Below are 57,671 nucleotides of genomic sequence, written 5' to 3' on the forward strand. Positions count from 1 at the left end.
TATATGATAGGTTGTGTTCGTTTTCTAGTGTTCATGATCTGAATCTTTGTTAGTAGACGAATATCCTTTTTATTCTCTCAGAAAATTAATGCGTTTCAAAAAAGATAACAACTTAATACAATTGCCTTGGAAGAAAAGTATACAGATGGAAAATAATTCTTGCACTCGTGCCTTAATGATTATGAATTGACCCAGCCAAAACATAATGCAGTGCCCCTTCTCAACTAGACAGGATTTAAAAAGTTCAACTATAAAAAACTCCCCCCAATTGTTAGATTGGGAGGAGTTTTTTATAGTTACATTTTCACTGATTGTTCTTCTTGATAGATAATTTCACCATCAAGAATTGTTGTTTCTACTTTTAAATCTTTAATTTGGTTTGGGTTGACACTTAAAATGCTGTCATTTAATATAACTAAATCCGCCAACTTTCCGACCTCTATGCTTCCTTTTATCTCTTCTTCAAAACTCGCATAAGCACCATTCCATGTGTATAGTTTAATAGCTTCCATTACGCTTATAGATTGATTAGCACCAACCTCTATTCCAGACTTGGTTTTTCTATTGACAGCAACATGAATTCCTAATAAAGGATTATAGTCAGTAACTGGTGCATCCGATCCACCTGCTGCAATGATGCCACGATCAATAAAATCACGAGCAGCGTACATGTGATTCACACGATCACCATAGTGCTCTACATATATCTCTCCGAATTCATATGGAAATGGAGGATTTGGAATAGGAATCATCTCGAGTTTTTTCATTCTCTCTTGTAAATCTGGTGAAGAAATTCCCGCGTGCTCGATTCGATGACGGTGATTTTTTCTTGGTGATTCCTCTAGCGCCCTTTCTACACAATTTAAATACATTTCAATAGCTTTATCGCCTTGTGCATGTACAGTGATTTGATAACCTTTTTTATGTGCTTCACCTAAAACTCGGTAAATTTCTTCCTCACTATAATAAAGAATGCCATAATTGGTAGGGTCACTCGAGTAAGACTTACGGGTTGCAATTGTAGGCCCGGTGCTACTTCCATCTGTAAATAATTTAGCTGGTCCGACTTTGAATCTCTCATCTCCGGTACCAGTTACCACACCAGCTTCGACCATTTTATTAACAAATTCATGGGAGTTATTTATTTGACATATCATTGCATATATTCGGACACGAATATCCTTGCTCTTCACAGCTTGTTGTAGTAAACGATAACTCTCAGGTCCATCTCCACCTGCGTCATGTATACTTGTTATGCCCGCTGCAACGAAATGATCTGATGCAATTTTCACAGCCTTCATCATTTCACTTTCTGTATAACTTGCAACCTCGCTCATCCTCATATTTGCTGCTTCAATTAACTTTCCTGTAAGCCTACCTGCCTGATTCTTTTCAATAACCCCCCCACTCGTGTTCGGTGTGTTCTCGTTAATTTGCGCAATTTCTAATGCTTTGCTGTTCACCACACTTATGTGGTGGCAAGTACGGGTTACAATAATAGGGTGTTCAACTGAAATTTCATCCAGCTCAGTAATTGTTGGATAACGCTTTTCCTTCACAGCGGTTTCATTAAAGCCCCAAGCACGTATCCATTCACCTTTTGGCGTTTCTAATGCCTTCTTTTTCAGATCATCTAACAAAGCCGCGATAGAATCAATATGTTCAGCTTTACAACTGACAGCCAACTGATTTAGTCCATGAGAAATGATGTGAAGATGGGAATCAATGAATCCAGGAAGAAGCGTTTTTCCTTGCAGGTCAATTACATCCGTTTTTTCTCCTATAAAACTCTTAACCTCCTGATTTGAGCCAACAACTACGATGCGATTATCTTTTATTGCTACAGCTTCGACTACTGTATTCTTTCGGTCTACTGTAATAACTTCTCCATTTATCAATACAACATCAGCTTTCATAAACTCAACCCTTTCGGAATTACTCTTTTCGAGTAATTCATTCAGTATTTAAAGTTATATCTTTCAATAAGCTCTTCCGCTTTTTAACAAGATTTATCAATAATTAATTAAAGTTGAGTTAAACATTCTTTCATTGTTTTAACGATAAAAGTAAAGTCTTCCTCTGTGATGCTTAATGGAGGCGCAAGCTGCAAAATATTATTGTAACCTGCAACCGTGTCACCATTTTTACCAATAATTAGACCTTTTTCTTTACAAGCATTGATGACTTTGTTCATCTTTTCAATAGAAGCTGGTTCTTTTGTTTGCTTATCTTCCACTAGTTCAATGCCTAAAAGAAGGCCTTTTCCGCGAACATCTCCTACATTTGGATGTTCTTTTACATCCTCAAGTCCATATAACAGTCGTTCACCCAATTCTTTGGAACGTTCAATGAGTTTCTCATTCTCCATAATTTCTAAATTCTTCAAAGCTAAAGCGCAAGCAGCAGGATTTCCTCCGAACGTATTTACATGGCGGAAGCGATCATAATCTTCACTGCCTACGAATGCCTCATAAACCTCTCGTCTAACCGCTGTTGCTGACAAAGGAAGATACGCACTTGTAATACCTTTTGCCATTGTAATGATATCTGGTTTGACGCCATAATTCATAAATCCAAACGGCTTCCCTGTCCGTCCAAATCCACATATAACTTCATCACAAATGAGCAACGCACCGTGCTTCTCGCAAATTTCTTTTACTTTTTCCATATATCCATCAGGAGGCATTAAAATTCCGCCCCCGGTAATAATTGGCTCCATAATCACACCGGCTACTGTTTGGCTTAACTCCCATGTCATGACACGATCGATTTCATTAGCACTTGCCAGTGTATGAACATCATCTGGATTTCGATACGTATCAGGCGGTGCTACATGCAAGAATCCTTGCCCGAGTGGTTCATATTTATACTTTCGCTGCGCTTGACCTGTTGCTGCAAGAGCCCCCATTGTGTTACCGTGGTAAGCACGGTAGCGTGAAATAAACTTATAGCGTCCATGATCACCTTTTTGTTGATGATATTGACGAGCAATTTTAAACGCTGTTTCATTCGCTTCCGATCCACTGTTAGAAAAGAAAATGACGTATTCGTCACCAAGCCATTCATTCAATTTTTCTGCTAATTTAATAGCAGGAACATGACTTTGTGTCAGAGGGAAATATGGCATTTCTTCAAGCTGTTCAAAAGCCGCTCTTGCAAGCTCTTTTCGGCCATACCCAACATTCACGCACCAAAGACCGGACATGCCGTCTAAATAACGGTTTCCATCAATATCCGTCACCCATGCCCCTTCTGCTTTTGTGATAATTAAATTCGTTGGACTAGGGGCTGCTCCTCTCATTGCATGCCAAAGGTACTTTTCATCTGTTTTTTTCAAACTTTGCGTTTGCTCTGTCGCTTGCACAATCACCAACTCCATTCTATCTTTTTATGATTTCATATCATTCTTTCAATAACGAGCCGTAAGCATTTTCTTGCGAGTATAGAATTCTACGCCGTCTTTTCCATTTGCATGGAGATCACCATAGAAGGATTTCTTATAACCTGAGAATGGGAAGAATGCCATTGGAGCTGGAACTCCAAGATTAACCCCAAGCATACCTGCATCAATTTCTTCACGGAATTCACGAATAGCTTTAGCGCTATCGGTGTACAGGCATGCACCATTTGCGAATGGTGATGCATTAGCAACATGAATCGCTTCCATCAAGTCTTTTACGCGTACAATAGAAAGAACCGGTGCGAAGATTTCATCTTGCCAAATTTTCATTTCCTGTGTCACATTGTCAAAAATCGTTGGGCCAACAAAATAACCTTGGCTGTTTGCTGCATCGTCTTCACGTCCGTCACGAATAACGGGACCAAGGAAAACACCTTCTTCCAGGCCATTACCAATCGTAATTGCATTAGCCTCTTGAAGCAGTCTATTAACGAGCTCATCTGCAACGTCTTCTTCCACGACAACAACAGCCGCAGCCATGCATCGTTCACCAGCTGAACCGAAAGCAGCACTTGTAATTTCTTTCACTGTAGAACTAATGTCCGCATCTTTTAATACGATTGAATGATTTTTTGCCCCTGCAAGAGCTTGTACACGTTTGCCGTTAGCTGCTGCTGTTTTATATATATACTCAGCCACAGGTTGAGAACCAACGAAAGATACAGCCTTCACATCCTCATTGTCAAGAATGCCGTTAACGACGTCATGTGCACCATGCACAATATTTAGTACTCCATCTGGAAGACCTGCTTCTTTAAACAGTTCAGCTATGCGATTAGCCAATAGCGGTGTTCTTTCAGATGGTTTTAATACAAACGTATTTCCGCATGCAATCGCGAGTGGAAACATCCAGCATGGCACCATCATCGGAAAGTTAAATGGCGTTATTCCTGCGATTACTCCGATCGGGTAACGATACATCCCTGATTCAACACCAGTAGCAATATCGGGAAGTTGCTCTCCCATCATTAAAGTGGGAGCACCTGCGGCAAATTCAACACATTCAATCCCCCGTTGTACTTCACCGTATGCTTCTTGATAACTTTTTCCGTTTTCCAAGGTTACGAGTTTAGCTAACTCTTCCCGGTTTTCAATCAATAGCTGTTGATAGCGAAATAGAATCCTAGCACGCCGAGGTACTGCGACCTTTCTCCATGTTTTGAATGCTTCTTTAGCAGTTGCTACAGCTCTATCTACATCTTCTTTAGTCGAAAGCGGTACACGGGCAATAATCTCTCCTGTTGCTGGATTTGGTACATCTTCAACCTGTTTACTTGTAGATTCTATCCATTGTCCGCCAATATAATTTTTCAACGTTTGTACATTTTTCATTACTACCATGGTGAAGCCTCCTATTTTAAAATAACCGTCCTATGTATTTATTACACTCACAAAAGAAAGCGCATTCATTTGACGGTATGTAAACTTATTTGCATACATTTCTTCAACATTACTAATCTTAATCTTATCCATTGAATACACAGGAGCAGTCATCTGCTTAGCATTTGTCCACTCCCCAGTTCACATTATTTTAGATTAATCTCATGGTTCATCTTATAATTCTTTTTCAGAAATACTGGGCAATCCCATTCACAAACAAGGTCCTTAGCCAAGGAAACGATCCAGTCCTTTGTAATATGATACTTTTCCCCATCAACAGTAATAAACACTTCACCATCTGTCACATAGAAAACTTCCTGCTCTTCTACATGCCACGTTCCTTTATTCGGTTCGCCTACCCATGGTTCCCATGCGTTGGCACCTAGTTGCTCTGCTTCTTCTGCTGTAAGTTTTTTCGCAAAAAACATGACAATCCTCTCTCTTTCGTATTGATAATTTTGAAGGAATAAGTCTATAAATCTACTGCCTTAACATTTGTATTTTTCAAACGTTTAAACTCTTTTTTCATAAAGTATATGGCAATGAGAACACCTGGAATTTCTGCAGCAGGAGCAGCGTACCATACACCTTCTACACCCCAGAATTTCGGGAAAATAAATAGAAACGGTAACATGAACAACAATATTTTGCTTACACTAATAAACGTTGCGGACCAGTTTCTCTCTTGTGATTCGAAATAACCAGAGATAAGCAAGCTGACTGCACTAAGCGTAAACAAACAATTGAATATAACTGTCGTCCAAATGCCCAGTTTCTGTAATTCAGGATTACCACCAGAAAAAAATGACACAATTGGATCTGCAAAAATGATTAGTATGGCTGTCACGATCACAAAGAAGGAAACTGTAAAAATGAGTCCCATCTTAATTGCTTGTTTCACACGATCAAGGTTGCCTGCACCGTAATTATAACTAATAATCGGTTGAAGTCCTGTCATCCCACCAAGCGCTGCTAAGGCGAGGAGATTTGTAATGTAACCGTTTTGAATCGTGAAAGCTGCAACGTGCAAACCACCACCGTAGCTTTGCAGTAAGTTGTTGGTGAAAATAATTGCAATAAACATCATGAACTGACTCGAGAAAGATGCAAAGCCCGTCCAAACTACTTCACCAATCTTCTTGAGATTAATCATCATATCTTTCATTTTTGGCTTAAGTTTTGTTTTACCAAACCAGAAATAAAAGATTAGGAGAACAGGAATCGATTGCGAAATCGTATTAGCCCATGAAGAACCCATCATCCCCATGTCATACTTCACTACCATAATCCATTCTGCAGTCCCAGCAACAACCGCTGCGACTAACCAACTGTTCATTGATAATATAGGCTTTTCATCGATATTAGCTAAAATACTTAATACAACGGCCAATATCGTTAATGGCAACGAAATCCATAGCAGTCGGCTATATTGCACTGCGTATGGAAGCGCTTCATCACTTGCTCCGAATAAAATCATAATATCATTTTCAAAGAGCAATCCAAGTATAGCTAACAAAGTGGAAAGGAACAGCGTAAACCATAAAGTTTGCCCCATAATACTTCTAGCTTCCTCTAACTTCCCTTTTCCAAGCCGAAGTGAAATGACCGCTCCTGCTCCCACACCTAAAAGAACACCAATCATACGGGTAATAACCATGACCGTAAATCCAATTCCGATCCCTTCGACTTCCAGCTCCTGAAAACCACTGACGAAATAGCCATCAACAACCGATACAACTCCTAAAATTACGTTAGCCATAATTCCCGCCAAAGCAAACCGTAAATATAGTAACGGAATACTTTTGGTTCCTAGCACTGAATCATCCACCGGCTTATTCATTACTTCTGGTTGCTCTATTTTTGATGACGGACCGTTGTCCACTATTTTCATGAGCATATCCCCTTATAAATAATTTATATAGCACGTTTTGCTCAATTAATTCGCATACCAACCTACAGGATTGGCATGCTGGTGGATATTGATTTGCTTCGTTTCCATAAAGTGCTCCAGCCCAACAGTACCTAACGCCCTGCCGATTCCACTTTGCTTATATCCGCCCCAAGGGCCTTCCACATAAGCGAGATGATAACTATTAATCCAAGTAATTCCCGCACGCAATTTACTAATAACACGTTTAGCTCGGTCCATATCTTCAGTAAATACAGCACCGGCTAATCCATAAATGGAATCATTCGCTTTTTGGATGGCATCTTCCTCATCTTTAAATTTCTGTACAACAAGGACTGGACCAAAAATCTCTTCCTTAACAATACACATATTCGCATTTACATCAGCAAAGATTGTTGGTGCAATGAAAAATCCTCGATCAAGCCCATTTTCTGTTAAGCGCTTACCACCACAAACTAACTTTGCCCCTTCTTCGATTCCACTCTTTATATAATGTAAAACTTCATTCATATGAGACTCGTTTGTGAGGGCTCCCATTTCGATGTTCTCGCTTTCTCCGTTGCCAACTACAATTTTGCTCGCACGCTCGGCCAATCTTTCAACAAACTTATCGTAAATGGTCTCTTGTACAAGCAAACGGGATGCAGCTGAACAAACTTGCCCAGCATTGTGGAAAATACCAAACATCGCATTATCGACTGCGGTTTCAAAATCCACATCGTCGAACACAATAAGTGGAGATTTACCACCTAGTTCAAGTGTGATTTTTTTCATATTGCCCGCAGCTGCGCGCATAATACTTTGACCTGTTTTTGTTCCACCGGTAAAGGCAACTTTGTCAACATCATGGCTCTCTGCAAGCTCATTCCCAACCTTTGAACCAGGTCCCAATACCAAGTTTGCCACTCCGTCCGGAAGTCCAACCTCTTCGATAATTTCAAATAATTTGAATACGCTTACAGGAGTGACGTCAGCAGGCTTAATTACAATTGTATTCCCCGCGGCAAGTGCAGGAGCAATTTGCCAAACAGCTAACATAAGCGGAAAGTTCCAAGGTACAATAAGTCCACAAACACCAATCGGTTCATGAATAATAATTGTTTCCGAAGAATCAGCACGAGTGTAAGATTCCTTTTTCATACCTTTGATCAAGTCGGCATAATAGCGGAAGCATTGAATCGATACCGGAATATCTACATGGGTTGTTGCACGGATAACCTTACCGTTATTTGCAGTTTCCAAACGGGCAATTTCAGCTGTCTTCTCTTCAAGACGGTCTGCAATCTTATATAGATAGTCAGCTCTTTCATCAGCCGATAAATCCGACCAGATTCCGCTGTCAAACGCTTTACGAGCCGCCTTAATTGCTATCTTCGCATCATCTGCTGATCCATGAGCAGACGTTGCGATAACCTCTCCCGTTGCAGGATTGATAATGTTTCGTCTAGCACCCGATAATGCTTCTACCCATTTCCCGTCAATGAACATGTTAATTTCCATAAAGACCTCTCCTTTACGCGATAATATCTACCAGTTTGAAACCAATATGTGCTATATTGACCAACATCGCTTTCTGATTATAGAATGGGAATGATTTGAGGCGTTCCTTTTCAAATCGGTATCCACCTGCACTCCCCGTAACAATCCATTGTGCCAATAACTTACCAAACAATGTCGAGAGAGACGCGCCATGGCCCGTATAACCCGTTGCGAAATATGCGCCTTCTTTGGATCTACCGATAACCGGGAACGTATCAATTGTAACCCCGATAAATCCACCCCACCTGTAATCAATCTTGCTTCCTTCTAGTTTTGGCATCATTTTAACCATGGCATCGTAAACATTTTGATAAACAGCATCACCTAAGTTTGGACGAATATCGCCACCGCCAAATATGATCCGATTATCTGGTGTGCGCCTGAAATAGTAAAGGAAACTGCTTGTATCAAAAACCATGCGATCTTTAGGAATGACGGCATTCACCAGTGATTCTGGAAGCTGTTCAGTAGCAATAATACGTGCCGAAATTGGCAGTACGCCTTTATTCAGTTCAGTCATGATTTTTCCAGAGTAACCATCTGTAGCCACAATAATGTCTTTCGCAGTAACAGCACCTTTTTCTGTTACAACTTTCACACTATTTCGGCCGTACTCAATAGATAGTGCTTTCGAATGCTCAAAGATTTTTGCACCGATCGATTTAGCTGCTTCTCCCAAACCAATTGCATAGTTCAGTGGTTGGAACGAGTAACTCGAGTTGTCGACTAAGCAGCCATGATAATGCGGGGAATCAATCTCTTGATGCAACTGACTTCGATTAAGCACGCTTGATTCGTATCCAAAATTTTTGTTTAAGTATTCACTTTCATGTTTCAATCCTTCAAAATGCTTGGCTTTGTAAGCCGCCACAATGTGACCTGTCTTTCTAAAGTTACAGTTGATTTGATGCTCGTCGATAATGTTTTTAACTAATTCAACACTAAGCAGCGAAAGATCGTTAAGCTGTCTCGCCTCTTCGGCACCATACTTCTTGGCAAGCTCCTGCATCGTTGACTTATAGCCCGGCAATACCATCCCGCCGTTGCGACCGCTTGCGCCATATCCGATTGTTTCCTGCTCAAGGACAATGACACTCTTCCCTAACTTTTGCAAATGATATGCAGAAGAAAGACCTGTGAAACCTGCGCCGATAATGACAACATCCGCCTCTTCATTTCCTTCAAGAGGTTTTCCTTTGTCATAGCTGTTTGCAGTCGCTGTCCATAGTGAGAGAGTATCCATATGATCCATCTTATCCATAGCTAATCCTTCTCCTTTCGTGACATGTATGTTACAATACAGTCAAAAATATTCAAAATATTCACATTTATTGAATTAATAATATGACTTGGAGTTTCCTCCACGTCAATAGCCATTTGAGAGTTTTTTGAAGTCATTTTGCGAAAAAAATGGAGTAACTCCACTTTTTTCATTGGGGGGACATCTATGAAAATTGGTACATTTGCGAAGCTTTTTCATGTTACGACTGATACCGTTCGTTATTACATTGAACTAGGATTATTAATACCAGACAAAAAAACACCCAGTATCAAATGAACCAATTGTGTTTCGACGACATGACTTTTATTAGTGAGCTGAAAAAATTTCATTTTTCATTGATAGAAATCCAACGAATTTTATCATATCGGCGTGTCACAAATTTCTCAGACCATGAGGATATCGACTACTACAATAACTTGCTCATTGATAAAAAGGACGAGCTAACCAAGAAAAAAGAAGACATATCAAAAGCTATCCAATTGATTGAAAAAGCAGCTCAAACTAGCTCGCCTTCATCCAAAGAAGAGAATATTACAGGAATCCCGCTTGATTTTGTAAATTTGCTCTATTGTCCGAAGTGCCGTATTCCACTTGAAATGGAAGATGTAACGATTAAAAAAGTTTACATTCACACGGGGCGTTTAACTTGTAGCTGTGGATACGAGGCTGCTATCGAGGAAGGTATTATCATTACCGCGAATTTGTACGAGACGTCTCCTTATCCATCTTATTTTTACGATAAAGAAACGATTAAAGAGATCAATCCCAAAATGATTAACTTATTTGAAAAAATTAATTTTCAGTTTCAAAAAATTCTACAAAATATAGATTTGCAAAACAAATTAATTGTGGAAACAAACGTTGACGCTTTCGTGTCACTACCCAAATATATCGATGTTCTTGAAACAAGCGCGTCCTATGTATTCAGTGGCTATTCACTTGCGATGCTCAAGAAGGTTAGAAACAGAATTGAGCGTATGAATCCGAAGCCACGCGTCCTTTATATTTTGAATTCCGATTTAAATCTGCCATTAAAACCGCTTAGCATCGATGTTTTTGTGGATAGTTTTTCAGTAACTGATTTTTCACTGCTCAATCCGCAGTTCCCAATTCACGTTCTAAAAAATTATTTACATAACAGTTCAACAATTGTCGGCGGATACTCATATTATGATAGTTCGGCCAAATCCTTGAAAAACATTTCAGCCTTATATCCAAATTCTCACGAACATATTTTACATCCAAAATACTTAGAAGAAAATTTATCAGGCCACGAATTTCAAATCACGCAAAGTGAAAATATCGGTTACTGTACAGATCCAGGACCTTATTTCGATTATCATGTAAGAGACGAAAAATTCCACATGCTCATGTATTTGGCTAGTACGAAACAATAGCACAAAAAAGCGCCATCACAAGTGACGGCGCTTTTTATATGTAAGAGATACTAGAAGATATCCTTCTAGCCTACTCCCATTTATAAGTCCAAAATTGTTCAAGTTGCAGCCATTTTAATGTTGCTGCATCTTTGTTTTTTATTTTTGCATGTGTTTCTTCAAGCATTGCTTCTGTTTGTGAACGATGCGCGCCTAGTGCAGCTAATTTATGTTCAAATACTTCACTAATATTATTTACAACATCCGGCTCACCGAGTACTGCTTCGCGATTTCTCGTAATCGCAACTGCATGAATGACTGGACGCTCTTCTTTTGGCATACGTGATACAGCGCGAACTACAGCACGGCCAAATGCATCATGATCTGGATGTACGCCGTGTTCTGGATAAAATGTAATAATTCGAGATGGATTTACTTCTTGAATTATCGCTTCGATTTTATCTGCAACAAAATCAATATCTTCAAATTCTAACGTTTTATCATGGAAACCGAGCATTCTTAAATCTTGAATCCCCATCGCTTCACATGCATCTTTTAATTCTTTTTCACGGATATTTGGAATCGTTTCACGGTTAGCGAATACATTTTTCCCCATGTTACGTCCCATTTGTCCAAGAGTACCGCATGCATATGTTACAGGTACTCCTTGATCTGTTAATAAGCGAATTGTTCCTCCCGCAGCAAATGCTTCATCATCTGGATGCGGAAATACAACAAGTACATGTCTCTCCATAAGTTTCCCTCCTTCTTACTTAAATGGCGTTAAGCTTAACTCAAGCGCTACCGCTAAGCGGCCTTGGTTATCATGCCCTGCTAGTAATAAACGCTCTTTATCGTCTACTTCCCAGTGCGTAATACCTTCTGCATATACCCAGCCATGATCCATTTTCAAACCAACTCGGTATGGATTTGTTCCAGTTATTTTCCCGCGCTCAAAGCGAATAATTGCATTTCGAATGAATGCTCCAACTGTCATCAACTTTTCATTAAAGTGTGACGCATACGCTCCATTCGTCGTTTCTAAATGAATATATACATCTTTATTTACAAAACGTTCAATTTCATTTTGAATAAGAGAACTATCTTTTACTATTTCCATCGGAATTCACCTCTTTAAACCATTTTACGCAAAAATAATGTAAATTGCTATCTCTATATTAGAGGACAACGCTCACTTTTCCTAATAATTTGCACTGTGTTTTTTATATTTTTTATATGATATGTAAAAATCACATTTTTTCCTTCACTTTGTTAAATAGTTTTCTTTCTTTTTTGAATTTGCTACAATATACTTTGTCCCGTGTTAATTTAGCGAGATACATTTCGACAATTGAATACATACTTTAAAGAAGGTGACATGCTTGGAACATTCAGCACATGAAGTAGCAAATTGGCAATATTATTTTGCAATTGCCGTATTTTTAGTCACGTACGGTTTTATTATTTCTGAGAAATTGAATCGTGCTGTAATCGCATTATTCGGTGCTGCTATTATGATTATTTTTGGAATTGTAGATTTACATACTGCTTTCACATCACATATTCAATGGGAAACGATCACCCTTTTAATTGGGATGATGATTCTCGTACATATTACGAGTCAATCGGGCGTATTTGAATTTGTAGCCATTAAAGCAGCAAAAGCAGCTGGCGGAAAACCAATCCGCATTTTATTATTACTATCCCTATTAACCGCTGTCGGTTCTGCATTTTTGGACAACGTAACAACCGTATTATTAATCGTACCTGTTACACTATCCATTACACGTATTTTAAAAGTAAATCCTGTTCCTTATTTAATTTCAGAAGTACTATTTTCAAATATAGGCGGAACAGCAACACTAATCGGTGATCCGCCTAACATTATGATTGGATCGGCTAATAAGCATTTAGACTTTAATGCCTTTTTACTTAACTTAGCTCCAATTGTACTTATCATCGCTATCGTTACATTAGGCATTATTTACTTCATGTATCGTAACAAACTAAAAACAACAACTGAGCAAATTAAAATACTGATGGCATTAAATGAAAAAGATTATATTAAAGATCAAAGCCTCCTTTTAAAATCGATTACAATTTTAGGACTAACTATTTTAGGCTTTGTACTTCATTCTATTATTCATGTAGACGCTGCCGTTATTGCGATGACAGGTGCTACACTTCTTATGTTAATTGGCGTGAAAGAACACGATATTGAAGATGTATTTGCCCACGTTGAATGGGTAACCATTTTCTTCTTCGCTGGACTATTCGTTCTCGTTGGCGGGTTAATTGATATCGGACTTATTTCTTCACTCGCAAAAGAAGTAATCGACGTAACAAATGGCGACATCGGTTTCGCTGCTATACTTATCTTATGGGTATCTGGCATCGCATCTGCGACAATTGACAACATCCCATTTGTCGCAACGATGATTCCACTTATTCAAGATTTAGCTACAGGACTCGGACTATCTGTCGATTCTCCGCAAATTGAAGTACTATGGTGGGCGTTATCTCTTGGAGCTTGCTTAGGAGGAAACGGAACGTTAATCGGAGCGTCAGCAAACGTAGTCGTTGCTGGTATTGCAAAACGTGAAGGACATGGATTCTCTTATATGGACTTCTTAAAAATCGGTTTCCCCTTAACGATCATTGCATTATTATTATCACACGCTTATATATATTTACGTTACTTAATGTAAAAGTTGTAGTGCATGAAATTATATCGGCGATTTTTAAAATATATCGATCGTTTCTCCGAATATATCAGCGATTTTCTAAATATATCGGCGATTCGATAACGAATATCGACTTACCGACAAATAACGACAGTAAAAAAGGTATGCAGCACTACGCCGCATACCTTTTTTCATCACCAAAATATACCTATAATTGCTAATCCACCTAAAATCATACCACCAATTTGTCCGATGATTGTTGGTGATAATTGAACACCTTTTCTCACTTCAACAACTGGTCTTTCGTGCCTTAGTTGTTGCACTTCACTTTGAAGTTGGTGTACACTTCCGTGTAGCTCTTTTATAAGCTCCTTTAATTCAGCGACCTCTTCGTTTACTGGCTTACTTTTTTCTAAGTTCATCTCGCATAACTCCTTATAAATTCAATCAGCGCACTGTAAAATTTCGCCAATTACCGCTATATCTCCTGCATACTACATATATAATATGGAATGTATTTTTAATCTTGCAGCTCTATCCATTCATCCCGCAATATCCCCATAATCATTCGATCAAAACACTTTCCATCTCGCTGAACTACTTCTCTCATACACCCTTCCATCTGAAAACCCATCTTTTTATACAACGCAATGGCAGCTTTATTATAAGAAATAACATCGAGGCCAACGCGGTGTAAATTCATTTCATAGAACGCATACTTTAAAATAAGATGCAACGCTTCTCTCCCATATCCTTTTCCTCTATCATTTGCATCGCCTATACCAATTGCTAATAAACCTGTTCTGTTATTCCACTCTATGCCGTGAATTGCAACAAAACCAATTAAGCGATCCTCTTGAACTGTTCTTAACATGAAAGAAACACTATTGGATCTCCGTCCCTTTAATAACCCATCATTTGATATTTCATGTAATGATTGCGGGAATGCTAAGTCTGTATCTACATTTCTTAAATATTCACTATCCTCTTGCCACATAACCATTACTTCAGCATCTGCTTCTCTAATAGCTGATAATTTAATAGTTTTATTTTGAAAAAGATTCATCTTCATTTCAAACTCCCCCTTTATTTAAATAGCGGGGACAATTATTCTAGCCTATTTATCCCGCATTAACGGGCAGTAAGACTCCCACCTCAAAATTCAGCTGGAGCGAAGATGTTAGGTGGGAGATCAACTGCCCGTAAACGCCCGATTGGTGAGGGCTGATAATCAGTGGGGGATGAACAAAACCCCACTGATTAAAGTTTCACTTTATCCCCTTGTTCCATAAACTGTTATATAAACGGGATACTTACAATAAGCGCTGACATTGGCACATCTCCTCTTCATTAAATTAACTTCATTGTATAATTTTTTATTTATTCTAACAATAAAAAGACCCTCCAAATTTAGAGAGCCTTTCCTAATAGCAAAACTGTATTATTTCGTAAACATTTTCTCCGCTTCATCCATTGCCATTTTGTTACCTAAAGCAGAATAGTCAAGCCATGGTTGGTCATTAATAATGTATACATGCTTGCCTTTAACAGCTTTTAAATCTTTCCAAATTGGTGTTTCTTGTAGTTGTTTAAATGCAGCTTTTGCTTTATCATCTCTATTTACGACAACAAAAATCGCATCTGCATCAAAGTCAGGTAATACTTCTTGTGAAATGACTTCGAAAGGACGGTTTCCATCAATTTTTTCCACACCATTTGCAGGTTGTAATCCTAAGTCTTGGAATAAAATTGGTCCCATCGGTCTTTTCGTACTAAATACACGTAATTCTTTTGCAGTAACGCGAATTGCCATTACTTTTTCATTATTACCTAACTCTTTATCTATTAAACTTTTCACTCGTTTTGTCTGCTCTTCGTAATCTTGAATATACTTTTCCGCTTCTTTCTCACGGTTTACAAGTTTACCTACTTCTTTTAAATGATCTCTCCACGTACCTTCATCTAAATTGAAAGAATGTGTTGTTGTAATTTTTTCGTATTTCACTAAATCTTTGCCAGCATATTTTTCATCAACATAAATTTCAGTTGGCTTTAATTGAAGTAACGCTTCCATGTTTGGATCTGTTGCAACGCCAAGTTTCTTCGTATCTTTCAACTGCTCTTTTGCGTGTGGTAAGAAATCTTTTAAATCTCCACCAATAACAGAACCTACTGGTGTAATTCCTAATGCAAGTAAATCATTTGTTAAGTGAATAGACATTGAAGCAATTTTGGGATCATTACTTTTTTCCGTTTTTTTAGTTGCCTCTTCATTAGGTTTCGATTGACCACATGCTGCTAATACTAAAATACACATAATGCTAAATAAAATGGAAAGTTTCTTTTTCATATGTTCTCCTCGTTGAAGTATTTATTTTGTTTTTGTAAGTAAATAAAGAAAATACGGCGCTCCTAAAGCCGCTACTACTACACCAGCTGGAATAGAGTTTGGCTCGAATACAGAACGACCTATCGTATCTGCGAGTACTAAAATAATCATTCCAATAATGCCAGCTAGCGGAAGGAAATGTTGATATGTAGTACCTACTAACTTTCTTGCGATATGCGGAGAAACTAGACCGATAAAACCAATCCCTCCTGCCATCGATACACTTGCACAAGATAATCCGACCGCCGTAGCTAAAAGTAGTAATCGTTCTTTTTGAACAGAAACACCAAGTCCTGCTGCTACACTATCACCTAGGGACAGTGCATTTAACGTTTTAGATTTCAGCCATGCGTACGGAGTTAGTATCAAAATCCAAGGTAATAATGCTAGGACATGAATCCAATCTCTTCCCCACACGTTACCAACTAACCATCTAGAAGCGAATGTATACGTCTCATCATTTAACTTGAGCGAGAAAAATAATGAAAGTGCACTAAAACCAGCTGAAACTGCAATACCAACCAGAATAAGTCTAATGGGAAGTAAACCTTTTGACCGATCACTCGCAAGCAAAACAATAAGAAATGCAGCTAACACTCCTCCGCCAAATGTAAATAACGGTATTAAAATCGATGCACTCTCATTAATAGAATGAAAGAGCGTAACGAATACAATAAGCCCGAAAGATGCACCCGAATGTAATCCGAGAATACCGGGATCTGCGAGTGCATTACGAGATAGCCCTTGCAAAATCGCACCGGAAACTCCAAGGCCGATACCTGCTAACATTGTGATAATAATTCTTGGCATACGATAATCGAATAGCACTGTTGCACTCTCAAAATCACCATAACCAAAAAGCGTTTGAATCACTTTGAGTGGTGCAATGCTCAGCGTCCCCGTATTTAAGCTAATCAAAATTACAGCGATACTCATACAACCGAATATTGTAGTTACAGTAATAGCTCTCTTTTTATCCGTGTTAAAAAGATCCTTCACTTATAACTCACTCCCAACTTTACGTGCTATATAGAGGAAGAACGGAACTCCAACAAGAGCTACCATAATCCCTATCGCAAGTTCTTTAGGAGGATTTACTGTTCTTGCTCCTAAATCAGCTAACACCAATAACATAGCTCCTAATAATGCTGACATAGGAATAATAAGCCGATAATTAACACCAACTAATTTTCTAGCAATATGTGGGATGACTAGTCCTACAAATCCAATAGAACCAACAGCTGAAACAGAGACACCCGCAAGAATAACTACTATAATCATCCCGAGTATTCTCGTTCGGTTCGTTTTCACACCTAAATTCGTAGCAACATCATCCCCCATTGATATGAGTGAAATAGATCGCCCTAGCACTGTCGCAAAAACAATCGTTATGAGAATAATAGGCACTAAAAGTTTCAAGTGTTCCCACTTAACCCCCGCAACACCACCGGCAAACCAAAACGCTAAATCTTGGCTTAAATCATAATAAATTGCAATACCTGAACTTAATGAGTGTAAAAGCGCTGCCATAACTGCTCCAGCAATCGTTAACCTCATCGGTGTTAACCCTCCTGATGTTGCCGATCCGATAATAAAAATGAGTACGGTACTTAAAACTGCTCCAATAAAGGAAACAATCATTAAGTAGGAATACGGCATATGCGGGAAAAAAGCAAAACTAAGTGCTACTACAAACATCGCACCCGCATTTATTCCGAGCACACCTGCATCAGCTAAAGGATTTTGTGTTACCCCTTGCATCACAGCCCCAGCGACTGCAAAAGCAGCACCTACAACTACCGCGCCAATCACCCTTGGAAGTCTTAGCTCATAAATAATTTGATGCTGCGTTAATTTCGGATTGTAATCAAAAACCGCTGCCCACACCGTTTGCAAATGAATATCCTTTGCACCGAATGCAACAGCTAAAAATATAGACCCCATTAAGCATAAAATTGTTAAGCTCATGAAAGAAATGAACTTAATATGTATCCAGCGATTATTGCCAGCATGTACAGTAGACTTATGTAACATGTTTCATTTCATCCTTTATATTCAGTTGTTTTTTATAATTATTTTTTATTTATAATCATTATTGATAATGATTATCATTTTCATTTAGCTATTATATCCCCACCTTTTTTAAATAGAAAACTATTTTTTTACTTTGTTACAATATTAAAACACTTATTACAATTCCCTTCTAAAACTTACAAATACATGCAAAATAGCACGATGTTATATTTTCAAATTTATAGTATACTGAGTTATTATTTCGATTTTTCAAATAAAAATCCTGAAGGTGAAAACATGTTTTATATAAAACAACTACTCTATTTCACTTATGAACAAGCATTATCTTGTTTGTTCCCAGTCATTATTTTTTTAACACTAGCCCTTTCCAAAATCATTTCTATCCCAGGGTTATATCGCTATGATTTCATACTCATCGTATGTCTTCTTATGCAATATATAATGTATAAAACGGGACTTGAAACGAAAGACGAATTAAAAGTAATTACTGTTTTTCACCTTATCGGACTTCTACTAGAAATATATAAAGTGCATTTTGGATCATGGAGTTATCCTGAAGAGGCGTATTCAAAAGTTTTAGGTGTTCCGCTATACAGTGGTTTTATGTATGCGAGTGTCGCAAGTTACATATGCCAGGCGTGGAGAAGATTGCATTTGCAAATGTATTATTGGCCAAAGGCTATTTTTGCTGTGCCGTTAGGAGCGATGATTTACTTCAATTTTTTCACACACCATTTTCTATACGATTTTAGATGGGTATTAACTTTACTTTTATTCATTGTATTCTTTCGAACTTTTGTGGAGTTTTCCTTACAAGGAGTTACATATAAAATGCCGCTCGTTCTCTCATTTTTCCTTATTGGATTCTTTATTTGGATTGCAGAAAACATCGCAACATTTTTCGGAGCATGGCAATATCCAAATCAACGGGAAACATGGAACCTCGTTCACTTTAGCAAAATTAGCTCATGGTTTTTACTCGTTGTCATTAGCATTATGATTGTTACACAACTCAAACATTTGAAGGGGTCGAAAGGATAATGCTGATTACGTTAGAAATATTAGAATTAATTAATTTTCTCTACTTGCTCAATAAAAAAACGAAATCCATCTGGAATTTCGTTTTTTTAAGCAATTAAATTCAAAACTATAGAGATTTCACAAGACGTTCCATCGCCTTCATTTGACCAATATGATCCGCTTCATGATAAAGCATCATACCGTAAAGCTCCCCTACTGTTTCCAATCCTAAGAACGGCTCTGGAAGTTTATTTTCAAATGCTTCTGCTGGAATTTCATTAATGCGCTTCGCTTGCTCTTGTAACTGAGACTTTAACACTTCTAATGATGGCCCTTCTGTTTCCCATTTAGATGGTCTTGATCCATATCCAAACATACCTGGATATTCACTTGGTAAATGTTTAAATTCTCTTCCAAACATGAAAGTCTCTGCTGCAGATAACACGTGACCGATATGCCAGCGGATTGTGTTATTAAAGCCATCCGGCTGCTTATCCGCAGTTTTGTCATCTAAAGTTTCCATAAATTTAAGTAATGCTCCACGCGTTATTTCAAATTGTTTTAAACCAACTATTCTATTCATTTTATCGTCCCCTTTTTTATGTACAATTTATTATGAGCTAAGAATGTTCAACTTATTAAAGTTTCACCTTGTTTAATCTATCAGAAACAATTAAAAAATACATCTAATATGCTTAACGCACTTTGGCAATATGTTTTTTAAAAAAGGTACAACCTTCGGAAATATAGAATTACTTAGTGCGCAAATATTTCAGTAAACAAAAGAGGAGTGTAATTGCATGGTAGATGTTTTAAAACAACAATATAATCTTATTAGTTCTACAAGGGAAAATCTATTTACATTTTTGGAAGAAATTCCACAAGAAAAATTGCACAGTACGGTTCCTAACTTCGGAAGTGGCAGCATTATAAAAACCCATATTCATGTAGCAGATTGCTATCGATACTGGATCGGATCATTCGCATTTAACCAAAAACGAGCAGATTTTTCATTTGCTAGCGATTATGAAATTGAACATGCAGATGTCGAAAAAGTTCGTGCTAGATTTAAGTTAGTAGATGAAGTTGTCCAACGTTTTCTAGATGAATACAATGACCGGTGGCTCGAAAATATAGCAAATGAAGTGAAATGGCAAAAAGAACCTTGGAGCACAACTCCGCTATGGCTTTTAACCCATACGGAGACTCATGAGTTTCATCATAAAGGACAAATTGTATCTATGGCTCGCCACCTTGGATATACTCCTCCTGATACAGACCTTAGTTGATTCGTTTTTTCAATTATTATGGCCATACTTAAAAGTGATTATAAAAATATACTATAAAGAACCGATACTTGTTTCATCCAAGTATCGGTTCCCTATATACAAAAGTGCTATTCTTCTTACATATAAAACAAATATTTCTCCACTTAATCCCTTGCAAAAGACTCCCTCGTTACATCAATGAATTGTTGCAGTGGCGATGTCATCCATTTATCTTTATGCCAAGCAATTTGCGTATAAATCGGGGAAATTGTTTCTTTTAAAACTAACTCCTTTACTGTACCTTCTCGTATATCTTTTTCTACTACTATCGCTGGCAAAACTGCTACACCTAAATCTGCAATAACACATTGTTTAATTGCCTCTACGCTAACAAACTCAATCTTATTTGCCGGATATACTTCTTCCGCACGAAATAACTCTTCAAATAAAGTCCGATACGAGCAACCGAGTTCTGTTAATAAAAGTGTTTCATTCTCTAAATCTTTTATAGAAACGGAAGATTGTTCAAGTAAACGATGCGTAGGAGCAACTACTACTTTTAATTCTTCTTTCATAAGTGGCTCTACATGTAAAACGTCTTCTGTTTTACATTCGTCTAAAATAAATACAAGGTCTACTTTCCCCTCCATCAATTGTTCCTTCGCATCTTTATTGGAATGCGCTGGTTTAAATATAAGTTTTATTTGGGGAAATTGCGCTTTAAACCTTTTTAATATGGAAGGGAGCCTGTATGTACATTGACTTTCTTGCGCACCAATTATTAACGTACCTGCTATTTCCTCATCATCTTTCACAGCCATTTTCGCTTCGTTACTGAGCGCAATCATCTTATCGGCATATAGTTGAAACTTTCTTCCTGCTTCAGTTAAGAAAAGGCGTTTTCCCAATCTCTCAAATAACGGCGTACCAAGCTCAGTTTCTAACGTTTTAATTTGCGCTGTTACGCTCGATTGGGCAAAGTTTAATTTCTTCGCAGTTTGGGTAAAGTTCAAAGTCTCTGCCGCTACTTTAAATGTAATTAATTGTTTTATCTCCATTTGCTATTCCCCCTTTTCAATCGATATTTTCGATTGATTCCATCGAAATAATCTTCTTTGTCTATTGATATTTGTATTGTATGATAAAGAACATCTACAAACAATATAAATGGAGGTATTCCATATGAAAGCACTTTGTTTCGAACAGTTTGGAAATGCTGATGTACTACAATATAAAGAAATAGCTGATCCCATCATAAATCCAAACGAAATTCTTGTTCGCATGCAAGCAATCGGTTTAAATTTCGCTGATATTTATAGACGCCGCGGCGATTATCATCTCGCTGGTAACCCGCCTTATATATTAGGTTATGAAGGGGCTGGTATTGTTGAAAAAGTAGGAGCTGAAGTTACTACTATCAATCCCGGAGACCGCATTTCATTTGCTGACGTTCCATTCTCAAATGCAGAATTAGTTGCCGTTCCATCTGAAAAAGCAATTCCACTTCCAGATTCTATTTCTTTTGAGATAGCCTCTTCAGTATTATTGCAAGGTCTAACAGCACATTATTTAACGAAAGATAGCTATCAAATAAAACAGGGTGATATAGCTTTAGTACATGCCGCAGCTGGTGGTGTTGGTCAGCTTCTCATCCAAATGATTAAACTACAGGGCGGAACAGTAATCGGTCTTACATCATCAAAAGAAAAAGCACAGGTAGCTACGTTAGCTGGTGCCGATCACGTATTTTTATATACCGAAGCATGGCATACGAATGTACTTGAAATAACTAATGACGCTGGCGTAAATGTTGTGTATGAATCAGTAGGTTCTACATTAGAAGAAAGCTTTAAAGCGACTAAAATTGGTGGTACTGTCGTATTTTACGGAATGGCCGGTGGTAATCCTGCGCCAGTTGATCCACGTATGCTTATGGATACTTCGAAAACTTTAACTGGCGGAGACCTTTGGAATGTACTTATATCTTACGAAGAGCGAAAAGAACGTTCCTCTCAACTATTCGAATGGATTGCGAATGGAAAATTAAACATCGCGAGTCCTACTACATTCTCTTTACAAGATGGTGCTCTTGCACATGAATTATTAGAGAGCCGTAAAAGTACTGGGAAGATTTTATTAATCCCATGATTCATCTAACTAAAACAGGAAGCTAGATTTTGCTAGCTTCCTGTTCTTATTTCTATTTGAGATATTATTATATTTCCACACTTTCTTTTCCTTTTTCAACATAACTCATATCTCCAACCGATTCGACTGTATACTTCCCATCTTGATATGCAATTTTCGTTACACTTGCATTTTTCACTCCGAGTTTTGTTTTACTGCGATCCAGCATTTCTATTAATGCAGTAATCAGAAGTCCATGAGCTACAACTAAAACGTTGCCTCCACCATTTTCAGCAGCTTCTTCACTAATCCTATTAATTTCTTTTTTTATACGAGTAGAAAATACTGCCCAATCTTCTGCCTGTTTTGTAGGGTCTGCTGCTCTAATCAGATTAATAACTTCTTCAATAGAATACTTCATGAGTTCGTCTGGTGATGTAACACCTGCAGCTTTTCCGATAGCATCCCACATAATTTCAACTTTTTCGCCTTCAAAAGTGCCAAAGTTCAATTCACGTAAATCTTTTCTTGTCTCAAGTTTTAACTTTGATTGCTCATTATATTTTAATACTAAATTAGCAGTTTCAATCGCTCGACCGCTATCACTACTATATACACTAGTAAAATGAGTATCTTTTAATCCCATTCCTAGATTCGCGGCAACTTCAACACCTTTTTCTACTAACGGAGAATCCGCCCAACCTTGCACGCGATGATTCGCATTTAATATTGTTTTACCGTGTCTTGTAACATATAACGTAACTAATTTCCCATTACTATCTGTTTCTCGCGTCTTCATCATATTCTCTCCCTTTACATTTCTATATCAATCTTATCATCTCAATTATCCATCGCGCAAAATATACGTAAGTAGATCTGCTTACTAAAAAACGCTATCTTTCTGTACATCCCTACAAAAAGATAGCATTTTTTATGATTACATTTCTTAATCGGTACTTTTATTCAGAAAAAGCTTCCGAATACTGAACAACCCCTTCAACACCTTGAAGAGCATTCTCTCTAAGTTCCATCACCATAAACACTTCATCTGGCACTTCAAATGGTGCTTTTATATTCCAATCACTTGCTTTCTTAAAACCAAATTTCGGATAGTACTCTGGATGCCCTAATACTACAACTGATCCATATCCAAGTTCTTTCGCTTTTTCTAGCGCCGCTACGATAAGTTTGCCACCAATTCCTTTTTTCTGATGGCCTGGAGCAACTGATACTGGTGCCAGTGCTAATGAATCTACAGTAGTCCCGTCTTGTTCTATTGTAATTTTGGATAACATAATGTGCCCGACTATTTCCTCATCTACCGCAACGATTGATAACGCTGGAACAAATGCGTCACATTCTCTAATACGTTTTACAAGTTCATGTTCTTTTTTATCACTAAATTCTTCATTTAAAAACGCTTCTTTTACAACTTCTTCAGTCTTACTATAATCATTTTGTTGTTCTTGTCTAATCTTTATCACTTTATATTACCCTCTATTCTTTCTAATTTCTTTTTCAATTTTACGAAGCGCTTTTTTCGATCCGCGCTCAATATCGTGTTGCATTTTTCTTTCTTTATAATCGACAAATAGTGTATTTAAATCATATCCTTCTGGGTATAATTCTTTCGCCGCTACCTCTAAAGTAATACGTTTTACATTCACTTCAACGAATTCACCGTTATAATATACAACGACATTATAGAAATTATCTTTTTCCTTATAGATGATACCAAAATCATCATGATCCAATAAATTCACACGGTCACCGATTTTATATTCATAGTCATTTTCTCTTTTTTCTTGCACGAATTTCGGTTTTCTAATTTTGCTTTCATTCACTTTTTCTATAGCGTATTCTTTATTTCCCATATACTCTTTCGCTCTTTGCAGTACATGTTCTTTTACATTCATTTTATTTGCAATCCAAAGTGCATTACTTTCACCAGATTTACCGATCACTAATTTATAAAGAGGCTCCAATGTCTCACTATTAAATTGCATTGCTGCGTTCATAAAATCACCATGCATTTCTGAAAATCGTTTAATTTCTCCGTAATGCGTACTCGCAATTGTAATACATCCCGTTAGATAAAATTCTTCTAAAATAGATATCGCAAGCGCCGCACCTTCATTTGGTTCTGTGCCGCTTCCTATTTCGTCAAATAGTAGTAACGTATTATTATTTGACATCCTCATAATTTCAGACAGATTTTTCATATGAGATGAAAATGTACTTAGTGCATTTTCAATACTTTGATTATCACCTATATCTACAAACACATTTTCGAAAATAGCAATTTCTGTTTCTTTATCTCCAGCAATGTGCAAACCTGACATTGTCGCTAATGTTAACAATCCTATTGTTTTTAACACAATCGTTTTCCCGCCCGCATTCGGCCCGGTAATAATTAAACTACGGTAGTTTTGACCGATTTCAAAGTTTAATGGTACTACTTTTCCACTTAAAAGCGGATGCTTACAATTCACTAAATGAATGTGACCATGATCGTTTAACTTCGGTTCTATTCCATCGATACTTTTACTAAACTTCGCTTTCGCAAATACCATGTCATATTGACTAATCAGTTCCATATTAATTTTTATATGATAAATATTTTCTAATATCATTCCTGATAAAGTCGCTAAAATTTGATACTCTTCCATCGCTTCTTCTGCTTTCCAACTTGCTAGTTCCGCATTTAATTTTGTAACCGTATGTGGTTCTATAAATACAGTAGAACCTTTTGCAGATGCTTCCACAATACTTCCTGCAACTTGATTTTTATAGGTAGATTTGATTGGAATCGTATAGCGATCATCTTTTTTACTAATAAAGAATTCCTGAATATATTTCTTATTTGCACTATTATTTAAAAACTTCGTTAAACGTTCTTTTATTTTTCCATCTACAGAATCAATGTTATTTCGAATTCGTTTTAACTCTTTACTAGCCGCTGCATCAATGCTATTTCCTTTAATTGAAAAGTTAATTTCCTCTTCAATACTTTTAAATTCAGTCATTGAATTTGCATAAGAAGCTAATACTGGCGCAAAAAATTCTTTATCTAGCATAAACTTTTTAATCTTTCGACACCCACGTAAAAAGTCTGAAACGCTCACTAACTCTGCTGGATCTAAAATCATCCCTTTTTCTAATTTTTGAATTGTACTAGCGATATTGGATATTCCGAAAAAAGGCACATGCCCTTCTGCATCTACTATAGCTCGTGCTTCTGTCGTTTCATTTAAGCGATTTCTCACTACTTTTATACTCGTACTCGGCTCTAATTTATTTAATAATTCCTTACCTAAACCACTTACACAATAAGATTTCACTATTTCCATTAATTCGTTATATTGTAACTTTTCAAAAGTCATCGTATTCATTTTGTTTCTCCTCACTATGATTGATTTCTATCATCAATGAAGATACCTACTCATTAGATTCCAATGAATTCTATATTATTCAATTACCATTTTTATACATTAAAAACATATACAAAAAAGCTGCGGGGATACCGCAGCTTTTACATTTACAAGGCAAGTGTAATAACGTATAAGGAAATAAGCCATCTAAAAAGTATATGGCAATCCCTATTATTACAAGCTTTATAAAGTATTGTAGGTATCTTCATAGGTTTCGAAATAAATCCATGACAAAATTAGGGGTATGATGTACATAAAAATCCCCTGGTCTTATCCGATTTATTTCATTAAATTTTTCCTATTTAGTACCTACCGCACTCACAAAAAGCACCTCTCATTAATTTATATTTTATGTTCATTGAAATCTAATTTATTGAAATCATCATACTATATGTTTTGTAAGAAGTAAAGGTGTCATACTTTAATAACTATGCAGAATGTAAAAAAAGAAGAGGAAAACTTATATTTTAGTCTGCCCCTTCTTTTTCATCACCAATTTACTGTTGAACATATATGGAAACTGAGCCTCCATTTACATGGAACTGCCCCCATCCGTCCTTATTAATTGTTACAGTATTTGTTTGATTACCCGTAATATCGTACCATACTTCCCCAGCGTTATTCTTTCCAACATCCATCCACTTTGATCCTCCTGGTCCATCAGAGATTAATGTCGCTAAACCAGAATTAGCATGTACACCATCGCCTTCTCTTGTCCAGCCAATCACATCTGGATGGTCTAAATAATCACGCTGCGTACCATATGCAAAGTTTTTTCGTGCCGTCAAAATCGGATCAATTTTATCTTTTAACGCTGGAATTTCATAACTACTCTTTCCGCTTGTCCCATAGTAATCACCATAAAAAACTGAAGGATAGCCCTCTGCACGTGTTAAAATAAATGCATATGCCAGCGGTTTAAACCACGGACTTACTACAGATTCCAATGACTGCCCAGGCTGTGAATCATGATTCTCAACGAGAGTAACTGCGAGTGCAGGGTGATTTTTCATTACTGTTCCATTTAAAATATTTCTCATATCATAATTCCCATTTCCTGTTGAAGCATAATGAAAATTATAATGAAGCGGTGCATCGAACACAGATTGATTATAATTGACTTTCGCCAAATAATTATTTAAGGCCTTAATGTCATTTTGCCAATATTCAGCCACTGTAAACATTTCTTTCCCCGTTTGCTGTCTGACATGATTTACCCAATCGCGTAAATATTCATGATCAATATGTTTAACAGCATCTAAACGAAAGCCATCTAAATTTAATTCATTCGCATACCACGTTCCCCAATTTTTCATCTCCTTCACAACATCAGGATGATCAAAATCAAGATCTGCATACATCAAATAATCATAATTCCCATTCTCGCTAGACACTTCCCAGTCCCACGCTTTACCTATACCCCTAAATTTATAAATTCGATTTAATTTCCTTCCTTCATCCCAATCCGTTCCGTCAAAATGATACCATTTCCATTTGAAATTAGAATAAGAATCTCCGCGTCCTGGAAAGTTAAACCCCGTCCATGCATTAATTTCATAATCACCTGACACTTCAATATTTCGATTGTTTCGGTCTACCTCTACAGCTGTTACGGTTTCAGTATAATCAGCCCCACCTTTATGATTCATAACTACATCACCATACACATCTATGCTTTGCTTATGTAAAGCTTCAATTGCAGATTTCAACTGTGCTTTTGTCCCATATTTCGTCCGCACCGTTCCTTTTTGATTGAATTCCCCCAAATCATATAAATCATACGCTCCATATCCTACATCATTTTGTGAAGTCCCTTTATATGCAGGTGGTATCCATACAGATGTAATTCCTTTATGGGCTAAATTTTCAGCATCAGAACGCAAACGATTCCAATGATTCCCATCATTCGGAGCGTACCACTCAAAATACTGCATTAATGTTCCATTGTTTATCGTTGCTGCTTCCGCCTTATTCCCCTCATATATATTAGGAAAAAGTAAAATAAACAATAAACAGACTACCATAATCCTTTTCAACATATTTACACCATCCCCTTCAAGAAAACGTTTGCATAATTTATTAAAATTATTATAATATTCGTTCTACAGTTAGTAAAGTAGTAATCTTTTAATCTCTCACATTATTTTTCATGTAACTTCACATATTCCACAAGTATCTCAACATAGTTTAAAATTCACATCTTACTCAATTTTGTTTACAATTTACCTATAAAAGCATAACGGAGGGATTTCAATGACAGACTTTCAAAGACAATTTTTCGCACGATTAAATATAAAGAATAAAGAAATAGTTTCTTTTAAAGATTTACCTAACATTATGTATGCAATGTCACAATCTGTCCCTTTTGAAAACTTAAATATTCTCGAAAACAACTTTAAAGAAATATCAAAAGAAAATCTAAAAGAAAAAATTTTAATAAACAACCGTGGCGGCCTTTGTTATGAATTGAATCCGACTATGTATTACTTCCTTAAAGACTCTAAATTCGATGTTCATCTCGTTTCAGGAACAGTTTATAACAATGCAAACTCTATATGGGCTGTGGATTCTGGACATATCGCAACAGTTTTAAAATATCATAATGAACTTTACTTAATTGAAGTAGGTTTCGGATCATATTTACCCCTTTCCCCTGTTCCTTTCTCAGGTGAGATCGTTCATTCTGTAACAGGCGACTATCGTATTCGTAAAGAAACGACTGAAAAAGGTAATTATATTTTAGAAATGCGTAAAAGCAATGAGTTTCTAGATCAATCTTCTACTAATGATTGGACAGTAGGTTATGCATTTCACTTGGAAGAAGTAAATGTGGAAAAAGCAAATGCAGCACAAAAAATTATCGTTGAACATGAGGATTCCCCTTTTAATAAAGTACCTCTTATTGTAAAACTGACTGAAAATGGGCATGCCTCTTTAACGAAAGATAGCCTTACAATAGCGAAAAACGGTAAAAAAACGAAAGAAACAGTTACAGAAGAGCAATATAAAAATCTTTTACATTCAACGTTTGGCATTACATTAAACTTTTAAAGCCTCGCCATTTCCGGCAAGGCTTTTTATTTTCCAGCAGGGATTTTTTGCAATTTGTTGTATTTCATAGTTATATAGGAACATAACTACATATTTAGAAAGGAAATGATTATGACAGAACTTAAAGATCGACTACAAGTAGCTGATAAAGAAAAATGGAATTTAACGGACATTTACCATACAATTGAAGATTGGGAAAGCGACTTTCATAAAATTGAAGTATTAACGAATGAACTACACAAGTTTAACGGAAATATTCACGATGGCAATAGTTTATTAGCTTATTTAACAAAGAGTGAAGAAATATCTAGCATAATATCTTTAATGTTCGCTTATGCAAGACTACAATCTGATCTTGATACACGCGATACTGACGCTCAATCCCTTGTCGATAAAGTATCACAATTACACGTGAAAGTAAGTGCGGCTAAATCTTTCTTTTCCCCATTCTTGCTTAGTGTAGATGAAAACACATTACATTCTTACATAGAAGAAACAGAAGGCTTACACTATTATAAAGAAGACTTATTCGAATTATACCGCTATAAAAAACACGTTTTGAATAAAGACCAAGAAGAGATTTTATCACAAATGGGTGAAGCACTCTCCTCCCCGCAGCATACATTTGGCATGTTAAATAATGCAGATATAATTTTTGGTGAAGTGACTACTGATGATGGAGAAAAAGTAAACTTAACACGTGGAATGTATTCAAAGTTAATAGAAGATGAGAATCGTGAGAAACGTAAAGAAGCTTATAAAGCTTATTACAAGCCATATATTCAGTTGAAAAACTCTATCGCTTCTACTTTGTCCGCAGCTATTAAAAATAATGTTACTGTTTCAAAGCTACGAAAATATCCATCAGCTTTAGAAAAATCATTATTTGGCGACATGGTTCCGAAAGAAGTATATGAAAATTTAATCGATACGACGAAAAAAAACATTCAATCATTACATACGTATAATGAACTTAGAAAAGAAAAATTAAATGTAGATGAACTAAGACAATACGACTTGAGTGTTGATTTAGTAAAAGGTGTAAAACAAGACATTCCATACGACGAAGCGTTTGATATAATGATCACGTCACTAGCTCCTTTAGGTGAAGAATATATCGAAACATTAAAAAGCTTTAAAGATAAACGATATATAGACGTGAGAGAAACACCAGGAAAACGTTCTGGCGCTTATAATTTTGGTGTATACGGTGTTCATCCTTTCATTCTTTTAAATCATCACGATGATTTAAATAGCCTTTTCACCCTTACTCATGAATGTGGTCACGGAATGCATACGCATTACTCACACGGATACCAGCCAAGAATTTCTGCACATTATTCCATTTTTGTCGCAGAAGTCGCTTCTACCGTAAATGAAGTGTTATTAATTCACTATTTATTAAAAGAAGCGAAAGAAACGAACGTACGTAATCATTTAATTAACTACTTTATCGATAGCTTTAAAGGTACCTTCTTTACACAAATCATGTTTGCAGAATTTGAAAAAAACACACATGAAATGGCCGAGCAAGGTAAACCATTAAATGCCCAAGTCTTTAGCGAAATTTATGAAAAGCTATTTAGAGAATATAACGGTGATTCACTTATGTTTGATGAAGAAGTAAAATATGGATGGTCTAGAATCCCTCATTTCTATCGTCCATTTTACGTGTACAAATACGCAACGGGATTCGCCTCTGCCATTCAAATCGCCGATAAATTATTAAGCGGTGATCCAAATGCACAGAAAAACTATATTGAATTCCTTAAAGGTGGAAGTTCTGACTATCCATTAAACCTACTGAAAAAAGCTGGTGTTGATTTAACTACACCAGAGCCAATTGAAAGTGCATTGAATCGATTCACCCAACTTGTTGAAGAGTTTTCAGCATTATAGAAAGCAGCATGCAGAGTTATGCTCTGCATGCTTTTTTCATTTGAATCACTTTATTCTAAATGCTGCTGCGTCACACAATGAATCATACCACCATACGCATACAATTCGTTTACATAAACACCAACAACTCTTCTACCTGGAAATTGCCCTTCAATAATTTGAAGCCCTAACTTATCATGTTCATCACCGTATATAGGAACCAATATAACTTCATTGCCAATATAAAAATTCAAATACGAACCTTTACAGTCTGCCTCTTTTACCACTTTTCTTGTTACCGGTACTGGAATGAGTTGAAATGGATTTCCATCTATATTTCTCGCTTTTCGCAATTCTTGATAATGCTTTTCGTGCGCCTCTAAAAGGTACGACTCTCCTTCCCCAAAAGGATCATATTCATAAAGAATCGTATTTTCATTTACAAAACGCGCTGCCCCATCAATATGGTAATCCGTATCTTCATCATAATTATCCTCACCGCGAATACCAGTTATCCATATGAAATTCGTTACTCCCAAGTACTTCGTTAACTCCATTTCAATCTCTTCCTGACTTAGTGTGGGATTTCGATTTTCATTTATAATAGAAGTTTTTGCCGCCATTAAGGTTCCATTTCCGTTTATCTCTATTCCTCCACCTTCTAGACAGACACTTGATTCAACTTTTGGAATGCTATACATTTCACTTATTTTCTCTGGAATAACAGCGTCTTTTTCATGCGGGTATTTATTCCCCCAACCATTGAAAATCCAATGTGTTAATGAAAAATCCTCTTCCTTATTTTTCACAAAAATAGGCCCATTATCTCTGATCCAAATATCATCAGTTTCTTGAATTAAGAAATCAATTTTAACCATATTCACTTTCGCTTCAATTAACTTCGATTGGACATGTGCTTTTTCTTCTTCATCGTATACAACAATATGCACATTTTCTCCATAATGAAGCTCCTTTGCCATCGTTACCCAAATATCATCTAACTTAGCTCTGTAACCTTCACCTCTATGGGTTCTGTCATGAGGCCATTGAAGCCATGTCCCCTCATGTTTTTCCCATTCTGCAGGCATATAAAACAAACTATTTTCCATATTTCTCATACATGTTCACCCCTTCTTCGAATGTAAGTTCAGTCTAAACTTTGACATCGTGTTAAGGTCAACAGAAATATATTCATTTACTTGTGGCAACCAAATAAGATTACTCGCTATTTCTCCTTGTGATACACTACTTCTCCTTGTAAAACCGTCACTAAAACTTTCGCATTCGGAATCTTATCGGCACTCATTTTAGTAATATCTTCATTTAGTAATACCATATCAGCTGATTTCCCTACTTCAATCGAGCCAGTAATGTTATCAAGACCTAATGCTTTGGCTGGCTTAATTGTATAAGCATCAATAGCTGCATGTACATCGGATAAGCCTTTCTCATCAATACTTAATGCATTCGAAATCGTCACAAGTGGATTCAGTTCATTTACATCCCAATCACTACTAAGCGATACATTTGCTCCTGTTTTCCAAATTCGCCCTAACGGCATAATTCGTTTCATCTGTTGATCTGAAAAATACGTACTTGCCCAGCTTTGTTTAGGATCTTCCGCAAAATCATGACCTACTTGAAAATCAGCGCTAATACCTAATTTAGCAAAACGATTTATATCACTATCTTCTACCATTTCCACGTGCGTGAGCGTATACGGCTGGTTTGCCCCTTCTTTTTTTCGCAGCTTCAATTGCATTTAAACTCTCTCTTACCCCGCCGTCTCCAATCGCGTGAATCAATGCACCATAACCAATTTTATTAAGTTCAGTCAACCACCATTTCATTTTTTCTTCTGGAATATAGTTCAAACCATATGGAGTTCCTTTAAACCACTCAAACTTATATTTTTCTAATATTTTAGCTGTACTATTAATACTAATTCCATCACTATACATTTTCACTTGATTTATAAGCATTCGGGATGACAAATCATCACGTTTAATTTTTTTGAAATACTCCATTTGTTCTGCTTCATTTAAATTCGGATATACCCATGGACGAAGTACTACTCGTGACGTTAGCTTTTTTTCATCATAAACTTTATTCCAAACATCTAACCAGCCTCGCTTCCAATAGAGACGTCCATCACCGACTGTAGTAATACCATTCTTCGCAACCTCATCTAATCCGTCCAACAAACCTTCATAGTTTTTTTCAAAGAGGTTCGGCTGGGAATTCCATGCTTTTTCCATCACGATATCTCCAGCTGTATCATAAAGAATCCCAAACGGTTCTCCTGTCTCTGGATCTCGAATGATTCTTCCGCCTTGCGGATCTTTCGTATCTTTATTTATCCCAGCTAACTCCAATGCTTTCGAGTTAACCCATACAGAATGAGAGGTTCTTTCCATAATTAATACTGGATTATTAGGAAATAACTCATTTAGAACTTGTAATGGAGTTTGTTGTTCTGTTTTTTCGTCCATATCTTTTAACAGCTCTTCTAAACTAAATCCAGTTCCGCTTATCCATTCCCCTTCTTTTACATCTTTTTTACACGCTTTTAAATACGAGCGTTGTTCTTGCAGCGAAGCATCTGGTGAGACACTACAATTCCCTGCTGCTGGTGATTTCGCTTCAAATATATGATTATGATTGTCCACAAAACCAGGGAGGATAAAACGCCCTTGTAAATCCATCACTTTCGTATCTTCATTTATAAATCCCTCTACATCCTTGTTTGAACCAACAAATGTAATTTTCCCTTCTTTAACGGCTACAGCCTCTACGATGTCTTGCTTTCCATTTGAAGTATAGATTGTACCATTTTTAAATACTACATTCTTCGGCAACTGATTAGGTAGAACAGAGCTACCATTCTCACCTTCTCCTACTTCAGGAGTACACGCTGAGATCCATACCATACTAAGAATTAGACAAATAAGTAAAATTTTTCTTTTCATATTCTTTCCCCTTTTTATTATGATAAATTGCTTACATATATAGAATAAGGATTGACATAATGTTAATGTCAATCCTTATTCTCATTCTATTTTCGTAACTAAAAAACAAATTTGTGTAACATACTCCTCTACTAAACAATCACATTCAGGTCCCTTTATATAGACTTCATATGGGTGACTATCTATTATATAGCCATTGCTTTCCACCCACTCTTCTAATGCCATATAAGCATAGCCTATATAGTCATAGCTGCCATAATGCATAGTAGCAACGAGTTGATGCTGATTTAGCTTTTTTATTTCGCACTCTTGTAATACGCCTTTATTATCCTCAGCCATAATCGGAATTCTTAATTCAATATCACTGTGATTTGGAATATACTCTTCATCATAAAAAACTGTGGATGGAGAACCGACTATTCGTAAGCTATTTTTTTGTACTTTTTCATATAAGGAATAAAAATAATCATCCATATCATCTATATCTATTTGCAGTCTTTGAGCAATTACCGTCATTTCATTTCTCATTCCAATTAATATATCGTAACTTCTATGGCAGGCAATATTTAGACCATGATTCATATTTACCATTTCATTCATTTCTGAAATAACCTGTAAATTTTGTTTCACCTCATGAGACAACTCTATAATTTGCGATTGCATATGTGTAATAAATGAATCTTGATCTGATGATTGAAGAATTGTTTTAATTTTCGGTAAAGGGAATTTGTACTCCCTTAGCTTTTTAATTTTCAACGCTATTTCAAGCTGCCCTTGCTCATAATATCTATATCCATTTACCGGATTCACATATGCTGGTTTCAATATTTCCTCTTTATCATAATGCCTTAACATTCGTGTACTCATTTTACAAATCCGTGAAAATTCAGTAATTGTATACATATAAATACCCCTTGAATACATTTTCTTATATAAGCTTATTTATTAAAACCAATCAAATATTTTTCTGATTGAAGAACCTTCATTCTGATCGTTCAGCCTTTTCATTTTTGAAGGTAACAAATGACTAGGACAATACCACGTTAAACAATTCATCGCGCCTCCCATTGTCGATATTTCTCCTACATGAATTTGAATAGCTTGTTTCTCAGTACGCTGTTGAATATATCGTAAAACTTCCTCATCTTTAGCTAATCCAAACTTAGGAACGTAAAGCGTATCACATGTTTCTAACATATTTATATATAAACCTTTTGCCGATGCTATTTCTTGATCATATTGTCCTTTCTCTGTATATGATGAAGGAACAACTATAAATTCAGCTTCTGGCATTTGCTCTTGAATAATTTCTTGAACATTATATCTAAATTCATGATCCCCTAAAAAGTCACTAATAAACATTGTATGTTCATCAATAAATTTAACCATTCCGTCTGCGTGTGCAAGTACATCTCCCTCTTCAGCAGGAATAATAATAACCCGACTCACATCTAAATCCCATTCCAGTTGCTCTATAATTTCTTCTTCCGTCCAATCATAATTATCATCAAATATGCGTTCCGTTAATATTACAGTATCTTTTTTATTCCAAATAAGATTTCCACCGTCTAATATCAATGGAGATGTCACATATTCAAAGTCGTTCTTTTTCAACCATTTATTAAATTGTTGATCTAAATATCGCCCTTGATCTTTCGGTAAGTAATTTGGTTGATATTTAAATTTAACTAGATGATTTGTTACAACTGGAGCAACATCTCTTAGCCAAATATCATCATACTCAAAAAAGCTTGTATGAAAGTCTTGCTCTTCAACAGATAAAGATATAAGTTGATCGGTAAATGCTTTGTTTTCGTTTAAATATTCATTAAAATAAATCAAGTCTTCATAAAATGGTCGATAATATTCATTCGATTTATCTGGTATTGCAGTAAAAATAATTCCATTATGTTTTTGTTCCATATTATTTACCTCACTTTTTAATAATGATTGAATAACTGATTTCAATAAGCCCACTATTGCCCAATTCATTTCTCTTTTCATTACAATTTTTAAAACGTGCACATTTCATGAATGGATTATAGCACGGAGAAATATTATATATTTATATAAAAAATATAAAGCCGTCGTTAAGCCGTAAACTGACTCTTGACAAGATTTTTAAATTTTAATCGTCGTACACAATGAAGGATTAGATGATTTTTTTATCAAGATTCAAATCCATTACTTCTGATAGAGCGTTTTGATTATATAAATTCACTAAATGCGTTTCTACCCCTATACAAATTGCTTCAAGCGGAAGATCGTTTGGATCCTGACCAAATGGATCCTCAATTTCAATCCCTATTGCTTCAATCCCTATAAATGCAAAACTTATAAACGTAGTTGCAAGTACTGTAAACCATCCAAGACTATCAACAAGACCAATCGATAAAGTCCCGCAAAATATGAGCAGTAAAATTTTAATATGAGCAAAATATGCAAAAGGAATAGGCGTTGTTTTGATACGATCACATCCACCCACAGCCGTAAGCAGAGTATTCAAATCAGCTTCCATATTAATTATTGCACTTGGATGAATTTGACCCGTTTTCAAACCTTTTGATAGTATAGTTTTTAACATAAAAACTATACTAATCGGTAAATGAATAGACTCAGTCAACATTTCTTTTTCCTTCTCAGAACAAATATCAAACAATGCTTTTATTTCGGATAAATCTTTTTCGTCTCTCAAATGTCCTTTCGCTATCTTTGGAAAAGCAATTAATAGATGTAAAAATTTTAGTTTTTCCTGATCCTTCTTTTTCCCTTCGGACTCCCAATAACATAAAAAACTAACTGCTAAATTTCTAGTACAAGCACCAATCGTGCCAAATAACTTTCTACCTTCCCAATATCTATCATACGCAGTGTTAGTACGAAAAACTAACAGTAGACCTAAAGCCCCTCCAACAATTACCCAAGGAGTTTGATTAATTTTTATTTCTACATAATAATAATTAATCACAGTTACTATCGTTGAAACGCATATATATAATAAAATTTGCGGGAAAATATCTCTTATAACTGTCCCCTTTAATGTAAATATTTGATGTAAACTATTTTGATTATTGTAATGTACCATATTTACAAAAGCCTCTTCCCTTTTTAACTTTTTATCCTTTAAAATTACGAAAGTATACAATTAAATAGTAGAATCATAAACCCTATTATTATGAAACTGGTTAAAATTATTTCTTTCAATATCTTTACTCCTTTTTTACCAAAAGATAAAACATCTTTTTTTGATTTAAACAACTAATGTTCACTCTTCTAAATCACGACGCATTATTTTAGAATTTGCAATAAATAAAGCACTAATTAATACAAGAATCGCGCAAGCATATAACAATGAATCCATTGGACTATCATGGTCTATAATAATTAGACGAACAATAGCCGTAATACCTATATATATAAAATAACGTAATGGAAAATGAAAGTTCATTTGAAAATACTTTATAATCATTACGATGAATTCAAAATATAAAAAGAATACGACAATGCTATCAATTAAATGATAACTAGATTCCTCACCACTCAATTTCAGTTCTTGTATAAATTGAATGACTTCTTTCATAAGAAACACACTTAAAACAATTCCCAAACAGATCAAAGCTACATTTATAATGCACTGTAGAACGATAGGGAAAAACGAAAATACTATTTTAAAATTCTTCAACACAAATATTTTTCTCCTTTTCCATATAAAACAATCATGACAATATAATTATATTTGATTATCATTACATTAAAATTATACATTTATTTCTTATTACAGATGTTAAAACAAGACAAAATAAGTAAAGATAGTATTTCACCTATTTTGTCTATAAAGCAACATAACGAAACTATAAATCGATTACTTCAATTGAATCGGTTGTTGCTGTGTAACACAATGAATCATGCCGCCATTTTTATAAAGTTCTCTCACGTCAATTCCCACTACTTTGCGATCTGGGTATAACTTCTGAATCGTATCGTTTGCGATTTTATCATTTGGATCATTATAGTTAGGCACCAATACAACTTTATTTCCAATATAATAATTGATATACGATCCTTTATAATCGAGAGTTTTTCCACCTTCTAAAGTAACTTTATCTTTACTAAGCGGTAAGTATTCATACTTATATTTCTGTCCTGAAGCATTTTTTGCATCTAACAATTTATCCATATCTTTGTTTGACAAGCCCCATTCAGCCAAGTCATCTTCTTTCATCGTTACAATGGTAGATTTATCATGGAATTTAGCAAATCCATCAATATGAAAATCAGTAATATCTAAATTAGGCACTCCATCTAACCAAATAAAGTTTGTCACCCCAAGGTCACTTATATATTTTTCAATTTCCTCTTCTGATAAATCAGGATTTCTATTTTTATTCGTTACTGCGCTTCGTGTTAATAAAGCAGTCCCATTGCTGTCTAATTCAATTGCGCCACCTTCAAGGACGAATTTCCCCCAATCAATTCTTTCAATCCCTAATTGTTTACTAACATTCTCACGTACACGGGCATCATTTTTATAAGGAGTTTTCTTCCCCCAACCATTAAATGCTGGATCTAATATTTTTAGATTTTTATTATTGTCATAAACAAAAATCGGACCACTATCCCTTGCCCACACATCATCAGTAGGAGCGATAAAGAAATCAACTTTATCCATATTCAGCCCTTTATCTATTAAAAGCTTATTGATTCGCTCTTTCTCCTCCTCATCATATGCAAAAATGTGGACTTTTTCACCCTCAGTTAAAACACTTGCCATCTTAATCCAAATAGGTTCAACTTCCTGCTTATACTCTTGACCATATGTGTATTCATGTGGCCATTGTAGCCATGTACCTTCATGTTTATCTTTTTCATCCGGCATCGTATATTTTCCAGCGTTTTTCTGTACCTCTACCTTTTCACTCTCTTTCCCTTTTGCATTTTCATTACCCCCTTCAAAAGAACACCCACTAATAATCGTTGTAGATAATGTAGCTATTAAACAAAACTTTACTACTTTTTTCATTTTGCAACCTCCTGTTCATGTCTCCAATAATGTAAGGCTTAACATAGTGTGAAGCTCAAGCTTTTTCATCAATGTAAAAATTACCAATTATTCTTCCGCATGATAATCACATAAGTTCAATACAAATAGATGACATTCACAAAACGCATTCCCTATATTTAACATTAATATCATTTAACTTCCTTCATAAATTTATTCTAATATTAATCCCCTCTCATACCTGCTTGTTCACTAAATAAAACATTACTAAATAAAAAAATCGGTATTGATAATTTCATATCAATACCGATTTTTAAATAATTATTTTCCTTCTATTAAATCTTTCGCCATCTTTCTAAACTCTTGATTAAATGTATCGTTCATTCCATTTTGTACGTTAGAGAAAAGAATTACAAAAATTCGTTTATCTCCATTAAAATTATTAAATGTGTTCCATCCAGCTAATACTCCATGATTATGATTATAATCTGCATTAATGTAGAAACTAAATCCATACTTTCTAGCGGGCGATACAGTAAACATATCTGATAAACTTTGTTTAGAAAGCAATTTACCATCTATAATTGCCTCATCTAACCTTTTCATATCTTCAACAGTTGTATACATTTCACCACAACCATATAGCCAACTCATTCTTAAACGAGGCGTAGCTATTAACTCATTATCTTTTTTCGTATATCCTTCTGCTAAAAACATATCTCCTGGGAAAGTGGCACCCATCCCAGATTCATGCATTCCAACAGTAGTAAAAATGTTTTCTTTCACATAGTCAGCAAGTGGTTCATTTGTTATCTTTTCTACAATATATGCAAGCACCATATAATTATAATCTGTATATCTCCATCCCGTTCCTGCAGGAAATTCAAGTTTTTGAGATCCAATCCATGTTACTAACTTTAAACGTGATGCCGCATCAACTCTACCTTGTCCCTGCTCTGGCAATCCGGAAGTATGTGTTAACAAATTTCTTAACGTAATATTTTTATCTGCCGGAAACGACGGAATATATTTATTCACATTATCTTCTATACTTAATTTCCCTTTTTCTTTTAGCTGTAATATAGATATTGCAACTACTGTTTTTGTTATGGAACCGATGCGATATTTTGTTCTTGGCGTTGTTAAAATTTTATCTTTTACATTCGCATACCCGTATCCTTTTCGTAAAACCACATTATCTTTATCCGCCACGAGAACCGTTCCGTTAAACCCTTTATCTTTTAAATACTGATCTAGTTTCGTTGCTGCAACCTCATAACGTTTTTGTTGATTTACATCAACTTTTGGTTTATCATTTCCATCCTTATTCTTAGAATCTGAAAATGCCTTCAAATTATATTTCTTATCTTTATTTGCATATATTAGTGCAGCGACACTCCCACAAAAAATAGCAAAAATAAAAAAAACAATTAACCATTTCTTAAACATATAGGAACCCTCTTTTATCTAATTTCACTTTATACTTTTCCATTCTATTCTATATCTTTTAATTTTCAAACATTTTATAATCTATCTATCATTCATCATATTACACTAGATTCCTTTTTCTCACACTCAAATTTTGACTACTCTCTATTGTATTTCTTTTTTGTAAAATTTCCACCTTACAATCGGATGCATCCAACTTGAATTTCAATTTCTTATGTAACATTCGTTACACATTAGCCAGAATGGAGGTGTTAATTTGAAAAAGACCGATAAACGCAATCGTTTAGATGATATGATGTTTCACTATCGGGTAACAAAAAAAATATAGTTACAATTGAATATTGCGGAAAACAGATTATGGTTTTAAAAGGAAATGACGTTGAAAAGTTTTTAAACAAAATAACTCGGGCAAATAATGAAAAAGAAAAACAACTTATTATGGCTAAAATTACAGGTAACTTCAAAAGAGGAAATGAACGTTAATGAAAACGAATCTCATTTATAACTTAATTATACAACATATAAAAAAAGAAATGTCACTCCCACGACATTTCTTTAGATTTTCTTCATAAAAGATTTACATTTTTAATATTCGTTTACTTTCACATAAACTCACCGCTGAAATACAAGCGGTGCTTCTTATTTAATTACACAATAAATGCTTCATTACGTCTTCAAGTAATACGTTCGGCTTTAAGGCCTCGTTTTCCGTACGCCACCCTATAAATCCATCTGGCCTTATTACTACCGCTCCTCCATTTTCTATCCCATATAAATTCCTAAAATTATTACTTTGATCGATGAAATCACCAGTTAAACCCACCTGATACACTTTTATCTTTACGCCTAATCGGGATGAAACAACATTTACAGCTTCAGTCCAAGCACTATGCCCTGCCTCAGTAAGTAATACAAAATTGCTACCAAATAGATCAAGTATAGAAACTTCTTTTCCTTCATAAGTTCCAAAAAAATGTGGCGCACGCGTTCCCGGTCGTCCGTTCAAATCAACTATATCCATTCTATGCGGAGTGTTACATTCGTCTATAATTGCTTCTGAGCAATATTGATAACCAGCAGTGACAGCTAAACTATCCATATTACTCAAATTACCTTCCTCTCTATTCGCTGCACGAAATAATATACTACTCGCATGGTCCGTCGTTAATTTTGCAACAGGATATCTCTCGTCATGATACGTTTCTAACAATTTGGGATTTGCTTTCCCTTTTATAACAGCCGCTAATTTCCAAGCTAAATTATGTGTATCTTGTATCCCTGTATTTGAACCGAATCCTCCTGTTGGCGGCATAATATGTGCTGAGTCACCAACTAAAAAGATGCGATTTTCCTGAAATTTCACCGCTGTACTTTCACTCGCTTCCCACGGCAAAACACTTAATATTTCTGGCTTAATATCCGTACTTCCAATTGCAGTTTGAATAATTTGTTTACAGCGTTCTATAGAGAAATCCTCTGGTCGCTCCCCTTTTACTGGATCATAAGCTACATGATAAATCCATTTACTTTCGTTATCGACCGGAATAAGCGCACCAATTACTTCTGGATGTACTATCATAGTAAAACCGAATGCGTCTCCTTTAATAAATCCACTCAAATCCGCTTCAAAATATATGTTCATATAATAACCACCGATTGTACCACGGCCCTCGGTTAGAATACCTAGCTGTTCCCGTATTTTACTTTTCGCTCCATCTGCTGCGATTACATAATCACAATATATGACACTCTCTTTTTCTGTTTTTCGATCTCGAATAGTTGCTATTACTCCGTGCTCATTTTGCTCATAAGAAACCAATTCATGATAAAAAGATAGTTCTCCGCCTAATGCTTTCGCTTCTTGTAACATCATCTCTTCTAAAGTAATTTGATAACAAGCAGTTTGTTTGGATGGGCTAATCTCTACCACTTTACGAGCTAACTTTTCGTTATTTTCATACTGAGTCGCCCTTATTTGTTCCAACTCTTCATTCTTTACCTCAGCTATTGTTTGAACTGCAATTCTCCCGTGACAATTCTCTAACGCTTTACCAGCTAATCTAATTCCTTTTTCTAGACCTAATTCTCGAAATAATTCCATTGTGCGAAATGTGATTCCACCTGCTTTCGGATGAATCGCAGTAGACGGATGCCTTTCTATAAGCACATAATCAATGTTATGTTTTGCAAGAAATAATGCAGACGATAATCCTGATAATCCCCCTCCAACAATTAAAACTGGTACATGTTTCGATTTCATACATTTTCCCTCCACATATATTCTTCTGAGCTCAGTGACATAAATATAATCAAAAAATCAACAAAAATATAGACTTATATTTCATTTTGAATTATCATATAGATAGATTACGCCCCAAATTTTTTTTTTCCTTTTATACATCTACAACTATGAGGACTGTGTATGAATAAAAGGAAAAAAAACAAAAAGAGCCTTCGTTATATAACGAAGGCTCTTTTTGTTTTTATGACAGTTAAATGGACACAATGTAATGAAGTCCTTACAATAGATTTCAAGGGGATCATTTACAATAAACGTATAATATTTTTAATTAACCTCACACAGAATACATATAAGTACAAGAAAATAATTAAAAACCAATTACAATTCAAATTTCAAAAACACACAAAAAGGAGGAGATACGATGACTAATAAAAACGAAACTGGTTGGAATTTAGAGAGTAGTTATACTGACCTGCCCAAATCATTTTTCACCGAAATCCCCCCAACTCCTGTACGCTCACCGGAGTTAATTAAACTAAATAATTCTTTAGCAATATCTCTTGGCTTTAATCCTGAGGAATTAAAAAAGGACGCTGAAATTGCCATTTTAGCTGGTAACGCAATTCCAGAAGGAGCTCATCCACTCGCTCAAGCGTATGCTGGACACCAATTTGGTCATTTCAACATGTTAGGAGATGGTCGTGCCCTTTTAATTGGAGAACAAATCACCCCTTCAGGCGAACGGTTTGATATTCAATTGAAAGGTTCCGGCCCTACTCCATATTCACGCCGCGGTGATGGCCGTGCTGCACTCGGTCCTATGCTACGCGAGTATATTATTAGCGAAGCAATGTACGCACTTGATATTCCAACTACTCGCAGTTTAGCAGTAGTCTCAACTGGCGAACCAATCTATCGCGAAACAAAGCTACCTGGAGCTATTTTAACAAGGATTGCAAGTAGTCATATACGTGTTGGAACATTCCAATACGCGGCAGCTCGCGGCTCAATCGAGGATCTCAAAGCGTTAGCTGACTATACGATAAAAAGACATTATCCAGAAATTGAATCTACTGAAAATCCATACGTTTCATTACTACAAGAAGTTATTAAGAAACAAGCAAGCCTCATCGCCAAATGGCAACTCGTCGGCTTCATTCACGGCGTAATGAACACTGACAATATAACGATTAGCGGTGAAACGATTGATTACGGTCCTTGTGCCTTTATGGATAGTTATGACCAAGGAACAGTATTTAGCTCTATTGATGTAAAAGGTCGCTACGCATATGGAAATCAGCCGTATATGGCTGCATGGGACCTTGCACGATTAGCTGAATCTTTAATGCCGATTCTACACGAAGATGAAGAAGAAGCGCTAAAGATTGCACAAGATGAAATTTCAAAGTTCAGTGTGCAGTACGAAAACAATTGGTTCCTCGGAATGAAGAAGAAATTAGGACTATTTAGCAATGAAGAGCAAGATCAATCACTTATTGAGAAACTTTTAAAAGCAATGGAAAAATATAAAGCAGATTATACAAATACATTCCGTGCATTAACTGACACTACATTAGAAAATGCACCTTTATTTGAAAGTCCCGAATTTAAAGAATGGTACAAGCTATGGCAATCTCGGTTAGAAAGACAAAAAGAATCGAAAGATGATGCATACAAATTAATGAAAAATAACAACCCAGTAATCATCCCTCGAAACCACAGAGTAGAAGAAGCACTAGAAGCAGCGGTTAAAAATGGAAACTATAGCGTGATGGAGAACCTTCTTCAAGCTTTAGCAAATCCTTATGACTATTCTCAAGAACAAGCGGATTACTGCACGCCTCCAGCGCCGACTAATCGCCCTTATCGTACTTTTTGTGGGACGTGATTTAGAGCAACTAAGACTGTTTTTCTGCTCCTAATTGTATTATTTATTAGTGTAATTCCCACTAAATTCAAGTACATGATTCGTTATTTTCCATAAAGGAACATTATAAATAGAAAAGGTGTTTTCGTATAAAAACACCTTTTCTACTTTTTTCTCCATCTTGTGAAAAAAAAACGTAATTTAATACTCTAGTTTGCGTTTCTTTTATGTATTACATATCGTTAGCATATTCTATGTGATTATAGTTGTATATTATCACCTCTATCAATTTCCTCCCATGCGAAAAAGATACATACACCAAACAAGCTGTCACGAACAAAGGAGAGCTCCTTACTTCTCCTACCTATTTCTTTCCTAATGCGTTAACTTGGTAACTGTTCTATTAAAATTCTTCTATTCAATCTTCATTTTTTCTTATTATATCCAGGTACATCGATAAGGAACAACTATTCTCGAATATAAAAATCCAGCTATTGTACAAATGTTGATAAAAAATAAAGGAGAAGAGAATGAATCCATTTTAATATAACTAATGAGAATTTGTATGTTCCAATATCTTCACTATATTCCTCAACAATCTTTTATTAAAATTCATTACAATAGTTTAAAATTATGACGGATTACTTTCAACATAATGTGAAGGTAGCTCTAACAACAAAAAACTGGCTTGTAAACCTTTAATGTTTACAAGCCAGTAAATAATATCAACTAAAGCTAGCACTCTTAAAATAATACTTTAGAGTTGTCTTCCCTCTAAGTATACTAACTCAGGTCTCGTTGGAGACCACCCTTCTCCGTGAGTCGATTGTAACTTATTGACGACAGTATTTGCGGTTGCTGTTTGTTGAATCTTTGGAGTAGTATTTATCGTAAAAACTGTAATACCTGTAACAGCTAAACTCATTATCATTAAACTCAGTTTCTTCATTATTTTAACGCCCCTTTAGCTAAATTTGTTTTTCTTGCTTCAAGACTTAAACAAAAATATTCACTAGACGTTTTATAATCACACATCTCATATAACCTAGCTGCCATCACCTCAGCATATTCTTCTACATAATAAGAAAGATTCTCTTCTTTGAAATAAGAAATCCCTGTAACAATTACCCTTTTTAATTCTTCGATAGTCACATTATTATTTAATGCTTTTAAAATATTGAAATGATGTGTATATTCTTCATTCTCTACTTCTAAACAAAGTTCCAATCCTTTTTCAATAAGGATAGAAGATATATTTGTTTCACCTAACTTAGAATATTCCCTAGCTTGTAAAAAAACAGCTTTGAAATGATTAGGTATTTTCTCTGTTACTTCTGATAAGTGACGGATAGCTAATTCAGAAAGGTTTTGATTTGCATATAGCCACCCTAAGTTGTGCCGCACGAATGAAATTAATCTTTCTTCATTATTTTTTTGTAATAAATTTAATGCAGAATTTAAATGTTCCTCGGCCTGTTCAAACTGTTTTAGAGATACACAACTCATTCCAATAGTATTTTCGCAAGAAGCAGTATTACTTTCATAACCTTGGTGTTTAGAGAAGATATCTTTTGAAATAGTTGCATAGTGAACAGCTAAAAGTGGTTCATTATTATTATGATAGAATAAGGCTAACTTAGATTGAAATTCAGCTTGTTCAATTTCTTCTGGAACGTCTTTCAAAAAAAACTCTGCTTTTTCATAATATTTTTTCGCTTCTTTATAATCTTTAAGTATAGTAGCATATACCGCTTTACAAAAATGGTAATAATAAGATAAGAAACCATCCGTCGGAATTTTAAAAGAATCTATTTCGTCAAAGCTTCTCTTTGTGATACTAAATCTATCAACAAGCGTTTTATAACGAAAATCTAGTAAGAAATAATATAATAAATTTTGTTCTTGCAACATTTTATTTGATTCTTGTTTCAAAACATCAATATTTTTATCAATTTCTTGTTTTAAATTAGTTGCTTTTGACAATTGTTGTTGTAACATTGCTTGATACCATTCATTAAGTTGCTTTGTAACCTGTTCGCTTCCCTTCACTGGAATGTTCATAAGATCCCCCTTTTTTGAATATTCTCACATAAATAATAACAAATAGATATTAAGATATAAATATCTCATTAATATTTCTCAACATTTATTTAACATTAAATCCATTAAATTAATCACATGCTGTAAATTTTTTAAAACACTAAAGAAAATTGCCCCCCCATAAATACAGCGTCTAAATCACTATAAAAATCTATAAATACAATATATTAACACTTTATAAATGTGTATTCACACTCCACCATTATTTTAAACGCCCTTCTTCATCAACCTTGCAATCCCCCTGCTCCCCTCACTACCAACTTTCTCAAGTTCTTCTACAACTAATTTTCTTCTTTCCATAGAATGATTTTGACTTAACTTCGCTTTTCCTTCTATTTTATTTATCTTTATTTTAAACCCAACTATTCCCCTACTTAATCCTTCCATATAATTCGCATCTACATCATTCAGTGAGTAGGTACTCTTTGGATTTTCATATTTATGTACTAAATCTTGAAGAGAATCTATTAATTCCTGTTCATCTTCAACAATTTCTAACTCTCCATATACATGCACCGCAACATAGTTCCATGTTGGTACTGCTTTATTTGTTTCATACCATGATGGAGAGATGTAACTATGTGGCCCTTGAAAAATAGCTACCACTTGTTGATTTTCACTATCTTTCCACTGCTCATTTGGACGTGCAAAATGCCCGGATAAAGTAAGTGTTTCCCTATTTAACAATAACGGTAAATGCGTTGCGTACGGTGCTCCGTTATGTTGAGAAAATAAAGTTGCAAAGCTATTTTGTTCAATAATTTCGTACTTCGTCTCTTCATCTTGTATTGTGAAATGTTTTGGTATGTACATAAACGCCCTCTTTTCTTATCTTCTTATTTCCCATTATATTTACGAGATTTATTATTTGGCAGGGACAGATTGTAATTGTTTTATAAGGTCAGTTCATATAGTAAAACCTCTTCTTCAAAAATAATAGGTGGCATTATATGATTTCTGCCACCTTAGTCTATCTTCTTATTGATACAAACTCCCTTATTCAACTATCCTTCATAGCTTTTTCTAATACAGCTTCAATGAATTCTGTTTTGCCTAGGCTATAACTTGAGCGATTTTCCGCCGTTTCTGCTAACTCTTTCTTTAACTTCCCATATTCAATAACAACGTTTGGATTTCCACGAAGATAATCACGAAACGCCACATGTCTTCTTAACTCTTCACTATTCTTATCGCATACATATAAATGATGTTCCATCCAAATTGTATTCTTCCCGTCCCTCGGAACATATTGATCCTTTCTCCCAAAGGCTTCTCTCCCCTTAAAACTCCACTCTTCTTGGTGAAAATAACCTATCTGTTCAAGCCTCTTTATTACTTTTGGAAAAACATCATAATCTTCTATTACAACATCGACATCTAATATCGGTTTAGAAGCAAGACCTTTAACAGGTGTACTCCCAACGTGCTCTATAGAAAAAATGAGTTCTCCCATTACGTTATTAATCAACGTCTGTAATTTACAAAATTCACTTTCCCATTGTGTATTATATTTCTCAACAGTAATAAATTGTTTCAATTGACCACCCTTCTCAAATCACTTTTATAACCTCTGAATATGTGTATCCTTAAAATCAGTCTCATACTTCAATCCATACCCAAGCATTCGATCCATCCCAATATGTGCTGTCCATATTAAACCAACCATTAAAATCGTATCCACCTTAAAATAGACCCCTATTAAAACAAGTAATATTGATATGATATATGTGTGAAATAGATTATAAATTTGTGCACCGACACGTTTGTTAATAGCGTACGCCACCATTGCTAAATCAGGTGCAAAAAGTAATACGATAAATAATAACCAGCTAAATCCACATAATGCATATATATAAATCGCAGCTAATAAGACGACCAATCCTTCAAAATGTATAATTCGTTTCTCCAAACTTCATCATTCCTTATCTTTTAACTTAAAAATTTTATTCGGATTTAAAATATTTTGCGGATCAAGAGCTTTCTTTATTTTTTCCATTACTAAAAGCGCAGCCCCATGTTCTTCTTCTTGATACTTCTGCTTCCCTATTCCAACGCCGTGCTCTCCTGTACAAGTTCCGCCACGCTTAAGAGCATACAATACGATACTTTCGTTTATTTCGTCCCCTTTTTTCACTTCATCTTTATCGTTTGGATCAATCATTAAGAGCACATGGAAATTCCCGTCTCCTACATGGCCAAGAATACCACCAACAAGACCAACTTTATCTAACGTCTCTTTCGCATGCTGTATTGCACCAGCTAATTCTGAAATTGGTACACAAACATCCGTACTCATTAGCTTTTTACCAGGATAACTATGAACGTAAGAATATGCTAAGTTATGTCTTGCATCCCATAATTTATTTCTTGCCGCAGTTTCAGTTTCAAAAGCGACTTCTTTACATTTATGATCAAAAACAATTTCCTTCGTAAACTCGATATCTTGCGTTAGCCCTGCTTCATTTCCGTGAAACTCTAAAAACAGTGTTGGTTCTTCTCTGTAATTTGTTTCATTATAATGATTTACTTGTTTCATAGATAGTTCATCAACGAGCTCTATTCTCGCAATTGGAATACCAGCTTGCAGTATATTAATAACAGCTTCTACTGCATCATTTATAGTTGGAAACGATGCTCTCGCAGCCATAACATGTTCTGGTATGCCGTATACTTTTACTGTTAGCTCTGTAAAGCATCCAAGCGTACCTTCTGATCCTACGAAAATACCATTTAAATGATAACCTGATGATGACTTCGCCGCTAAATTGCCAGTATGTATCACTTGTCCATCAGCAAGTACCACTTCTAAATCACGAACTTGATCACGCATTACGCCATACTTAACCGCTGTCGTTCCGCTCGCGTTTGTAGCAGCCATCCCTCCTAACGTTGCATCTGCGCCTGGATCTACACTAAAAAATAGACCATACTTTTTCAATTCTTTATTGAGCTGAGAACGAGTCACTCCTGGTTGTACTTTCACAAGAAAATCTTTCTCTCTTATTTCAAGTATTTTGTTCATTAATGAAAAATCAACCGTAATCCCCTTTTCATACGGAATTATATGGCCCTCTAAACTGGAGCCTACTCCAAATGGAACGACAGCCTTTCCATGCAGACTCGCTACTTTCATAATCTCGCTAACTTCTTCAGCCGTTTTTGGATACACAACTACATCCGGCAAACTACTAGTATGGTAAGATTCATCTTTACTATGTAACTCTCTTACTGTCTTATTAACCACTACTTGATCTTCAGGAAGTACATCCTTTAATTCATTTACTAAACGTTCAATTGTTATTTCCATTACGTACTCTCCTTTTATATTATTTACGCCGCATTAATTATACCATTTTTATACAAAATAATCAGAATAGTAAGATTCGTGTAATTTTATATATAAAAAAGAACTTGCAGTATTCCCTACAAGTTCTTTTTTATAAAACTACATTTTAGACGATTTCTTCAACAAAATCATAAACCAAACTAAAGTAAATGCCATCATAGAATGAGAGAACCCTACAATATAAGTTAACCCTTTAAAGTCCGCTCCATTTAGTTGAAGAAGTCCTCTCGCTGCCAACGAACCTAACATTAAAGTTAATGCGATATTATGTAAAATAAACCAGTTATTAAATCCTTTCACTTCATGAAAAGCGAATACTTTTGCTAATCCTAAAGCAATTAAAAAGAAGAAAAAGCCAAGTACTAACGTATGCGTATGCAACAGATTTAATAGTGTAGAGCCTAAAATCCCTTTATATTTCCCATACTCCCTAGCAAATATTCCTGACAATAAACCGATAATTAAATAAGTAAACGATGCATTATATAATTTCTTCATTATGTACCTCCTTGAGTAGAATGTGTAGTGTGTCATATTTAGTAATAATGATAGTTATATAGTAAAAACTCCTAGTTTCCTAGGAGTCATTGTATAAGTATCTCACTCTTTCCAGTTAATCCTAATTATAAAATATCCTTCTATACAAAACAATCGAACTTTATGTGAACAAGTAACTCTCAATAAAAATAACTTGCACTTTTATTTTGCACAATCCATACTAATTGTTATAACTTTTAAAGGTGGTGCAATAGATTGATAGTTCTTGAAACTGAACGACTCACTCTTCGCTGGTTTGATATAAAGGACGCTCCATTTATTCTCGAATTAGTAAACGATCCTGCATGGATTCAGTTTATCGGTGATAAAGGGGTTAAAAACTTAGAAGATGCAAAAAATTACATCTTAAATGGACCCGTCGATATGTATAATAAAACGGGCTTTGGTCTTTACTTAGTGGAACGAAAAGAAGATCTTACTCCACTTGGTATGTGTGGTCTTATTAAAAGAGATTCATTAGAAGACGTTGATATCGGCTTCGCCTTTTTAGAAAAATTCCGTTCAAAAGGATATGGCTATGAATCAGCTACTGCGGTAATGGAATACGGTGTACAAAAACTAGGAATGAAACGAATTGTAGCAATTACTTCTATAGATAACACTGTTTCAGGAAAGCTTTTAGAAAAAGTAGGATTACGATTCGAGAAAATAATTTCAGACTCAGAAGAAGATCTAAAATTATTTGGGTATAACGCATAATAAAAAAAGGTCGCCATTCACGGCGACCCTTTTACTATTTCACTTCTACCGTATAATTCCCTGTTCCCCCGCCGTACTGATATACATGTAAATAATACTTCCCTGGATGCGTATAGTAACTACCTACTAATTTATTTCCTTTCATTATAGATAGATAAAACAAAAATTATCACATGCATCTATCCATCAAAATAAAAGCATTTTATTAAAATACATTTAATATCCCAATGGATTTATGTTAATATTTTAAATATTAACATAAATAAAACTACCTACTTTTCATACGAAACTCTTTAAACTTTAACGTGCAACTTATTTTCAGTTGAATATGGCATATGAAATGGGGTTGAGAAATTTATAAATCACTTTCTTTTTATACTGAAATTTTGTTGAAATAAAATATAAATAAAGGGAGCCTACAAACGATGAATGTATCTTTAATTACACCTACTACCGATTTACAAGAAGAATACTTAGATTTTTATAACGAATGGAAAAATAGCGGCGAAACAATGATTCCGTGGGTTATTTCAAAAGATCCTTCCGATTTCACGGCAATGATTCAAGAATTACACGACGCACATAACGGAATAAATATTCCTGAAACTTGGGTACCAGATTCTACTTATTGGCTCGTTACAAATGAAAATAGAATTGTAGGAGTTATTAATATTCGTCATAGTTTGACGGAACATTTATTTAATGCTGGCGGCCATATCGGTTATGGCATTCGCCCTTCTGAAAGAAGAAAAGGATATGCTACGAAGCTACTCGAGTTGTCATTAGAGAAAACGAAGGAATTAAGCATTACGAAAGCACTTGTCGTTTGCGATGAAGTGAATACAGCTTCAGAGAAAACGATTTTACATAACGGCGGTCTCCGTGATGAAGATTTCACTGAAGAAGATGGTAATGTTGTGAGAAGGTATTGGATTGAGCTCTAAATAATCAAAAACAAGCCAGAAAGTGATTACACACTTTCTGGCTTGTTTTATACTACTTCTATTTCAAACTGCACTGTAATACCACTTGGGTCTACTACTGTAAATCCATTTGTAGTTTCATTTATTTCATGTTGTTTTTCTATTAATCTTTCTTTCACTTCATCTAACGCTTCTTTGTGTGGTAGTACAATGGTATATACTTTTAATCCAGTTGTATGTGCTGGTGGGTGCGGGTTATTTACCCCGTTCCAAGTATTTGCACCGATATGGTGATGATACCCACCTGCCGAAATAAATAAGCAATCATCTTCACGCTGTTGCACTTCAAAGCCTACTGTTTCTACATAAAACTCGTGTGACTTCTCTACATCAGCTATTCGTAAATGTACGTGCCCAACGATAGTGTCAGCAGGTAATCCATCAAACTCATAATTAACGAGCGTTGCTAATTCTTTTAAATCAAGTGGCGTACTTCCTCCTGGTCCTTCTCCCCACTGATCACGCGGACGGTCCGCATAAATCTCGATACCGTTCCCCTCTAAATCTTGTAAATAAAACGCTTCGCTATACGTATGATCACTTGCGCTATTAAATCTTGAAATTGGTAAAATCTCATTTGAATATGTATAACGCCCTTCTTGCTCAGCTGGACTATCAATTACGTTCTTATTACGAATCACACCAAATAATGCCGAAGCAAAAGCCTCACGAGTCGGAACTAAAAAGGCGACATGATATATACCCGTCGTACGTGGTTCTTGAAGCGCTGCATCTTCTAACTGCTCAAGTACAAGTAGCGTATTCTTACCACCTTTTCCTGCTAAATATGCTTTATTCCCCTCTTGCTTAATTACTTCTAAGCCTACTACATTCTCATAAAAAGCGATTTGACGCTCTAAATCTTTCACTTTAAATGCAACATGACCAATACGTGTTTTTGGATGAATTTGTACCATGAATAACTTCCTCTCCTACTCCTTTATTTCAAAACAAATTAACATAGCCGTTACTATGAAGGATACAACCAAAAACACACTATGTAAATAAGAAAAATCAGAATTAATAGTTTTCCATAGGCCATTAATGACAAAAAGCCATCTCCTCTGAAATTCAGAAGAGATGGCTTCTATTATATAAACCTTTTACTTTATTACCCTTTAACTATATATTTATTTCATCTTATGTACTTCAGCAACTAACTTTCCGCCCTGAATACCCATATAAAGCTTAACAGGAGCATCATTCGTATTTTCAAATACTAAGTCTAAATATGGATACGCAATTGTAGCATCTCTTCCCTGCGGGACATAACCTACTGTTTTAGAATGTGTAGTTCTCTCTACCATTTTTAAACCAGCTTGATCTGCTGCATTGTATAGAGTTGATGATGTTTGACAAACGCCACCACCATAACCATCTACTAATTTACCATCTACAATTTCTTTACCTAATTGATATCCTTTATCTGGCGTTGTATCACCGATTAATGCATTAAAAGAGAAACTGTCTCCTTTTGCTAATACAACTCCATTTATGCTCGCTGCTGACAAACGAATATTCTCAATACGGCCACCTGCTGAGCCACCTAAATTCGTTTCATATCTACCAATTACCGTGCCACTTCCTTGCGCATCACTTAATGTTGCGGTAGGCTTTTTCTCAACGATAGGTAACTGATATGAAGAGTCCCACATACCTACATTTAATAATTTGTCTACTAATTCTTTTTCCATTAATTCATAAGAAGGCTTTCCTTCTTGCCATGATCCATCAGGCGCTATACGTGAAGGGACCATCTTTTTGTCAACGCTTTTCCCAACTTCACCAGCAACCTTCGTTACCGATTTTTTGAATTTCGCCTCATCTTCAAAATACCCTAAGCTCGATAAGTCTATTTTCTTCACTTCAGTACCAGTACGCCCATCCACTAAGCTAATTGAATCCTGTACATCAGCCTTGGCCTCTACAACGTTCCCACCAAAATCACTTACTAATGCCACATCACTTACTTTTGTTCCACAACCACTTACTACAGCTACACATAGCACCCCTACTAATATACCCTTTATTTTTCGGAACAATATACTCTCTCCTTTTCCCCAACATTATTTCTTATGTATTATTTCATTTTTATGTATGTTTTGTTACAATCATTTTACAATATATTTAGAAAATGTTACAAGTTATTTTTTACTCTATTTAAATTACTCTTTTCTTTTGTAAATGTCTATACATATTTATATAAATTTTTGAGTTTGATAAGATTGTAACTTTTATGTAACCTATCTCCATCCAGTATATACCATTAAACAGATGAAATACAAATGTAAAACTCTTTCATTTCAGCGTATGTAGGTATTTGCCGTGCCACTACTCCGCTTTTGCACATACATTATGATGAATTTAACCTATTATAAAGAAATGGAGGATGTTTTTATGTATCCCTACAATCCTTATGATCCATATAACCAATATGGTTACCAACCTCAGTATGATTTACAAGCACAATACGAACAATATATTGACCAAACAGAACAAGTTAATCCATATGATCAAAATCGACAATTTCAACTTCCAATCTCTTTTCCTGGCACTGGAAACCGTCAACTAGAACGACGAGTAAATGAGCTTGAACAAAGAGTACGTCAACTAGAAAACACAGTTGAGCGCCATACACGTAGATTAAACCGCTTAAATCAGCGTTTACGTACAGTAGAAAATAGACTAAACATTCCATTTTCAGCATTAGAAGACGGATTTTAATTTCGAAAATAACAAATATATAAGGAAGGGACTCCCCCTTCCTTATATAAATTGACGAAAGTTTTTTCCATCTCTATACTGATAAGAGTTAATGAAATGAAACAAGGTGATAAATATGGATTTTGAAATAAATTTTCTTTCCTTTTATGTAGTACAAGTAGAAGGAAAAGGTGAAGCAGTTGATAAACGCTATAAACATTTTCAAACATTAGACGCTGAAGAGTATGAAGATAGCTCTTTAAAAGAATTTTTGAATGGTGAATTATTAAAAATTTCAAAGCGAAAAGTAGAACGTCACGCAAAAACAGAACAAGCCCCAACAAAGATTGGTCGCTTTATTGTAGAAGAAGGGCATGAACTCGATTCAAACCCTCATTACAACTTATTTAATCGTATTCGCTTTGCAGAAACAAAAGAAAACTTCAAAGATATGAGCGAACCTCTCGTTTATACATATCTTGACACAAGCGCTGTACGTGGTGGTGTATTTTTAATCGCTCAAGCAAAACTACGCAAATACTTTGATGATCCATTCGTATTCGTAATGAAATGTGACTTCGAACCAAAGGTTGCTTCCATTTCTGATGAATCAACGCTTATTCGTAACGTTGAAATGGCCATCACAACAAAGAATATGAAATCTATCCAATACCCATACATGCCTGAAGAAGGTATGGTGGAGCCTGGTGAACTAAAAATACACCAAGCATCACACGCCCGCTACTTTGAAGACTTCTTAAAATTCGTCGAGTACGAACGCTCTATGCCTGAAATTATGAAAACACAAGTAATGGACATGGTATACGACCAAATTGAAGATGTATTTGAAGAAGGTACGGAAGAACGCGAACAATTCGACCAAGCAATGGAAGTGTGGGCTGCCAGTCCGAAACGCGAAATTATGGAACAATTTTCAACCGAAGAAGTAATGGAAGCTACTGCTCAAATCGTCGAGCACGCTCCTGAAGTGGAATTAAAACTAAAAGCAGATCATATCTCTGTGAAGGCTCTACTTGCTGATTTCGGAGACCTAATACATATTGCAAAGGTAAACGACCGATATGTATTAATGATTGAAGCAGACACACTTACGTTCGAAAAAGGATTCTCTCCAATTGAGTTTTTGAAGCCGGATGAATTGCAAGATGTGATTGAGCGGATTGAGAATAAGCAGCAGTATAGTTATGGCTCAGGAGAAATTGAATAGAATAATGTAAAAAGGCAACTAAAATAACAATTATGTGTCTACACGCGTGACCATACAGTACTTAAATTTTCGGTTCTATCACTGAATAAATGCTTCCATATAACTATTTTTAACTGAGCGCTGTGAACAAGCGCTCTTTTATTTTGGTCACATTTACGTGTCTATTTGGTGGTCACTAAAAGTATATGGGTACTAACACTTTCTACTATTTGAGTTTTTGAAGCCGGATGAATTGCAAGATGTGATTGAGCGGATTGAAAAGAAATAGGGATACTAATATGTTTGTGTGATTTAAAGAAACAAGATATCATTTTATCGATTTAATTTTACAATTTACCACTTCCCCCCTCTAAACCCATATACATAAGATAATATATCTATTTGGGAGGTGCAGGGTTTTGTTCTTAAATCAAAATCCACAGCTTGCTTCGTATGAAATAGGAGATTGATCATATGGTGACCTTAATGTTCGCACTTGGGGAGAAGGAGCTTCGCTTAAATTAGGTAAGTTTTGTTCCATAGCCGACCATGTAACAGTCTTTTTAGGTCGCGAACACAGAACAGATTGGATTAGTACCTATCCATTTAATGCAAAAGTTCCCGTGGGTGCGGGGTTTAGCGGTCATCCCAAAACTAAGGGCGATGTAATCATTGGTCATGACGTTTGGATAGGCAGTGGCGCTATGATTATGTCTGGATTCAAAGCTGGTTCGGTATCGCTTCTCACCAGAAGTGATTGAAGAACTTCAACAAATTTCCTGGTGGGACTGGGATATATCTACTATCACGGCGTCTTTACATTTTCTTCTTTCAGATAATGTAAGTGAGTTTATTCGAGAATATAAAGAATGATCAACTCACTTAAAAAGTAAATACTAAAAAACTCCTATATCTATAAATGGAATAGGAGTTTTTACATTGCTCACTAATAAATTCTCCTCATAACAAGTACTAGCCTTAGCTACCTTAATACATTTACGTTACCTTTCCCTCTTCCTGCACCTTCTTCATCTCAGCCAAATACCTAAGCTGCCTTTCCGCCTTTCTCACCGCAGTAGGAAAGTGTTTTTTCAAAAGTTCTACTGCAGATTCACTTATATAATATCTTTCCGTTATACTTTCCCACGTGTCACTACTTTCAAATGCACTCCATACAAAAGGACGCTCTGTATTTTTTCTCAGTTCTTTAAACACCCATTTTCGCATCCTTTTTTTCGCTTTTTCTGTTAGTTTTCCGTTCTTTACAAGTTCAAGCTCACCATGTCTCTTGTATCGCTTGTTAATATCTCTCTCGCCACATACTTTCAGAAAGATATTTGCTGTATTCTCAGCATCTGCGAAAGCACGATGTTGCCTACCTTCCCATGTTAAACCGAGCTGCTCCACTGCAAATTGTAAACTTGGTGTATGCTCAAATAATTCTTCATATGCCTGGAAAACAAATTTTTGCACATCAAATCTGCTCTCTTTTTCCATACATGGGCATTCTATACCGTATAATGTACAATCTTGAGATAGAAAACGATAATCTTCTTTTCCCCATGAAATAAATATAGAATCTTCTCCGATGAACTGAATAAATTTCTCTATAATTTGAGGGAATTTCTCTGCACCAATTAAATCTTTCTTTGTAATTCCAGTTAATTTTGTTGTATGACGAGTTAATGGGGCACTTGGTTTTACTAACTCTGAAAATTCTC

At 35.5% G+C, this 57,671-nt stretch carries 49 protein-coding genes and 4 pseudogenes (1 of these 53 running past the window's edge); 14 read left to right on the plus strand and 39 right to left on the minus strand.

What is annotated here, in order from left to right:
• Positions 1-296: 296 nt before the first annotated feature.
• The 7 genes from MHB76_RS16370 to MHB76_RS16400 form a co-directional block, all read right to left on the minus strand.
• Positions 297-1,916 (minus strand): amidohydrolase, encoded by a 1,620-nt coding sequence (locus MHB76_RS16370; RefSeq protein WP_340987145.1) that lies wholly within the window; start codon positions 1,914-1,916, stop codon positions 297-299.
• A 107-nt stretch (positions 1,917-2,023) separates the two neighbouring features.
• Complete coding sequence (locus MHB76_RS16375; RefSeq protein WP_340987147.1) at positions 2,024-3,379, minus strand: aspartate aminotransferase family protein; 1,356 nt, start codon at positions 3,377-3,379, stop codon at positions 2,024-2,026.
• 30 nt (positions 3,380-3,409) lie between these two features.
• Positions 3,410-4,801, minus strand: a complete 1,392-nt coding sequence (locus tag MHB76_RS16380; protein WP_340987149.1) for a CoA-acylating methylmalonate-semialdehyde dehydrogenase — start codon at positions 4,799-4,801, stop codon at positions 3,410-3,412.
• Between the two features lie 185 nt (positions 4,802-4,986).
• Positions 4,987-5,268 carry a cupin domain-containing protein gene (locus tag MHB76_RS16385; RefSeq protein WP_002161019.1) on the minus strand — a complete coding sequence of 94 codons (282 nt, stop codon included), beginning with the start codon at positions 5,266-5,268 and terminating at the stop codon, positions 4,987-4,989.
• Between the two features lie 44 nt (positions 5,269-5,312).
• A complete protein-coding gene (locus MHB76_RS16390) occupies positions 5,313-6,731 on the minus strand; it encodes an MATE family efflux transporter (protein ID WP_340987151.1) in 1,419 nt (472 codons plus the stop codon).
• A gap of 45 nt (positions 6,732-6,776) precedes the next feature.
• A complete protein-coding gene (locus MHB76_RS16395) occupies positions 6,777-8,249 on the minus strand; it encodes an aldehyde dehydrogenase family protein (RefSeq protein ID WP_199709608.1) in 1,473 nt (490 codons plus the stop codon).
• A 13-nt stretch (positions 8,250-8,262) separates the two neighbouring features.
• Positions 8,263-9,549: an NAD(P)/FAD-dependent oxidoreductase gene (locus tag MHB76_RS16400; RefSeq protein ID WP_016105572.1), complete on the minus strand. Its 1,287-nt coding sequence runs from the start codon at positions 9,547-9,549 to the stop codon at positions 8,263-8,265.
• Between the two features lie 186 nt (positions 9,550-9,735).
• On the opposite strand from MHB76_RS16400, the pseudogene MHB76_RS16405 reads away from it, so the two are divergent.
• A pseudogene (locus MHB76_RS16405) lies at positions 9,736-10,967 on the plus strand (MerR family transcriptional regulator).
• A 70-nt stretch (positions 10,968-11,037) separates the two neighbouring features.
• On the opposite strand, the gene bshB2 reads toward MHB76_RS16405, so the two are convergent.
• The gene (gene bshB2, locus MHB76_RS16410; RefSeq protein WP_078174118.1) at positions 11,038-11,700 is read right to left on the minus strand and encodes a bacillithiol biosynthesis deacetylase BshB2; all 663 of its coding nucleotides are present in this window, start codon (positions 11,698-11,700) and stop codon (positions 11,038-11,040) included.
• A gap of 15 nt (positions 11,701-11,715) precedes the next feature.
• Complete coding sequence (locus MHB76_RS16415) at positions 11,716-12,066, minus strand: YojF family protein (protein WP_000407037.1); 351 nt, start codon at positions 12,064-12,066, stop codon at positions 11,716-11,718.
• 262 nt (positions 12,067-12,328) lie between these two features.
• Between MHB76_RS16415 and MHB76_RS16420 the strand changes: the two genes are divergently transcribed.
• Positions 12,329-13,654, plus strand: coding sequence for an ArsB/NhaD family transporter (locus tag MHB76_RS16420; protein ID WP_002111011.1), 1,326 nt, complete (start codon positions 12,329-12,331; stop codon positions 13,652-13,654).
• A 170-nt stretch (positions 13,655-13,824) separates the two neighbouring features.
• Here MHB76_RS16420 and MHB76_RS16425 read toward each other — a convergent pair whose 3' ends face one another.
• The 5 genes from MHB76_RS16425 to MHB76_RS16445 all read right to left on the minus strand — a co-directional run bounded on the left by MHB76_RS16425 (position 13,825) and on the right by MHB76_RS16445 (position 18,053).
• On the minus strand, positions 13,825-14,052 hold the full coding sequence (locus MHB76_RS16425) for a hypothetical protein (protein WP_002033458.1): 228 nt from the start codon (positions 14,050-14,052) through the stop codon (positions 13,825-13,827).
• Between the two features lie 98 nt (positions 14,053-14,150).
• A complete protein-coding gene (locus MHB76_RS16430) occupies positions 14,151-14,702 on the minus strand; it encodes a GNAT family N-acetyltransferase (RefSeq protein WP_340987152.1) in 552 nt (183 codons plus the stop codon).
• Positions 14,703-15,071: 369 nt separating this feature from the next.
• The gene (locus tag MHB76_RS16435; protein ID WP_078174121.1) at positions 15,072-15,980 is read right to left on the minus strand and encodes an iron-hydroxamate ABC transporter substrate-binding protein; all 909 of its coding nucleotides are present in this window, start codon (positions 15,978-15,980) and stop codon (positions 15,072-15,074) included.
• Positions 15,981-16,001: 21 nt separating this feature from the next.
• Positions 16,002-17,018, minus strand: coding sequence for a FecCD family ABC transporter permease (locus MHB76_RS16440; protein WP_016105576.1), 1,017 nt, complete (start codon positions 17,016-17,018; stop codon positions 16,002-16,004).
• Entirely contained in the window at positions 17,019-18,053 is a 1,035-nt protein-coding gene (locus MHB76_RS16445) for a FecCD family ABC transporter permease (RefSeq protein WP_078174122.1), read from the minus strand. It abuts the gene before it with no gap.
• Positions 18,054-18,329: 276 nt separating this feature from the next.
• On the opposite strand from MHB76_RS16445, the gene MHB76_RS16450 reads away from it, so the two are divergent.
• Positions 18,330-19,094: a DUF817 domain-containing protein gene (locus MHB76_RS16450; RefSeq protein ID WP_078174123.1), complete on the plus strand. Its 765-nt coding sequence runs from the start codon at positions 18,330-18,332 to the stop codon at positions 19,092-19,094.
• 106 nt (positions 19,095-19,200) lie between these two features.
• On the opposite strand, the gene MHB76_RS16455 is transcribed toward MHB76_RS16450, so the two are convergent.
• Positions 19,201-19,656 (minus strand): DinB family protein, encoded by a 456-nt coding sequence (locus MHB76_RS16455; RefSeq protein WP_002161005.1) that lies wholly within the window; start codon positions 19,654-19,656, stop codon positions 19,201-19,203.
• 217 nt (positions 19,657-19,873) lie between these two features.
• Here MHB76_RS16455 and MHB76_RS16460 point away from each other — a divergent pair, with 217 nt between their 5' ends.
• Entirely contained in the window at positions 19,874-20,362 is a 489-nt protein-coding gene (locus MHB76_RS16460) for a DinB family protein (protein WP_078174124.1), read from the plus strand.
• Between the two features lie 143 nt (positions 20,363-20,505).
• Here the strand turns inward: MHB76_RS16460 and MHB76_RS16465 are convergent, their stop codons facing one another.
• A complete protein-coding gene (locus MHB76_RS16465) occupies positions 20,506-21,399 on the minus strand; it encodes a LysR family transcriptional regulator (protein ID WP_078174125.1) in 894 nt (297 codons plus the stop codon).
• A 124-nt stretch (positions 21,400-21,523) separates the two neighbouring features.
• Here MHB76_RS16465 and MHB76_RS16470 point away from each other — a divergent pair, with 124 nt between their 5' ends.
• Positions 21,524-22,489: a quinone oxidoreductase family protein gene (locus tag MHB76_RS16470; RefSeq protein ID WP_078174126.1), complete on the plus strand. Its 966-nt coding sequence runs from the start codon at positions 21,524-21,526 to the stop codon at positions 22,487-22,489.
• A 67-nt stretch (positions 22,490-22,556) separates the two neighbouring features.
• Here the strand turns inward: MHB76_RS16470 and MHB76_RS16475 are convergent, their stop codons facing one another.
• The 4 genes from MHB76_RS16475 to amyS form a co-directional block, all read right to left on the minus strand.
• The gene (locus tag MHB76_RS16475) at positions 22,557-23,267 is read right to left on the minus strand and encodes a histidine phosphatase family protein (RefSeq protein WP_078174127.1); all 711 of its coding nucleotides are present in this window, start codon (positions 23,265-23,267) and stop codon (positions 22,557-22,559) included.
• A 160-nt stretch (positions 23,268-23,427) separates the two neighbouring features.
• Positions 23,428-23,952 (minus strand): GNAT family N-acetyltransferase, encoded by a 525-nt coding sequence (locus MHB76_RS16480; RefSeq protein ID WP_078174128.1) that lies wholly within the window; start codon positions 23,950-23,952, stop codon positions 23,428-23,430.
• 6 nt (positions 23,953-23,958) lie between these two features.
• Positions 23,959-25,860, minus strand: a complete 1,902-nt coding sequence (locus MHB76_RS16485; protein ID WP_078174129.1) for an endonuclease MutS2 — start codon at positions 25,858-25,860, stop codon at positions 23,959-23,961.
• Between the two features lie 536 nt (positions 25,861-26,396).
• Complete coding sequence (amyS, locus tag MHB76_RS16490; protein ID WP_078174130.1) at positions 26,397-27,938, minus strand: alpha-amylase; 1,542 nt, start codon at positions 27,936-27,938, stop codon at positions 26,397-26,399.
• A gap of 214 nt (positions 27,939-28,152) precedes the next feature.
• On the opposite strand from amyS, the gene MHB76_RS16495 reads away from it, so the two are divergent.
• Together MHB76_RS16495 and pepF are read left to right on the plus strand one after the other, a co-directional pair.
• A complete protein-coding gene (locus MHB76_RS16495; RefSeq protein ID WP_078174131.1) occupies positions 28,153-28,950 on the plus strand; it encodes an arylamine N-acetyltransferase family protein in 798 nt (265 codons plus the stop codon).
• 111 nt (positions 28,951-29,061) lie between these two features.
• Positions 29,062-30,849, plus strand: coding sequence for an oligoendopeptidase F (gene pepF / locus MHB76_RS16500; protein ID WP_078174132.1), 1,788 nt, complete (start codon positions 29,062-29,064; stop codon positions 30,847-30,849).
• 50 nt (positions 30,850-30,899) lie between these two features.
• Here pepF and MHB76_RS16505 read toward each other — a convergent pair whose 3' ends face one another.
• The 8 genes and pseudogenes from MHB76_RS16505 to MHB76_RS16540 all read right to left on the minus strand — a co-directional run bounded on the left by MHB76_RS16505 (position 30,900) and on the right by MHB76_RS16540 (position 40,245).
• A complete protein-coding gene (locus tag MHB76_RS16505) occupies positions 30,900-31,946 on the minus strand; it encodes an agmatine deiminase family protein (RefSeq protein ID WP_078174133.1) in 1,047 nt (348 codons plus the stop codon).
• 107 nt (positions 31,947-32,053) lie between these two features.
• Positions 32,054-33,797 (minus strand): annotated as a pseudogene (locus MHB76_RS16510) (amidohydrolase).
• An 81-nt stretch (positions 33,798-33,878) separates the two neighbouring features.
• Complete coding sequence (locus MHB76_RS16515) at positions 33,879-34,700, minus strand: MerR family transcriptional regulator (RefSeq protein ID WP_078174134.1); 822 nt, start codon at positions 34,698-34,700, stop codon at positions 33,879-33,881.
• A gap of 42 nt (positions 34,701-34,742) precedes the next feature.
• Entirely contained in the window at positions 34,743-35,720 is a 978-nt protein-coding gene (locus tag MHB76_RS16520) for an agmatine deiminase family protein (protein WP_078174184.1), read from the minus strand.
• A gap of 229 nt (positions 35,721-35,949) precedes the next feature.
• Positions 35,950-36,882 (minus strand): bestrophin family protein, encoded by a 933-nt coding sequence (locus MHB76_RS16525; RefSeq protein ID WP_078174135.1) that lies wholly within the window; start codon positions 36,880-36,882, stop codon positions 35,950-35,952.
• Positions 36,883-37,062: 180 nt separating this feature from the next.
• Positions 37,063-37,482: a phosphate-starvation-inducible protein PsiE gene (gene psiE / locus MHB76_RS16530; RefSeq protein ID WP_002111042.1), complete on the minus strand. Its 420-nt coding sequence runs from the start codon at positions 37,480-37,482 to the stop codon at positions 37,063-37,065.
• A gap of 177 nt (positions 37,483-37,659) precedes the next feature.
• Entirely contained in the window at positions 37,660-38,817 is a 1,158-nt protein-coding gene (locus tag MHB76_RS16535) for an agmatine deiminase family protein (RefSeq protein WP_078174136.1), read from the minus strand.
• Between the two features lie 300 nt (positions 38,818-39,117).
• The gene (locus MHB76_RS16540) at positions 39,118-40,245 is read right to left on the minus strand and encodes a serine hydrolase domain-containing protein (RefSeq protein ID WP_078174137.1); all 1,128 of its coding nucleotides are present in this window, start codon (positions 40,243-40,245) and stop codon (positions 39,118-39,120) included.
• Positions 40,246-40,501: 256 nt separating this feature from the next.
• On the opposite strand from MHB76_RS16540, the pseudogene MHB76_RS16545 reads away from it, so the two are divergent.
• Positions 40,502-40,728 (plus strand): annotated as a pseudogene (locus tag MHB76_RS16545) (hypothetical protein).
• A gap of 160 nt (positions 40,729-40,888) precedes the next feature.
• Here MHB76_RS16545 and MHB76_RS16550 read toward each other — a convergent pair.
• Positions 40,889-42,505: an FAD-dependent oxidoreductase gene (locus tag MHB76_RS16550; RefSeq protein WP_078174139.1), complete on the minus strand. Its 1,617-nt coding sequence runs from the start codon at positions 42,503-42,505 to the stop codon at positions 40,889-40,891.
• Positions 42,506-42,908: 403 nt separating this feature from the next.
• On the opposite strand from MHB76_RS16550, the gene MHB76_RS16555 reads away from it, so the two are divergent.
• A complete protein-coding gene (locus MHB76_RS16555; protein ID WP_078174140.1) occupies positions 42,909-44,375 on the plus strand; it encodes a protein adenylyltransferase SelO in 1,467 nt (488 codons plus the stop codon).
• Positions 44,376-45,111: 736 nt separating this feature from the next.
• On the opposite strand, the gene MHB76_RS16560 is transcribed toward MHB76_RS16555, so the two are convergent.
• The 7 genes from MHB76_RS16560 to MHB76_RS16590 all read right to left on the minus strand — a co-directional run bounded on the left by MHB76_RS16560 (position 45,112) and on the right by MHB76_RS16590 (position 50,298).
• Positions 45,112-45,303, minus strand: a complete 192-nt coding sequence (locus MHB76_RS16560) for a Phr family secreted Rap phosphatase inhibitor (protein ID WP_078174141.1) — start codon at positions 45,301-45,303, stop codon at positions 45,112-45,114.
• Positions 45,303-46,415 (minus strand): response regulator aspartate phosphatase, encoded by a 1,113-nt coding sequence (locus MHB76_RS16565; protein WP_078174142.1) that lies wholly within the window; start codon positions 46,413-46,415, stop codon positions 45,303-45,305. Before MHB76_RS16565 ends, MHB76_RS16560 begins: the two co-directional genes overlap by 1 nt.
• 246 nt (positions 46,416-46,661) lie before the next feature.
• Entirely contained in the window at positions 46,662-47,267 is a 606-nt protein-coding gene (locus MHB76_RS16570) for an FMN-binding negative transcriptional regulator (protein ID WP_078174143.1), read from the minus strand.
• Positions 47,268-47,454: 187 nt separating this feature from the next.
• A complete protein-coding gene (locus MHB76_RS16575; RefSeq protein ID WP_078174144.1) occupies positions 47,455-47,991 on the minus strand; it encodes a GrpB family protein in 537 nt (178 codons plus the stop codon).
• A 24-nt stretch (positions 47,992-48,015) separates the two neighbouring features.
• The gene (locus MHB76_RS16580; RefSeq protein ID WP_078174145.1) at positions 48,016-48,363 is read right to left on the minus strand and encodes a DUF4260 domain-containing protein; all 348 of its coding nucleotides are present in this window, start codon (positions 48,361-48,363) and stop codon (positions 48,016-48,018) included.
• Between the two features lie 6 nt (positions 48,364-48,369).
• A complete protein-coding gene (locus MHB76_RS16585; protein WP_016105794.1) occupies positions 48,370-49,761 on the minus strand; it encodes an FAD-binding oxidoreductase in 1,392 nt (463 codons plus the stop codon).
• 138 nt (positions 49,762-49,899) lie between these two features.
• Positions 49,900-50,298 (minus strand): DUF2871 family protein, encoded by a 399-nt coding sequence (locus tag MHB76_RS16590; protein WP_002199739.1) that lies wholly within the window; start codon positions 50,296-50,298, stop codon positions 49,900-49,902.
• A 255-nt stretch (positions 50,299-50,553) separates the two neighbouring features.
• Here MHB76_RS16590 and MHB76_RS16595 point away from each other — a divergent pair, with 255 nt between their 5' ends.
• Complete coding sequence (locus MHB76_RS16595) at positions 50,554-51,057, plus strand: GNAT family N-acetyltransferase (protein WP_078174146.1); 504 nt, start codon at positions 50,554-50,556, stop codon at positions 51,055-51,057.
• Between the two features lie 425 nt (positions 51,058-51,482).
• The gene (locus MHB76_RS16600) at positions 51,483-52,001 is read left to right on the plus strand and encodes a GNAT family N-acetyltransferase (protein WP_078174147.1); all 519 of its coding nucleotides are present in this window, start codon (positions 51,483-51,485) and stop codon (positions 51,999-52,001) included.
• 47 nt (positions 52,002-52,048) lie between these two features.
• Here MHB76_RS16600 and MHB76_RS16605 read toward each other — a convergent pair whose 3' ends face one another.
• The gene (locus tag MHB76_RS16605) at positions 52,049-52,957 is read right to left on the minus strand and encodes a VOC family protein (protein ID WP_078174148.1); all 909 of its coding nucleotides are present in this window, start codon (positions 52,955-52,957) and stop codon (positions 52,049-52,051) included.
• Between the two features lie 213 nt (positions 52,958-53,170).
• A complete protein-coding gene (locus MHB76_RS16610) occupies positions 53,171-54,082 on the minus strand; it encodes a VanW family protein (RefSeq protein WP_002111070.1) in 912 nt (303 codons plus the stop codon).
• Positions 54,083-54,437: 355 nt separating this feature from the next.
• Here MHB76_RS16610 and MHB76_RS16615 point away from each other — a divergent pair, with 355 nt between their 5' ends.
• The 3 genes and pseudogenes from MHB76_RS16615 (at position 54,438) to MHB76_RS16625 (ending at position 56,823) form a co-directional block, all read left to right on the plus strand.
• Positions 54,438-54,764 carry a hypothetical protein gene (locus MHB76_RS16615; protein ID WP_002160970.1) on the plus strand — a complete coding sequence of 109 codons (327 nt, stop codon included), beginning with the start codon at positions 54,438-54,440 and terminating at the stop codon, positions 54,762-54,764.
• A 115-nt stretch (positions 54,765-54,879) separates the two neighbouring features.
• Entirely contained in the window at positions 54,880-55,971 is a 1,092-nt protein-coding gene (locus tag MHB76_RS16620; RefSeq protein WP_002033604.1) for a DUF3900 domain-containing protein, read from the plus strand.
• A gap of 398 nt (positions 55,972-56,369) precedes the next feature.
• Positions 56,370-56,823: pseudogene (locus tag MHB76_RS16625) on the plus strand (CatB-related O-acetyltransferase).
• A 123-nt stretch (positions 56,824-56,946) separates the two neighbouring features.
• On the opposite strand, the gene MHB76_RS16630 reads toward MHB76_RS16625, so the two are convergent.
• On the minus strand, positions 56,947-57,671 hold the 3' portion of the coding sequence (locus MHB76_RS16630) for an exonuclease (protein ID WP_078174149.1). 130 nt of this gene lie beyond the right edge of the window; 725 of the gene's 855 nt are visible here — the last part of the coding sequence; the start codon falls outside the window, past its right edge; it ends in the stop codon at positions 56,947-56,949.

It is taken from the genome of Bacillus sp. FSL M7-1345, assembly GCF_038006985.1.
In the GTDB taxonomy this organism is placed as follows: Bacteria; Bacillota; Bacilli; order Bacillales; family Bacillaceae_G; genus Bacillus_A; species Bacillus_A cereus_U.

Excerpts from the sequence above, each read along its gene's own strand:
- MHB76_RS16370 (WP_340987145.1), bottom strand. The coding sequence starts at position 1,916 with ATGAAAGCTGATGTTGTATTGATAAATGGAGAAGTTATTACAGTAGAC.
- MHB76_RS16375 (WP_340987147.1), bottom strand. The coding sequence starts at position 3,379 with ATGGAGTTGGTGATTGTGCAAGCGACAGAGCAAACGCAAAGTTTGAAA.
- MHB76_RS16380 (WP_340987149.1), bottom strand. The coding sequence starts at position 4,801 with ATGGTAGTAATGAAAAATGTACAAACGTTGAAAAATTATATTGGCGGA.
- MHB76_RS16385 (WP_002161019.1), bottom strand. The coding sequence starts at position 5,268 with ATGTTTTTTGCGAAAAAACTTACAGCAGAAGAAGCAGAGCAACTAGGT.
- MHB76_RS16390 (WP_340987151.1), bottom strand. The coding sequence starts at position 6,731 with ATGAAAATAGTGGACAACGGTCCGTCATCAAAAATAGAGCAACCAGAA.
- MHB76_RS16395 (WP_199709608.1), bottom strand. The coding sequence starts at position 8,249 with ATGGAAATTAACATGTTCATTGACGGGAAATGGGTAGAAGCATTATCG.
- MHB76_RS16400 (WP_016105572.1), bottom strand. The coding sequence starts at position 9,549 with ATGGATAAGATGGATCATATGGATACTCTCTCACTATGGACAGCGACT.
- bshB2 (WP_078174118.1), bottom strand. The coding sequence starts at position 11,700 with ATGGAGAGACATGTACTTGTTGTATTTCCGCATCCAGATGATGAAGCA.
- MHB76_RS16415 (WP_000407037.1), bottom strand. The coding sequence starts at position 12,066 with ATGGAAATAGTAAAAGATAGTTCTCTTATTCAAAATGAAATTGAACGT.
- MHB76_RS16425 (WP_002033458.1), bottom strand. The coding sequence starts at position 14,052 with ATGAACTTAGAAAAAAGTAAGCCAGTAAACGAAGAGGTCGCTGAATTA.
- MHB76_RS16430 (WP_340987152.1), bottom strand. The coding sequence starts at position 14,702 with ATGAAGATGAATCTTTTTCAAAATAAAACTATTAAATTATCAGCTATT.
- MHB76_RS16435 (WP_078174121.1), bottom strand. The coding sequence starts at position 15,980 with ATGAAAAAGAAACTTTCCATTTTATTTAGCATTATGTGTATTTTAGTA.
- MHB76_RS16445 (WP_078174122.1), bottom strand. The coding sequence starts at position 18,053 with ATGTTACATAAGTCTACTGTACATGCTGGCAATAATCGCTGGATACAT.
- MHB76_RS16450 (WP_078174123.1), top strand. The coding sequence starts at position 18,330 with ATGTTTTATATAAAACAACTACTCTATTTCACTTATGAACAAGCATTA.
- MHB76_RS16455 (WP_002161005.1), bottom strand. The coding sequence starts at position 19,656 with ATGAATAGAATAGTTGGTTTAAAACAATTTGAAATAACGCGTGGAGCA.
- MHB76_RS16460 (WP_078174124.1), top strand. The coding sequence starts at position 19,874 with ATGGTAGATGTTTTAAAACAACAATATAATCTTATTAGTTCTACAAGG.
- MHB76_RS16465 (WP_078174125.1), bottom strand. The coding sequence starts at position 21,399 with ATGGAGATAAAACAATTAATTACATTTAAAGTAGCGGCAGAGACTTTG.
- MHB76_RS16470 (WP_078174126.1), top strand. The coding sequence starts at position 21,524 with ATGAAAGCACTTTGTTTCGAACAGTTTGGAAATGCTGATGTACTACAA.
- MHB76_RS16475 (WP_078174127.1), bottom strand. The coding sequence starts at position 23,267 with ATGAAGACGCGAGAAACAGATAGTAATGGGAAATTAGTTACGTTATAT.
- MHB76_RS16485 (WP_078174129.1), bottom strand. The coding sequence starts at position 25,860 with ATGAATACGATGACTTTTGAAAAGTTACAATATAACGAATTAATGGAA.
- amyS (WP_078174130.1), bottom strand. The coding sequence starts at position 27,938 with ATGTTGAAAAGGATTATGGTAGTCTGTTTATTGTTTATTTTACTTTTT.
- MHB76_RS16495 (WP_078174131.1), top strand. The coding sequence starts at position 28,153 with ATGACAGACTTTCAAAGACAATTTTTCGCACGATTAAATATAAAGAAT.
- pepF (WP_078174132.1), top strand. The coding sequence starts at position 29,062 with ATGACAGAACTTAAAGATCGACTACAAGTAGCTGATAAAGAAAAATGG.
- MHB76_RS16505 (WP_078174133.1), bottom strand. The coding sequence starts at position 31,946 with ATGAGAAATATGGAAAATAGTTTGTTTTATATGCCTGCAGAATGGGAA.
- MHB76_RS16515 (WP_078174134.1), bottom strand. The coding sequence starts at position 34,700 with ATGTATACAATTACTGAATTTTCACGGATTTGTAAAATGAGTACACGA.
- MHB76_RS16520 (WP_078174184.1), bottom strand. The coding sequence starts at position 35,720 with ATGGAACAAAAACATAATGGAATTATTTTTACTGCAATACCAGATAAA.
- MHB76_RS16525 (WP_078174135.1), bottom strand. The coding sequence starts at position 36,882 with ATGGTACATTACAATAATCAAAATAGTTTACATCAAATATTTACATTA.
- MHB76_RS16535 (WP_078174136.1), bottom strand. The coding sequence starts at position 38,817 with ATGAAAAAAGTAGTAAAGTTTTGTTTAATAGCTACATTATCTACAACG.
- MHB76_RS16540 (WP_078174137.1), bottom strand. The coding sequence starts at position 40,245 with ATGTTTAAGAAATGGTTAATTGTTTTTTTTATTTTTGCTATTTTTTGT.
- MHB76_RS16550 (WP_078174139.1), bottom strand. The coding sequence starts at position 42,505 with ATGAAATCGAAACATGTACCAGTTTTAATTGTTGGAGGGGGATTATCA.
- MHB76_RS16555 (WP_078174140.1), top strand. The coding sequence starts at position 42,909 with ATGACTAATAAAAACGAAACTGGTTGGAATTTAGAGAGTAGTTATACT.
- MHB76_RS16560 (WP_078174141.1), bottom strand. The coding sequence starts at position 45,303 with ATGAAGAAACTGAGTTTAATGATAATGAGTTTAGCTGTTACAGGTATT.
- MHB76_RS16565 (WP_078174142.1), bottom strand. The coding sequence starts at position 46,415 with ATGAACATTCCAGTGAAGGGAAGCGAACAGGTTACAAAGCAACTTAAT.
- MHB76_RS16570 (WP_078174143.1), bottom strand. The coding sequence starts at position 47,267 with ATGTACATACCAAAACATTTCACAATACAAGATGAAGAGACGAAGTAC.
- MHB76_RS16585 (WP_016105794.1), bottom strand. The coding sequence starts at position 49,761 with ATGGAAATAACAATTGAACGTTTAGTAAATGAATTAAAGGATGTACTT.
- MHB76_RS16590 (WP_002199739.1), bottom strand. The coding sequence starts at position 50,298 with ATGAAGAAATTATATAATGCATCGTTTACTTATTTAATTATCGGTTTA.
- MHB76_RS16600 (WP_078174147.1), top strand. The coding sequence starts at position 51,483 with ATGAATGTATCTTTAATTACACCTACTACCGATTTACAAGAAGAATAC.
- MHB76_RS16605 (WP_078174148.1), bottom strand. The coding sequence starts at position 52,957 with ATGGTACAAATTCATCCAAAAACACGTATTGGTCATGTTGCATTTAAA.
- MHB76_RS16615 (WP_002160970.1), top strand. The coding sequence starts at position 54,438 with ATGTATCCCTACAATCCTTATGATCCATATAACCAATATGGTTACCAA.
- MHB76_RS16620 (WP_002033604.1), top strand. The coding sequence starts at position 54,880 with ATGGATTTTGAAATAAATTTTCTTTCCTTTTATGTAGTACAAGTAGAA.